The organism is Nostoc sp. JL33 (assembly GCF_017114985.1).
Classification (GTDB): Bacteria; Cyanobacteriota; Cyanobacteriia; order Cyanobacteriales; family Nostocaceae; genus Nostoc.
In genome coordinates this window covers 113,993-156,378 of the sequence record NZ_JABXKP010000104.1, presented here as the reverse complement: position 1 = coordinate 156,378, position 42,386 = coordinate 113,993, and the positions used below count along the sequence as shown (strand labels likewise).

Sequence of the window (42,386 nt, the reverse complement as noted above, 5' to 3'; positions counted from 1 at the left end):
CAAAGGTTCAGCTAAGGTCTGACCTTGCAGGTTCCACAACCGCACTGTGCCGTCACGACCGCCACTGACAATCGTCTGCCCATCGGCGCTGAAGGCGACAGAATTGACATAACCTTCATGACCACGCAAAGGTTCAGCTAAGGTCTGACCTTGCAGGTTCCACAACCGCACTGTGCCGTCATCACAGCCACTGACAATCGTCTGCCCATCGGCGCTGATCGCCACAGAATTGACATTATCTTCATGACCACGCAAAGGTTCAGCTAAGGTCTGACCTTGCAGGTTCCACAACCGCACTGTGCCGTCATAACCGCCACTGACAATCGTCTGCCCATCGGCGCTGATCGCCACAGAATTGACATAACCCTGATGACCACGCAAAGGTTCAGCTAAGGTCTGACCTTGCAGGTTCCACAACCGCACTGTGCCGTCAATACCGCGACTGACAATCGTCTGCCCATCGGCGCTGATGGCGACAGAACTGACATCACCTTCATGACCACGCAAAGGAATAGAGACTCTTGCTTTATTCATCACCCGATTCAAACTATTCTGAACTGGTGCGAGAATCTGCTGGGGTAGTTTCTCCAGATTCTCACCCATAGCTTGAATTGCCAAAACTAGACTTTCTAGGGGTTGGACTGTCAATAAATTCTCTACCCTCGCGGCTTTCTCTCGCAATCGTGATTCAGTGAGTGCCTTTTCTAGTTCGGCAATGCGGTCTTTTTCATGGGCATCGCTGCGCTGGTAAAAATCCTCATCTTCTTGGGGTGATTGTAAATGGGGCTGCAATTGTTGCCAGCTATCCCTCACTTCCGCCAGCAGCCCCCCTTGCATTAAATATTTGTCATCCTGCCTTTTGTTCACCCATTCCCGCCGCGCATCTTCTAAGCGATCGCTCAACCGCCGCAAATCTCGGTCTTGTTGTCGCCACCAAGCAAACTGCTGCCAACCTTCAATTAAAGCTTCATGGGCTAAATCAATCCAAGCTTCTCCTTGTTCATCTTTCCCTGTAACTAACAAGCGTCCCTTAACTAATCCCGCTTCCCCATCTAGTAACTCACTCAGTTCTTGCTGCTGATTGCCGTCATCACCTGCAATATTTAATAGCGTGGCTTTTGGTTGGCGCTGTCGGGTGTCTTTTTCCCCCTCTCCCGTTCGCACTAAGCGCAGAAAAATTCGCCCAATCCATTCTTTCTCCTGCTGAGTGCGTTTTTGGGTTGGCAATTCCTCCTCAAAATCTCGGTAAAGATAAACTTTTTCTGCATGGAGATTCAACGCCCCAGTTAATCCTCCCAACTTTCCATATTCTTCTAGGGTGAGTTGATGTTGATTGCGATCGCGTTTCTCCCAGAGTTTGGTTAAAGCAAACTCCAACAGAGGCAAAAACCCTGGTTCTTGTTTAACATCTTCAAAAATCTTCAGTATTAGCCCTTCTTCAACACTATGACCTTGAAGTTTGGCTGGTTCGGCGATCGTGTCCTTTAAATCAACTCCGGTTAAAGGTGGCATATAAACAGCCTGGGTTTGAATTAACTGAGTCAGGGAGGGATATTGCAAACAGGGTTCAAGAAAATCCGCTCGCATGGTAATCACAACTGCTAACTGCGAATCGGTAATCTCTACTACCTGAGTCAGTAAGTCAATAAATCTCTGCTTTTCTTGCTGACTAGCACCGCCAGTAAATACTTCCTCAAACTGATCCACTACCAATAAAAGTTTTACTGAACTAGGGAGATTTTCGAGAATTGCAAATAAATTATTCGGCTCATTGTCAATTAAATCCTTCAGTTGCTTCTCTTTTCTAGCCCCTGTAAAAAATTGTTGAAAAGCTCCACGCAACTTAATTAAAGGTTCAAATCCGGGTTTAATTGGTTCTAAGACTTGCCACTCACTATCATCTAATTGTGGAATCAAACCCGCCCGCACTACTGAAGATTTGCCACTCCCCGACGCGCCAATGATCGGGACAAATTTAGCCAAGTCGAGTTTCTGTTGAATATCGTTAACTACTTTTTGACGACCAAAAAAGAATTTTGCGTGTTGCTTGTCAAAAGCTTCTAAGCCCCGATAGGGACATTCGTCAAGTACTTTTGTAATAACTACTAATTTCTTGGGTGGATACCAAACCAAAGGAATTGACCTACCACTGCTCGTATGAATTGCTTCTTGTCCACTCTGCTTGAGTTCTCGTGAAATGAAGCTGATCAAGTCATTGACATTAATTTCCCCGGTAGCTTCATCAGCTTTATCCTCAGCAAGTCCTTTGAGAATAGCTTTGGTGAAAATCCCGCCTTCTGCATCTTCACGCGCTCTTTCAAAGTCACGACAGGCAGTAATTAGGCAGTAGTCTTGTTTGCTGTTGAAAACGGAGAAACCAGACTTGATAAAACTCTTCTCTAGAAAAGACCCCGCATAGCAGCAATCCAGCAATACTACTAAGCTTTTGAGTTGAGATTTCCCGATTAAAGTGTAGAGATCATCAAAGGCGATCGCATTCTGTCCATCTACTTTATTACAATCCGAAGTTGCCAAAAAGCCTTTCGGTTCACCTGTGAGGCTGAGTGCTTCAAAGCCATGTCCGGCAAAATAAATCAGTGCCTCACTACCTTTGGCCTTCTCCAGTAGAAACGTTCTCAGTGTTTGACCGAGTTCTTTACCAATTAACTTTTTATCCGGTGTGACTTGCCAGCGATTTTCACTCTCGATTAGCTTACCCGGTAACGGCTGAACATCAAACCGACCATGTTCACGCAGCAGCTGTGCTATTTTTTCTGCATCGTTGACAGCTTTTAGTAAGTTTGTGAAATTGTCATACTTAGCAATGCCAATCACCAGGGCATATCGAGGCATAGCGTCTAATCAAGTATCCGTTTTTACGTAATATTACAAGAGTAACAACTTAAACATTAACTGAGGCTACTAATGTCACAAGTGCAACGCCTGATTGTCAAAGAAGATGATCGAGAGTACGAAATCTATGTGGAATCAAACACAGCCGAGGAGGTTCCAGAAGAAGAAGAACCAGGATACCGTGATGGTTTACCTACGGTTAATATGAAAGAATTTCAAAACAAAGTTCGTGATTATGCCAAGTTAGCAGTTGGGGCATTTAAGAATTTACCTGACGCTGAAGAGGTAACAGTTAAGTTTGGCATCAAGCTGGGTGGTAAAACTGGGATTCCCTTTTTAACTGAGGGTTCGGCTGAGAGTAACTTTGAAATTGAGGTTAAGTATAATTTAGCTGATAAGAAGTAATAAGTATAAGTATCTGGCGATCGCTTACATCCTCAAAGATGCAGCTACATTAACAAAAATTGCCTCTGCAACTTCCATGAAGTCCACGCAGGTGGACTTAGTTTGTGTAGCCGCGACTTCTAGTCGCCAGGTTCCGAAGACAATTTGCACTGCGATAACGTTTGTATCTTGCACTACGCCAGTAATTATGGAAGCGATCGCTCCGACGGGCTACGCCTACGCCCTCCACTCACCATTATTCACCTTTGGATCTCGGCTGTTGCTGTTCAGAGCTCGAAGTTTCGTGTTCTCATCTCGAAATTCCATGTTCTGAGGTTGAAGCTTCGAGTTCAGAACTCGGAACGTCGAGCAATTTACTCCAACATCCGAGTTCTGAGCCTCAACATTGCACCTTAGAAGTGCAATCGCCGAGTTATTTTCTACAACACTGCTGCTTGAGGCTTGACTTTCCGAGATTTACGGGCGAACCTTTGTCCCATTTCCTCAACTACTGTCTCTAAACCAGCACCTTGTCCACTAGCTTTGGCATAAGTATACACCTGCAACGCGGCTGCATAGGCTTCACTACCCACCGCTAAAAATGTATCATCCACCAATTCATGGAATTGTGACAGAGACAGCAATACTGGATACAACGCCTCAAACAATTGTACATCCTTCCGCATCTCATCCAGGTCAAACGATCGCGGTAAAAACTCTGGGTTCTGTGTCGCCACCTCCAATGCTTTGCTTACAAAGGCGCGGCTTTTATCTCCCATCTTGGGTAAAGCTTTGCGTTCCTCGTTACTTAAATCAATCAAAAATGGTAGCTTTTCTTTAATTGTGGCGTAGACGCGAAGCGGCTTGTCGTAGACATCGCTTGTAACACAGCATCTCTCTCTGATTGCGCTAGTGTTGCACTAATTGGGGCTGTGGACATAGAAATTAATCTCCGGTATGTTTCTTACTTTTAGAGTGCCCACATATACAACAAAATTACCAAATAGGGGCACGGCAATGCCATGCCCCTACAATGAATCAGAAAGGTATATCGAATAGGAATTCGCAATCATCAGGATTATGCTGTGGATTTTCTGGATCATCTGGCCACCTCTGAGGATTGTCTAGGATATATTGTCGGATGCGATCCAAAAATTTTTGATCTCGGCTAATGTGTTCGTAAAAATTTCGTTGCCAGATTGATTGCCCTTTGGTGTGCCAAATAACATTAATGCTTTTGCTGACAGCACTTTTATAGCTGCCAATTATGGTTGGGATAGAACCGCGCACAGGTTTGCCAAATTGTTCTTTTGTAGGGGCATGGCATTGCCATGCCCTTACAGACGTGTCACTAATTACCAATATCCCATGTACATGATTAGGCATCACCACAAAAGTATCTAATTCAATGTGCGGAAAATGATCGGGAATTGTCTCCCAGCAGTTGAAGGCAATATGACCTAAATAATTTAATTGCATTTTGCCCTTGACCACATTGCCAAATAAACATTGCCGCCCCTGCGTACAAAGCGTAAAAAAATAGGCTCCTGGTAGGGTGTAGTCATATCCTTTTAGGCGAATAGAACGACGGTGATGTATTCGCGGGTCGTAAGGCATTAATTTTTAAGTACGGTTATTTGGAAATTGTGTTTATATTAACCTGAAGATTTCTATCTAACGTAGGGGCATGGCATTGCCATGCCCTGACATCGTTATGCGACTTGAGAAAAATCACACATCGCGCTAGTCTTCATTGACGTAACTGCACGCTGTAACATCAGGTGATGACAAATCAACTCTCTCCAGAAATCCCCTCTTGCACTTGGAGCCGTCCCATCGGTTTAGGCTGGGACAAACCTTATACCGTCCGCTACGCAAGTAATATCGATGATGGCCCTTGGCATGGTATGCCTTTGGGTGGCTTTGGTGCAGGTTGCATCGGTCGTTCTTCACGAGGAGATTTTAACCTGTGGCACATCGACGGTGGTGAGCATACCTTTAAAAACGTTCCCGCTTGTCAATTCAGTGTGTTTGAGTCCAATAGCACATCTTCCCAAGCCTACGCTTTGTCTACGCAAGCACCCGATGATAGTACTCTCAAAGCTTGGCAATGGTATCCGACACTTTCCGGCACAAAAGGGACAGGCAATTATCACGCGCTATACCCACGTAGCTGGTTTGTCTATGAAAATGTATTTCACGCACAGTTAACCTGTGAGCAGTTTTCCCCAATTTGGGCAGGCAATTACCAAGAAACTAGCTACCCTGTGGCGATATTCCTCTGGAATGCTCATAACCCCACAGATGCACCTATTACTCTGGGCATTATGCTCACTTGGCAAAATATGGTGGGCTGGTTTACAAACGCCCTCAAATCTCCCCAAGTGCGGGTGCGCGATGATGGTAGTCCGGTTTACGAATACCAACCGCGCTGGGGCGAAAGTCAAGGAAACTACAACCAGATAGTTGAAAATACACAAGAGTTTGGCTGTGTTTTAGGTCGGGTTGGTAGTGATGAACCTTTGCAAGAAGGTGACGGAACTTGGTGTATTGCGACGCTGAAGCACCCCCAAGTAGAAATATTTCATCACAGCGGATGGAATCCTGAAGGAACGGGTGAGGAGGTGTGGCAAAGCTTTGCTAAAGATGGTTCTTTGCCTAATTATCTCGATACGACAGCAACAGACAATACACAATTAGGGGCTGCAATCGCACTTCGTTTCACTCTCCAACCAGGCGAAACTCTGGAAATTCCCTTTGTCGTCGCTTGGGATTTGCCGATCACAGAATTTGCCGCCGGAGTTAACTATTACCGCAGATATACAGACTTTTTTGGTAACAATGGTAATAATGGTTGGGCGATCGCATCGACTGCGCTACAAGAATACCAAACCTGGCGATCGCAAATTCAAAGTTGGCAAAAACCGATTCTCGACCGGGAAGATTTACCCAACTGGTTTAAAATGGCTCTATTTAATGAGCTTTACGACCTCACTAGCGGCGGTACTCTCTGGAGTGCAGCATCAAAACTTGACCCCATCGGTCAGTTTGCGGTGCTGGAATGCTTAGATTACCGTTGGTATGAAAGTCTAGATGTGCGGCTGTATGGCTCTTTTGCCCTGCTGATGCTGTTTCCAGAATTAGAAAAGTCGGTGATTAGGGCATTTGCACGGGCAATTCCTCAAGGTGATGATACGCCCCGAATCATTGGCTATTACATGACAATTAAGGCCGAAAGCCCAATCGCAGTTCGCAAAGTCGCAGGTGCAACACCCCACGATTTAGGCGCACCGAATGAACACGTCTGGGAGAAAACCAACTACACCAGCTATCAAGACTGCAATTTGTGGAAAGATTTGGGTAGTGATTTTGTCTTGCAAGTATACCGTGATTTTCTGCTCACGGGTGCTGACGATGTAGAATTCCTGGCAGATTGCTGGCCTGCGATCGTTCAAACTCTCGACTACCTGAAAACTTTTGACCTTGATGGCGATGGGATTCCGGAAAATTCTGGTGCGCCTGATCAAACCTTTGATGATTGGCGGTTACAGGGTGTCAGCGCCTATTGTGGGGGGTTGTGGTTGGCGGCGCTGGAGGCTGCGATCGCAATTAGCGAAGTTCTATTAACGAACCGCAGAGGCGCAGAGAACACAGAGGAATTAAGGGTGCAAAAATCCACCTATGAAAGTTGGTTGGAACAATCTCTTCCTATTTACCAAGAAAAACTTTGGAATGGGCAATATTATCGACTCGATAGTGGAAGTGGTTCCGATGTGGTAATGGCAGATCAACTGTGTGGACAGTTTTATGCTCGTCTGCTGGACTTACCTGATATTGTACCGAGCGATCGCGCCCTCTCTGCCCTAAAAACTGTTTATGATGCGTGCTTTTTGAAATTCTGCAATGGTGAGTTTGGTGCTGCTAATGGTGTTCGTCCTGACGGTTCGCCAGAAAACCCCAAAGCTACTCATCCCCTAGAAGTCTGGACGGGGATAAACTTTGGGCTGGCGGCTTTTCTTGTGCAGATGGGAATGAAGGATGAAGCGTTGAGGTTGACGCAGGCTGTAGTGCAGCAAATTTATGACAATGGTCTGCAATTTCGCACACCTGAAGCTATCACCGCAACTGGTACTTTCCGCGCTAGCACTTACTTACGCGCAATGGCGATTTGGGGAATTTACTTAGTTATTAATTGATTGGCTATCAAAGGGGTTTGCAACACACGTAGGGTAGCACAGGTGTGCTACCCTACAAACCGTCGTATTCCACGTAATTTAACCCGTCTTCATCTGAGAAAGCAGAGTCTAGATTTGTGATTTTATTTTCCGAGTGTTTCCGGAAGCTAAGGAAAATTTCAGTAATGGTAAGAGTTGAAGGATTGAGAATTCAAGACGACTCTTTCAAAAAATGCAAATATTACTAGCTTTAGTCATAAATCTTGCTAATATTTCTATTTCTCAAAAAACCGAAATGAAACCATGAACTCCTCTTCGTCATTAAGAGTTCAGGGAGATGTGAAATATATAAGTAACCAGCAGTCTCCCACTCCAAAAGTGGCTATCCTCAAAAATTTCAGGATAGTTGCAGAGGATACAAACCTAAAATTGGAATTTAGCCAAGTTTGGATTCTCTGCGAATTTCAACTAGGCGGCGAGGTAACTATCTACGGTATAGATAGGGAAACTGAAGACAATAACAATCTTGCGTACTTAGTTTGCTAGGGTCGAATGCGACTACTTGCGTTAAAGGCAACTAATGCACGAGAAGTATAAATCTGTTAGATATTAATACACATACAAATTGTTGCTAAGTTAATCCAGCAACATTCTCTGTTAATTAACTTTCTCTCTATTAATGAATTTTCTAAATTTTTACAGGTTTAGCCTGCTACATCTTTTTTGGTGAAAGCATACCATCACAAGTGTCTTGCTTAACTTAGTTGATGATAATTAAAAGTATATATATTAACTTCAACTACCTCTATTTTACATAATCTGAAATTGTACATTTATTGTGGGGCGGGCGACACGAGCGCCTAAGATATGCTTTCTTAAATGTGGAACAGCTTACTACTAACAGCTAATTCTCTTTCCAAACTAGGCTATCTGCGATTTCTGGCTGATGCTCAGGAATATTTCATCAGCAGTTTACAGCGATTTCATTTAGACAAGCTAAAGCTGTAACCTTTGTATAGCAGGAAATACAAAAGTAATAAGTAATATTATTTAATTGAAAACATTTAAAAAACATTTTCAATATCTATAGTTACCTACGGGTTTTAACTCTCGATATATTACTATTTTTAGAAGTTGTTTTACCTCATGCTTAATGGTAATATTTTCTAGTGACTCGACAATAATAAAGGGTTTAAATTGATATTGTGTGAGGGGTCTTACCCCCCATGAATTACTAAAGCAGGACAAAATTAAAAGTTGCACAATACACAAGTACGTATCGAAATATATTCAGTAACTTTAACTTATAAATATGCTAATTTAGTAGATGACATTAGCGAGAAAAAATAGTATAAATACGAATAGCCTTGTTAAGGCTCAAAGATAAATAAATTTTCTCTACTAGCCTAAAAAAATATGCAAACTTCCCGGAAAATGCTTAATTGAATAGTAGTAAGAAATACAAGCAGGTGAACAGATAGAATTTATTGAATTAGGAGTTGAAAAACTTTAAGAGGACAAAATTGTATCTACCAAGTGCCACGCGAGATTTTTGTCCTACTAGTCAATATGACAAGACAAAAGGTAAATTTTTACCTTTCACTCCCATTGATGATATTTCCTCACAAGCGATTAAACAGCTGCAAAAAGGTTAGTGCAGTTTGTAAATCTCAATTGAAACACCAACAATCGTAGAAACTGAACTAGTTTACTTTATCCCAGATAACTAAAACCTATGATGAATCAAGACATTGCTAGCATTAGTAGTAACTTAGATAAGACAGTGAAGGCTCAACAATTTGACAAAGTAGTTGAAGCAATTCTTGCTGGAAAATATTCCTGGGCATGTGTTTTAATGCTGCGATTTGCTGGGTATAATCCTCTGCATTACATTCCATATCGTACCTACAATCGAGTGCTAAAAGAAAACTCTAATGCCAGTAGGACAAATCAACAGCAAAGTGAAAATCTAAAAATGCTGAAACAGGCTAATGATTCAATATCTGATAGTAATGTATCATCAAACTGCTTAAGCAAAATCAAAGACTTAGCTTATCGGGAAGTAGTTGGGAAGCAAAAAACAGAAATTCGTGGTGGTAATTTAGATCAGAGATTGGCACAGCAAGTTAACGATCATCAATCAATGAAATCGCAATTAAAACCAGAAAACACTCAAGATATTTCCTTAAAACGCTGTGGATTCAATTAAAACCTATTTGGAATCAATAGATTCTGCATTAGAGTTGATTGAGTGCCTGAGAGCCTGCTATCCTAATAGGACTTACGCAAAATATCTCTCAAACACTGATTTCCACCGTCCCTTGCGCGTCTCCCGTTGGGAGAAGTTCAGAACGGCGTCAGCCGCCGCTCCGACAACTCTTGTGTGTCCTCTGCGTCTGGAGTGGTTAGTTATTTCGTAGACTTGTGCGTAAGTCCTATTTCGAGCATGGCAGGTTTTCTATAGCAGTGATTAATTTGATATTTTTTTTCAAAATCTGCCAAAATGGCAAATATATACTAATAAGATTGGTAAACTAATAACAACTACAACTTCAACCAAAATAGAGGTGATTGGCAAGCAAGTTAATTTTAAAAAATAAAATCAATGATTAGTTCTGACTATGAAATAAATCAAACTGATTACAAAAGTAGTCAGCATTTCAGGGAGTAAATAACTCCTACACCAAGACCGATGGTCTAACCGTTGCTACTGGTGGTTCTATTTTCGAGGAAGTCTGAGCAAAGAGAATTTGGGGAGGTAGCTTCTCCCAATCCAAATTTTACACCGCTTTCCCCGACTGCAGACGGTGCGAGTAATGCTTATAAAACTTTCTAGACTGTGGTTGGTGTTGCTTTAGTTAAATAAAGCAAACGCTTAACACCAATAACAGGAACGGAAATAGAAAAGTTTCGGTGAAATCGCTGTCGTGGCTGGTAGAACTAGTAGCTGATACGCTTCTCTTTCGACTATTGTAATCCTAGTCCTCCCAACCTGGATTATCTCTGCTTTCTAAACTTTCAATTTATATAGCAACTGCTGGAAGTTCAAAATTTGAATAGCTTCCAGTTTTTTTATGTGTAAATAAAAATAAGGTGGGCAAATCGCCCACCCTACTTTTTCTGAAGTACAGTTAATCTAAAAATGAATTAAACTTTAGCTAATTCTGGGGTAGGACGCTTGCTGTTGCGAACTGCTGCGATCGCCTCAGCATAATCCTTAGCGTTAAATACAGCTGAACCGGCGACAACTGCATTAGCTCCCGCTTCCAAAACTTGCCAGGTGTTATTTGCCTTCAATCCTCCATCCACTTCAATCCAAGGGTCAAGACCACGTTCATCACACATTTGACGCAGCTTGCGGATTTTGGGTAATACACCAGGGATAAAGCTTTGACCACCAAAACCAGGGTTGACGCTCATAATTAGTACTAAATCGCACAAATCTAGAACGTATTCAATTAGCTCTAGAGGGCTACCAGGATTAAGTACAACTCCAGCTTTCTTACCAAGCTCTTTAATTTGCCCCAAGGTGCGGTGCAGGTGCGGAGAAGCATTATGCTCGCAGTGTACAGTGATATGATCGGCACCCGCCTTAGCAAATGCCTCTACATACTTTTCTGGCTCCACAATCATCAAGTGGACATCTAGTGGCTTGGTCGTAATCGGACGAATCGCCTCCACAATCAGAGGACCTATCGTAATATTGGGTACAAAACGACCGTCCATTACATCAACATGAATCCAATCTGCTCCAGCCGCGTCTATGGCGCGAATTTCGTCACCCAGACGACTAAAATCGGCTGATAGGATAGATGGAGCAATTACAATGGGCTTTTGAGATCGGTTTTGGGTCATGGCTAGTGGGTTTTAAGCGTCCTCGTCTGTACGCATTGTAACAAAACATTGAGCAAGACTCATAATTTTGATCCCGGCTTTTTTGGGGAGTGGGGGAGAATAATAATTCCTAACTCAACTCCTATCTCCTAACCGGAACTTCGGAAGCCTCCGGCTGCGCTCTTAACTTCTAACTTCTAACAACTGATAAATGACTAAAAAACTAACCTGGATAATTTGGGGATTAAGTGCTTCTTGTCTAAGTGCGCCGGTAATTGCTTCAGCTTTAGAATCTGCTCTGGGAACTAACGGCATTGATGCTCTAAAGCTACACCAACCTCCTTATAATTTAATCGGTCGTAAGATTGCTATTGGTCAAGTGGAAATTGGCCGACCGGGAATGTTTGGGTGGGATAAGGCGGTGTCTAAAAATCACGCCATATCTTTAGCGGCAGTATTCTTACGTAATGGCCCAGCTAAATCAAATAGCGGTGTTGACCCCCACGCCTACAATGTCGCTGGTATGATGGTGAGTCAAGACAAAGCTTTGCCGGGAGTTGCTCCGGGAGCGCGATTGTATTCGTCTGCGGTGGGTTCCACTAAAAACATGGGTCAGGCGGAAGAGTGCTTATCAGCCCAGCACATAGCATTACAAAATGGTGGCGATGTCCGTGCGATTAACTTTAGCTTTGGTGAACCTCTGAGCCGCGATCCTAGACCAAATGCTACTTTAGACGGTAATGCTTTGCTAACTTTATGTGTTGACTGGTCTAGTCGGGTTCATGATGTTTTGTATGCGATCGCAGGCAACCAGGGGAAGGGAGGTATTCCCATTCCTACAGATAATTTTAACGGAGTGAACGTGGCTTTTTCATCCCGCAGAGGGGGAATTTTTAACAAAGTAGATGTGGCTAATCTGGCGGGTGCTAACCAAGGAGTGAGTGGAAGGCTAGTGGGAAGGGAATTTGATCTTGCTGGGCGTCGCGCTATCAGTTTAGTTGCTCCTGGAAATAATATTCCCTTGCTCAATCCAGATGGCAAATTTAACAAGGTCACGGGTACGAGTTTTGCAGCGCCTCAAGTTACGGCTACTGTTGCTCTGTTGCAGGAATTTGGTGACAGACAGGTGCGGACAAAGCAACCCCACTGGAGCATCGATTCTCGGCATCATCAAGTAATGAAAGCTGTATTGCTGAATTCAGCAGACAAAATCCAAGATAGCGGCGATGGCTTGCGGTTGGGAATGAGCCGGACGCTAATTGATAAACAAAATCAAAACTGGCTAGATTCTGATGCTTATAAAGATCCAAAGATTCCCTTGGATGCCCAAATGGGAGCGGGTCATTTGAACGCATTCCGCGCTTATCAGCAATTTAGTGCTGGTCAATGGCAGCCATCAGCTGCGGTGCCGGCTATTGGTTGGGATTATCGCACAGTCGATGTTGGAGCATCTGTTGACTATATCTTAGCAAAACCATTAAAGCAGGGGAGTTTTGTTGCTGTTACTTTGAGTTGGGATCGATTGGTGGAACTCAACGATAGAAATAAAAACCAGCAATATGACGTAAGCGAAAGTTTTCGCGATCGCGGTTTGAATAATCTTGACCTCTACCTGGTAAAAGCTAATACTCAAAATTCCGATGCTGGTGTCGTTTGCTCCTCAATCAGCCAAATCGATAGTGTAGAACATATTTTCTGCCCCGTTGCTGCTACTGGCAATTACAAAATCCGCGTCCAGTTTCGTCAAAAGTTCAATGAAGCAACTCAACCTTACAGTTTAGCTTGGTGGAGTGTACCTATCAATTGAAATACGGTAGCACAACTGTTATCTGTGTAAAATTACAGCATTTTTCATTTATTTCAACAACACTCCCACATAGAGTAGGACAGCCGTGTGTCCCTACAAAAGTTTGGTATTTCGTGAACTGAAAAGCGTGATTTTATCTTTAAAAACCAAGAGTGCTGGTTATTTTGTGATTACGTAGCTTACAATACGTTTATTGATAAATAGGAAAATTCCTAAAAATCAAAATTTTTCATAACTCGTCTGCATCGCCACGTCAATTAAGAATTTGCAACTACAACAAGTTGTGTTTAATTCCTCTGAGCTACTAACTTGCTGTTACAGTTTCTGTAACAGTCCCATTTTTCTATTGGAGCAAATGCAATAGTTAATCATTGACACAGTATCTGCGTCAAGCCTAAGCACAGATCGGGAATCTTTGGCAAGTGAGGTATCAGAATGAATCGGCAGAAATTTAGTGATGCGAAAGAAAATTTCCTGCAAAGACGTTACGGTGTTAGTCTGGGCAGACGTTATGCTCTGGCAGCTGCAAGTGTTGTTCTATTCAGTGTATTAGGGTGTTCTCAAATCGATAGTAATAAAAGTGCCCTTGCTCAATCTAGTTTACCTCAGCCAGAAACTCCATTGCAAAAAAAAACACTCAACACTGATATAAAAATTGTTGAGTCTAGCAATAAGTTTGGCTTCAAACTGTTTTCAGAAGTTCTGAAAAATGATCGGGGTGAGAAGAATCTTTTTATCTCACCTTCGAGTGTTGCGATCGCTCTTGCTATGACCTACAACGGCGCTAGCGGTTCGACTCAACAAGCAATGGCGAAAACCCTGGAATTACAGGGGATGAATCTACCAGAAATCAACTCTTCTTACGCGGCGGCATTAAAGCAGCTTTTAGACAATCCAGATGCAAAAGTGCAACTGAATATCGCTAACTCACTTTGGGCAAATCAAGATTTTAGCTTTGCCCCAGACTTCCTCCAGAGAACACAGGATTTCTATAAAGCCAAGGTTAGCAATTTAAACTTTAAAGATGCCGCCGCACCTAATATTATTAATAACTGGGTCAAAGAAAATACTAGCGGCAAAATCAATAAGATAGTTGAAACCATCCAACCAAATGCGGTGTTATATCTGATTAATGCCATATATTTTAAAGGAAAATGGAGTAACGAATTTGACAAAAGTCAAACCGCTCAATACCCCTTTTACACCACATCTGGCAGGCAAAAACAACACCCGATGATGTCACAGTCCGGTGACTATAGATACTATGAAAGCAAACAGTTTCAGGCAGTTAGTTTACCTTACGGCAAAGATGGTAAATTCAGTTTTTATATATTCCTGCCCAAACAGAACTCTAACCTCAATGCCTTCTATCAAAACTTGAATGTTGAAAACTGGGGAAAATGGATGACTCAGTTCAAGAAACAAAAAGGGTTTATTCGCTTACCCCGCTTCAAAACAGAGTATGATATTACCCTCAATGATGCCTTAAAAAGTTTAGGCATGGGGGAGGCTTTCAGCAACAAAGCCAATTTTTCTGGCATGGGTAAAAATCTTGCGATTAGCGAAGTTAAGCATAAAACTTTTGTGGAAGTGAACGAAGAAGGCACAGAAGCGGCTGCGGCTACTTCAGTAGGAATAGTAGTAACATCTTTGAGAGAAGAACCAGAACCATTCCGAATGATTGTTAATCGTCCCTTCTTCTGTGCCATTAGAGATAATCAGACGGGAAGCGTTTTGTTTATGGGTTCAATCATCGACCCGCAGTAAAAAATTCCAAATTTCTTCATTTTGAATTTTGAATTATATTCTAGGGTAATGTCGCTTCAGAAATACTCAGAGTGTTATTAGCCTCAGCTTTCGAGGACTCGTTTGCTGCAACGGGTGCAGTTATCTCCCCAGTGGCGCTGTCGTTTGTCTCGCTACCAGGACGCAGGCCGCTTAAAGCGGTCTTAATCACAACAGCTGTGGGTACTGCGACAATTACACCCAACAGTCCGCCAATTCTTGCCCCTGTCAAGACCGAAATTAAAATCCAAACTGGATTTAAACCCGTAAAGCTGCCTAAAATTCGGGGGGCAATTAAGTTTTCGAGAATTTGCTGTACAATTACTGCTGCTATCAAGACTCTCACACCCATTGAGAAATCTTGCAATGCTACCAATAGTGTAGTCAGGGCGATACCTACAGAACCGCCAAAGGGGACGAGAGCCATCAGGCCAATAGTTAGTCCGAATAGCAGCCCAAATGGCACTTTCAGCCACAAAAAGGTAGGAATCAGGGCTGAGGCCATACAGGTAGATAAAATCAGTTGGGTGATGAAGAAATTTTGGAAGCTCAGGCGGACTGTTTTGGAGAAAGGATCGCGAAATTTAGCAGGTAGCCATTCAACTAAACTTTGCCAGAGTTCACCTCCATGCTGTAAAAGGTAGAAAGTCAAAACCATCGTCAAGAGAATATCTAGCAGACTAGTGACTGTAATCACAGCCAGATTTAAAACTTGTCCAGCGATCGCTTGCAATTGTCCCTTGACGCGATCGTTGATTTGCACTACCAGAGCATCGAGGTTTATCGGTAAGCCAAAAGTCTCAGCTTTTTCGTTTAATATCATTAACTGAGAGCGTCCAGAGTCGATCAACTCTGGCAAACGAGCTACCAGCTGTTCAGCTTGGGTAAGTGCCAGGGGAAAAAGTGTAACACCCAACGCCAATAAAATCGATAAAGCCAAGAGAAATACTAGGATAGCGACTTGCTCTCGCCTAGCACCATGATGCTCCATCCAGCTCACGGGGTAGTTGAGCAGAAATGCTAGTACTGAGGCTCCGACCAAAATGACTATGAGAGAATGGAAATAATTAAAAAATACCGAAAGTGCCCAACCATTGAGAACTAGCAGCGGGACAAATAACGCGATCGCCCCGATTCGCGCTATTGGTGTGAATGTTTGCCACCAGTCGAGTAGCTTGCGTGTCTGCATCTGCATTTTGAGCTGATTGCGGGATAGAACTAAATTAAATCTTTCTTTACAGCTTATTATCTCTAACTATATGAGTCTCATTCATCCTTCTAGTTTAGGAGTTAGACTAATCCCAATGGAAAATTTTGAACCGAAAGAGAATAGGGAGCTCTTAGCAGGGGAGCAGAGGGATAATAATCCCCAATCCCCAATCCCCAATCCCCCAAGCCCAATCCCCAAAACACAGCTGCTTTTATATTTGATTCCGATCATCGGCTTTTTTCCGTCCTTGTGGACTCTCTATCGCGGCCAGGGTAGTCGGGAACAACTAGCTATTAGTCGTCTATCTATTACTTTGGCGCTTATTTGGCTGTTGGGATATCTGTTATTAGCTAGCGGAGCAGCAACTTCAGATTTTTTGACGCTACGTCTGTTTATTCTCAATAGCTTTCTGACATCGGGTTACTTTTTAGTGAGTGTCTGGTTGATTTTGCGGCTGATCAAGGGCAAATCTAGGCGTTTACCAGGGTTTAGTACTTTAGCAGAACGAGTGCTTGGCAAGTATTTATCTTAATTTTTTTGGGTGATAATTTGCTAGTATTTTTACTTATTCCCGGAAAATTACGGTTGATTTATCCATAATATCTAGTCAAATCCAGTTTATTATTGCCATACTTCAATAAAACATCTCTAGGTTGCCCCAAAAGAAGAATAAATGCTGCTATAAGTGTTGTGGTTGACACTAGATTAAAAAAGTTAGCGCTGATAATTAAGAGTTAGCTATTATGGGTTGATTTGTCTGCATGTTTTTAGTCTGCAAATTTACCGAATTTGATTAGTGAATAAGTGTGAGGAAGTCTGTGACCATTCAAAGAAGTTCGGCGGAAGAAAACCAGTCGGGAAAAGCCTCTAAGTCCAGTAAGAAAATTTCCCAGAACTCGAAATCAGGACGTTGGCTGTGGTTTTGGGTAGGTATGAGTGGTATTGCAATGGTGTCAGCAACAGCAGGGGCGCTTTTGGCGGTGTCTTTGACCAGTACGCCTTTGCAACAAGCCCAGCTAAGTCCAAAGGATGAGGCGGTGTTTGATGGCGATCGCATTTCTGGAGGTGTGCTGCGATTTTCAGAATTAACTCGCCCGGTGAATCTGTTAATTATGGGGATGAGCGTACTTCCCCCGGATATCCAAAACCCTCCCCCAGAAACCAAAAACCTTAGATACCAGCCCCAGGTAAACTCCTTTGATGGTCTTTCCGATGTCATGCTCTTGCTCAAATTTGATCCAGAGACGAAAAAAATAATTATGCTCTCCATTCCCAGAGATACCCGCACAGAAATAGAGGGGCATGGGGTAAAAAAAATTAATGCTGCCAATCTTGAGGGTGGGCCAGCTTTGACTGCCACAACTGTCAGTAATCTCTTAGGTGGGGCGGGAATTGATCGCTATGTCCGAATTAACGTTCTGGGAGTTGCCAAGCTGATCGATATTTTGGGTGGCGTAACGATCTATGTCCCCAAAGATATGAAGTACCAAGATGATTCTCAGCATTTGTATATCAATTTGAAGGCGGGTAAGCAGCATCTCAACGGCGATCAGACACTGCAATTGCTGCGTTTTCGCCATGACGAACTCGGTGATATTGGTCGGATTCAGCGTCAGCAAATGGTCATCCGTGCTTTGATGGATCAAACACTTAACCCAGCTACTGTTGCTCAATTACCTAAAGTTCTGGATATAGTCAAAGACCATATCGATACCAACTTGACGGTTGAGGAGTTAGTAGCGCTAATGGGTTTTGGGGTGCGGACAAATCGCTCTAATATGCAAATGTTAATGCTACCAGGTCGCTTTAGCGAGAAAGGCGAGTTTGATGCTAGCTATTGGTTGCCCAACAAAAATGGTATTGCTAAACTGATGGCTCAACACTTTGGTTTGGAATCAGAACAGGAACATCTGGCGACTGCGACTGACCCAGGCTCTTTGCGTGTAGCAATTCAAGATAGTACAGGTGGCGATCGCTCTAACCTCCGACCATTAATTACAGCCTTGGAAAAATCTGGATATCGCAACATCTATGTGGCTAAGGCATGGGGTGAACCTCTAGATGTGACTCACATTGTCGCCCAACAAGGAGATGATGAAAGTGCCGAATCAATTCGCAACACTTTGGGATTTGGAGAAGTGCGCGTGGAAAGTACTGGCAATCTTGGCTCGGATATCAGTATCCAAGTAGGTCAAGATTGGTTACAACAAAAATCTATTTTGGAGAAGTCGCTGACGAAATAATTCGTAATTCGTAATTAATTAGGAATTATGTTGAGTGTAAATTTACTACTTGGCTGAGTTCTTGGAGTTTAGCTGCAACTACACCAGTGGTTAATAATTCTTCTGCCTTAGCTAAACCCTCTGACATATCTGGACAAATACCACTCCGCCATAGATAAAATCCGCCATTCCACAAGGCTGTTTGCATTAGTTCACCTGGTTTACCTGCCAAAACCTGCTGAATCTCCGCCACCAGTTCTTCAGTAGTCCCAAGGGGTACGTTCTTGGTAGTAAAGCCGTAATCACGCGGTACGAGGTGCAATCGTTCTACCTCTTGGGATGCTACGGATGAAGATAAGCTGATGATCGCAGTGCGATCGCGCGGTAAATCACAACTACCTTCCAATCCTTTGACGAATGTAAATTTTTTTACTCCTCGCAGCCCCAAAGCAATCTGAAACATCCCTTCTGTCGGCGGATGAACAAACCCAGCAATTACGTGAGCATCCCCAGCATAAGGACACCAAATTAGCTCCATTGTCGCCAATGGCGGACGTTTGCCGAGTTGGTCGCGGTACTCCCAAATACTTTTAGTTAAGGGAAAATGCTGAGGTAGATAAATAAAGCCGATTCCCGTTTGCTCAAACACTTGCTGGGTTTTTGCTAGTGGTAAGCTAGTCCAATCGACCCCTAAACCCTGCCAAATATCTATTAGGGGTAAACCGTACTTTGTTGGGAGGCGATCGCCACCGTGCATTATTACTGGTTGGCCAACTGCGGCGAGTAGTAAAGCTGTGACGGGACTAATTGGTGCTGTGCGTGTTCTGCCATCATAGGGGATGCCGAGAGCGATCGCTGGTTGCCGAGAGACGATTGGTTGCAGTCTTGGCCCCAGCTCATCATAGGCATCTAACATTCCCGCTAACTCTTCCCCCGTGGGGCGCTTGATTCGATGAGCAATCAAAAACGCTCCAATTTGGGCTGGTGTAGCTTCAGCCAGCAGCATCATTTTGGTAGCGGTGGCTGCTTGAGCGCGAGTTAAATTCTCCCCTGTGTGATTTCCGCTACCTACTTTTTGTAGTAATTCCCGAAATACATTGCTCATTTGTGCTTTGTCCTTTGTCCACTGTCATTTGTCCATTGTCGTTTCTGTAAATGACTAATAACTAATGACGCTTAACAAGCCGATCGCTGCTGATCAATTTGTAATGGGATATTTTCCCGCACGAGTTGCCAAAAGTGCTTGATCGGGGGAATTTGCAGCCGATCTTGAGTTGTTACCATAACTACTCGACGAGTCAAGCTGGAACTATCTGCTAAACCACTAATATTATTGCTGGCTAGGGAGCGAATCACCAGCGTCGGGTCTTGGCGTGCTTCCACTAATGCTGATTGAGGTAGCAAAGCTATCAGTTTTCCTTGGCGCACCACTCCCCGGAAAGCATCTAGGGTATTTACCTCTAAAGCCGCCTGGAGTGTAGCTTCCATTCGCTCAAATCTATCTTGTATTAAGCGCTGCATCCCATAACCATCTTTAAAAACCACTTGAGGATAACGAATTAGCTCCGACCAAGGGACGAATTCATATTGGGCTAGTGGATGATTGGCTGCGATTAGAACTTCTATCGGTTCATCATAAAGTACTTCTACCACCATTTCTCTACCAGTGGTTAAAAAGCGATTATTCATCACAATTGCTAAATCCACCAATCCATCTTTGAGGACTTTCAGGGCGCGATCGCTTCCCAATGAAGTCACCCGCAATTGCACATCTGGATAATCATGACAAAACTTTTGCAACACTGGGGGTAAGTAAGATCCACAAAGGGAGTGAATCGCGGCAATGCAAAGTTCTGGCTGCTTTCCGGCGATTAAATCGGCTAATTCTTCTGTAGCTGTCTGCCATTCTTGGCAAATTTTGCGGGCACGGGGTAGTAAAGATTCACCTCCCAGTGTCAATTTTCCATGACTTGTTCTGTGAAACAGTTCTACACCCAAATCTGCTTCCAATGCCTGGATTTGGCGGCTAATCGTCGATTGGGTAACACCACATTTTCGCGCTGCTTGTTGAAAGCTGCCGGTTTGGGCGATCGCCAGAAAGGCTTGCAACTGCTCTAGGCGCATTTTTATGTAACCTGAATTACATTTATCCGTTTCATTAAGTTAACGGTTTTTTATCTGCAATTTAGTATACTTTGTTACATAAACGTCAGCCTCTGGATTTGTGCCTGTAATCGCTATCTCATGGCTTTGAACCGTTGCGAACCCGTTCAAGAAATTCAGGGTAATTTTCCAAGTCATTTGGAGACTGTAACGGCGGCATTTCAACCCAGTTAGCTTCTGCGTGTAGCTTATCCACATAGGCATAAAATGCTTCTTGATTATCCCGATGGGCTAAAACGTAGGCTTGCAACTCTTTGTGACTCATTGCTTGAAAGTTCGGTTTGGTCATTGCACGTACCTCCATCTGCCATTGGGATATATTTCAATAATATTCTCCTCGCCTGCCAAGAAGAACACATTCCCTGTTCGTTCGTCTACACGAACCACATTTATGGGCAAGTAAAACTTAGTAAACCAGCAACACAGTATAAAGCACTGTGTCTTTTGTTCTGATGTAGGAATAATTCTTGCTCCTCATTACCTCTGATCGCATAAATTATCTTACTTTCTCTAGGCTACTTCTCTATTTCTCTGTCTGCTCCAATCCGTGTCATAAGCTAAAAATCTTTTAATTTGCATCCTCCAAAAAATAAATCTCTTGTGGGGTGGGCATCTTGCCCGCCCTAGTTGTGCAAATTAAATGCGCGACAGCTTACCGCATAATTTTCCAAGTCTAAGCACATAAGAATACTGTTATTTGAACAGTCTACAAGATACCAAATGGTTTCTATGTCGCAGCAAAAGATTCTCATTGGAGATATCATCAGCCGTTACGCGGCTGGGGAAAGAGATTTTAGCGAGGTCATTATAGAAACTCCTTCCCGAAAAAACAGATATTGGGAACGTGGACAATTCAAAGGGTTGGATTTGAGCGGTATTATCTTGCGTAACAGCAGCATTCAATGGATCAAACTTTATATGGGAGGAGTAATTTTGCGTGATGCTGACTTGACCAACGTTGATTTGGGTGAGAGCGATTTCACGGGGGCTGATTTGAGCAATGCCAGAATGCGCGGAGTCCGTATTTTCCAATCGGTTTTCGAGCGAGCCAATTTGAGTGGAGCCGATTTGGCGGGAGCTAGCTTGGTTGAGAGTGATTTTTACTGTGCCGACTTGAGTCGAGTCAAATTGAGAAACGCAAGAATCAGATCGATGGGATTTGTCCGTACTGATTTGACAGAAGCGACTTTCAAGAGAGCTAGGTTGGGAAGTGTTAGTTTTGAGAAAGCCGAGTTGAGCAGGACGGACTTTCGTGAAGCTAAGTTCAGGGATGACAGAGTTTTCGGAGTCAACTTCCGAGATTGCCTTTTCGAGGAAACCCTCATGCCCGATGGCAGTGTGCGTAGCGATAACTGAGGAAAATAAGTCTCCTTGAAGTAAATCTAGTTCAGCCAAGAGTGGGGCTGTTACTCCAATAAACTTTTGTTTTTCCTTAATCTCTTTTTTCTTAGCATCAAAGTCGGAAATATTGCGAAGAAAATCGTACTGATTTTCTTCTGGTAAACCTAAGTTAAGCCTTTGCTCTAACGGGACTTAAACATTTTTGAGGCAGAAACAAGCCTCAAACCCATGCAGGGTAAGGAAAATACACCAAAGGCTCAAAAAAGTTACTTAATACTGAACGCACACAGGTAGCGCATACTCTTTGAAAAAATTTACCACTCAGCTAAAGCGATCGCTATTCCTTGTTGTAAATCTGGTGTGAGTGCGACGTTATTTGCTAACTGCTGCAATTGTTGATGTGCAACTTCCTCATCCAGATTTTTCAGTGCTGCGATCGCATGTAGTCTCACCGATGCATTAGGATCAGCTAGCAGCGAAATCAATGGTTCAATAGCTGGCATTTTACCTAACTGTCCTAAAGATAAAGCGATCGCACTTTTAACGTTAGCAATCTCTCTGGCTGGATGTTGCAATCGCAGTATTTGCAGTAAGATTTCTGCGGCTGGTGTAGTTAACTGCGGCTTTTCTACTCGTCCCAAAACTGTGACAATTTCTTGCCAAAGTGTCTCGGAAGTACTTTGATTAAATGCTGTTTGCAAATATTCCAAGCTGGATGGTGTTCCCACCCAACTTAAAGCGCGGATGGTTTCTAATTGCAGCTTTATCGGTGTCTGGGGTGAAATCAGCAAATCAAATAAGTATTTGGCTGCTTGATCACAACCCATCCGAGAAAGGGAAACTGCGGCTGCACAACAAACTTCAAGGTTAAAGTCGTACAGTTTGGGTTGCAGTTTCGTTACTAAATCTAATGCTTGCTGTAAGTCGGGGCGAAAACCTAAACCAACTACTGCTGCACACCTAACTGTGGCGGCTATATCATCCAAAGCGTTTAACAATACTGGCGGTACATGTTCGTCATGAAAGCTACTGAGGGCTTCAATTGCAGCCGTGCGGATTGCTGCTTGTGGATCTTGCACTACACTCAATAGCGGTGTGATGGTTTCTGGTTGCCGAATACAAAAAAGCGATCGCACTGCTAAAAGCCTTGTATCTTCATCTGCTAGAAGTTCAGTTAGTGCAGCAACAGCAACAGTACCCATTTGCCCCAGTGCTGTTGCTGCGATCGCTTTGAGTTCTTCATCCTCATCGGTTTTCAACAATTCTACCAAAGACGCGATCGCTTTTGGGTGCTGGAATTCACCTAAAGTTCGTGCAGCATACCAGCGCAAATCTTCTTCTGCGTCTTCATCTTGTAATATCTCAATGAGTGGTGGGATAGCAATATTTCCCAAGCGAGTTAATATCTTGGTCATTTCCCAGCGTTCTTGAAAATCCCCCATCTCTAACATTGAAATTGCTAATGTCAGCAGATATTCTCGATTTTTAACTATCTCTGGATGTTCAGAATCTTGCCCTAAAATTAATTGTTGTAAATATTGAATTAGCGATGACCAATTAGCTGCATCATATGCTGTCTGGGCTTGTACCAAAAGCTGGTTGATGTTACTCACGACACCCTGAATTGTAAATTATATGAATACAACAAAACCACAAATTCGTAAATAAATGTCTACGTTTTTCTGCCCTTATCCTTCCTACTACATCACCACACCAATTTTGATCGGCTCTTAACGAAGGTTTTAGCTCTGATTTAAGAACTAAAGTGCATACTACGAATTACGAATTACGAATTACGAATTATTTTAAGTTGGCTTGACTACAACTGAATTACCCTCAATCTTGGCGGCGTAAGTTTTAAGCGGTTCTGTCGCTGGGCCTTTTTGCACTTTTCCATCAGCCCCAAATTCGGAACCATGACAAGGACAAGTGAATTTTTTTGCCTGAGCTTGCCATCCTACCGTGCAACCTGCGTGAGTACAAGTAGGGTTAACAGCAGTCAGATTTTTGGCTTTAGATGTGCCGACTACCAACACAGGCCCGACGGGTGAATTTTTCGCCAGCAATTGACCTGTTTTATCTAATTGTGCCGATGTACCCACTGTTTGCCAATCCTTAGATGCTGAAGTTGTCCCAGAAGAACAAGCTGCGATCGCTACAGGTAGAGAACTCGCTATCCAACCCAAACCCACCCAATTAATAAAATCACGACGTTTCATAACTACTGAAATAATCTCTAAGTTTTAGCTAACATCTGGCACTCAATGCAAGGATTTTAGATTTTGGATTCAGAAATTAAGCGGTTTGCGTCACTTATGGGTGACTTTCATGCAAAAAATGCATAGGTTTCATGCATTTTCAGCAATTTTACTATAAAACCGTAACAATTTATACGATTTTAACAGAAATATCACATTAAGTTATGAGTATCGAAATTGTTACATGAACATTATCCAAACCTGCTTGACAAATTCTCAAGATGTAAATTGCAACAAGTTTTCCTTAACTAATCACGGATTTAGAGTTTCGCTTTGGAATGCTCTTGAGTAAAAATAATCAGCCGTAAGCAAATATTAAGTTTTTATTACCTAACCCTCGTAGATACAACACCATGATGGAACTACGGATTGGTTGATATTGGGCAATTATCACCACAAATTCTCACCATATTCAGTAATTTAAAACGAGAGTCAGCCTCATGACAGACACAACAACTACCACCACTAGCCTGAATAAATTTGAGAAATTCAAAGCAGAAAAAGATGGACTCGCCGTCAAGAGTGAGATAGAGAAATTTGCCGCTTTGGGCTGGGAAGGAATGAACGAAATAGACCGCGATCATCGACTCAAATGGGTGGGTGTGTTTTTTCGCCCAGTTACCCCAGGTAAGTTTATGATGCGATTGCGGATGCCCAACGGTATTCTCACCAGCAGTCAGATGGGTGTTTTAGCCCAAGTGGTGCAGCGTTACGGAGATGATGGTTGCGCTGATATTACTACCAGACAGAACATCCAATTACGCGGGATCAGAATTGAAGATTTACCAGATATCTTTAATAGATTTCACGCAGTTGGTTTAACCAGCGTTCAGTCAGGGATGGATAATGTCCGCAATATCACAGGCGATCCTGTGGCGGGGTTGGATGCAGATGAGTTGTACGACACACGAGAGTTGGTACAGCAAATTCAAGATATGCTCACCAACAAAGGGGAAGGAAATCCAGAGTTTAGCAACTTACCACGGAAGTTTAACATTGCGATCGCAGGGGGACGAGACAATTCAGTTCACGCTGAAATCAACGATTTAGCTTTTGTGCCAGCATTTAAAGAAGGGAGTGGGGAATCGGGAGTGGGGAGTGGTGAACAATCCCCTACTCCCTACTCCCTACTCCCTACTCCCCAAAAAGTTTTTGGCTTCAATATCCTTGTGGGTGGCTTTTTCTCAGCTAAACGTTGTGAAGCGGCGATTCCCCTAAATGCTTGGGTGGCTCCAGAGGATGTGGTAGCTGTATGTAGAGCAGTTTTGGAAGTCTTTCGGGATCATGGCCCGCGTGCTAATCGGCAAAAATCCCGCCTGATGTGGCTAATTGATGAATGGGGTTTAGAAAAGTTTCGAGCAGAAGTAGAAAACCGTTTGGGTAAATCATTATTACCCGCAGCAGCAAAAGACGAAATCGACTGGGAAAAACGCGACCATATCGGGGTATATAAACAAAAACAACCAGGATTAAATTACGCAGGTTTAAACATTCCTGTCGGGCGGTTGTATGCCGAAGATATGTTTGAAATTGCTCGTCTAGCAGAAGTTTATGGTAGTGGCGAAATCCGCTTCACAGTTGAGCAAAACATCGTCATCCCCAATATTTCTGACTCGCGTTTAGCAACATTTTTAGCAGAGCCTTTGCTGGAAAGATTTTCTATTGACCCAGGTTTGTTGACGCGATCGCTAGTATCCTGCACAGGCGCACAATTTTGCAACTTTGCCCTGATCGAAACCAAAAACCGCGCCCTGGCAATGATTAAAGCCTTAGAAGAAGACTTAACCTTCACCAATCCAGTGCGGATTCACTGGACAGGTTGCCCCAATTCCTGTGGACAGCCTCAAGTTGCAGACATCGGCTTGATGGGAACTAAGACTCGCAAAAATGGCAAAACCCTCGAAGGCGTTGACATATATATGGGTGGCAAAGTTGGTAAAGATGCCCATTTAGGAACTTGCGTCACCAAAGGCATACCATGCGAAGACTTGCAGCCAGTATTACAAGATTTACTCATTAAACATTTTGGGGCAAAACTCAAGCAAGAAGCCCTACTAGTTAGTAATTGATTGGGCATTGGGCAAAACTCATACTTCAACCTTAAAGGCTCAACCTTCAACCTTAAAGGCTTAAGCTTCGACCTTAAAGGCTTAAGCTTCAACCTTTAAGGCTTAATCTTCGACCTTTAAGGCTTAATCTTCGACCTTAAAGGCTTAAGCTTCAACCTTTAAGGCTTAAAGGTTGAAGCTTAAAGGCTTATCTTCTCCTACCTCTTCACCGTATTTTATTCAATTTAGAAAGATTGGAATGCTTAAAAACTTATTTTCATTTAGCGATCGCTACCGCATCTTACATCAGACTTGGTTTGCTTTCTTTCTTACCTTTGTTTGTTGGTTTAATTTTGCTCCCTTTGCTACAACCATTGGCAAAGAGCTACATTTAGCGCCAGAGCAAATCAAAACTTTGGGTATCTGTAACCTTGCTCTCACAATCCCCGCACGACTAATTATTGGGATGCTTCTGGATCGTTTTGGCCCCAGAATCACCTACTCAATCTTGCTAATGTTTGCGGTTGTTCCTTGTTTGGCGACGGCGCTAGCGCAAGACTTTAATCAACTAGTTATCAGTCGTTTGCTGATGGGAATTGTTGGATCTGGGTTTGTGGTTGGTATTCGCATGGTGGCGGAATGGTTCCAGCCGAAGGAAATGGGAATTGCCCAAGGTATTTATGGCGGTTGGGGTAACTTTGGGGCTTTTGGCGCAGAGTTTGCCTTGCCAATGCTTGCAGTTTCTACTAGCTTTTTCGCTGGTGGTACTTCTAACTGGCGGTTTGCGATCGCGCTTACAGGGATCATTGCAGCCATCTACGGCGTAATTTATTACAACAGCGTCCAAGATACGCCCACTGGGAAAGTTTACAAGAAACCTAAGAAAAATGGTTCTCTAGAAGTCACCAGTATTAAAAGCTTCTGGGCGATGATTGTCTCGAATTTTGGTTTGATTTTCGCTCTAGGTTTATTAGCTTGGCGCTTGGAACAAAAGAACATTCACTTCCTAACTCTCAGCCAAATGTATCTGACTTGGTTGCTATTAGCAGGATTGTTTGTTTACCAAAGTTATAAAGCTTGGGAGGTAAACCGAGAACTTCTAATTGGCAAGAAAACTTATGCTCCATCTGAGCGCTTTCAGTTTGGTCAAGTAGCATTACTCGAATTCACTTACATAACTAGCTTTGGCAGCGAACTGGCAGCCGTTTCTATGCTTCCGGCATTTTTTGAAAAAACTTTTGCTTTAGAGCATGTTATAGCTGGGATGATTGCCGCTAGCTATCCTTTCTTAAATTTGATTTCTCGTCCTAGTGGTGGCTTGATTTCTGATAAATTTAACTCGCGTAAGTGGACAATGACAATTATCAGTGTCGGCATTGGCGTTAGTTATTTGATGGCACATTTTATTAATAGTAACTGGCCGATTCCGCTAGCGATCGCAGTTACCATGTTTGCCGCTTACTTCGCCCAAGCTGGCTGCGGTGCAACTTACAGCATCGTACCCCTAATTAAGAAAGAAGCCACTGGACAAATTGCCGGTAATGTGGGAGCTTACGGTAATTTTGGCGGCGTAGTTTACCTGACAATTTTTAGCTTAACCGACGCTCCAACACTATTTAGCACAATGGGTATAGCTGCTTTAGTCTGTGCTTTCATGTGTGCCTTCTTCCTCAAAGAACCAAAAGGTTCCTTTGCCGCCGCTTATGAAGGTGAATTACCAGAAACCGCAACTAAAAACTCCATTTTCTTAACTGAAGAATAATCAACTCAAGGATGAAGTAAAAAATTCACTATCAAATCTGAATTAGAGAACATTACACTTCATCCTTCCATAGCAATCCTAATTCATGAAAATCTCTTCTTCTCTCTGCGCTCTCTGCGTCTCTGCGGTTCGATAAAAAGCTTTTTGCATAACACACAAATTTCTCAACCTGTCGCTACATCTGAGGTTGCAAAATCAAAATAACCAAATGGTACAACAGCCATGAGTGAATTTACCAAAACCCTCTGTCCCTACTGTGGTGTTGGCTGTGGACTAGAAGTTTCACCTCCAGCCCAACTTGGCAAAGCAACTAATCGAGATAGCCAAGGAAATCCAACTTGGCGAGTTCGGGGCGACAAAGCCCATCCATCCAGTCAAGGAATGGTTTGCGTCAAAGGCGCAACGATCGCAGAATCTTTAGATAAAAATAGATTACATTACCCAATGGTGCGAGACTCCTTAGATCAAGAGTTTCGGCGCGTTAGTTGGGATGAAGCTTTTGAACTGATCACCAAGCGCATTCAAACCGTGCGCTTCACTCAAGGCCCAGAAGCCATTTGTATGTATGGTTCCGGTCAGTTTCAAACTGAGGATTACTACATAGCCCAGAAACTCATGAAAGGCTGTCTGGGTACCAATAATTTTGATGCCAATTCTCGCTTATGTATGTCTAGTGCTGTAGCTGGCTACATTCAAAGCTTTGGCTCAGATGGCCCGCCCTGTTGTTACGAAGACTTAGAGTTAACTGACTGTGCATTTTTAATTGGCACTAATACAGCCGAATGTCACCCGATCGTTTTTAACCGACTGGAAAAATATCACAAAAAGAACCGCAAAGTCAAAATGATTGTGGTTGATCCGCGTCGCACACCAACCGCAGAAGCTGCTGATTTGCATTTAGCGATTCGTCCTGGTACAGATATCGACTTGTTGAACGGCATCGCCCACTTGTTGATGCGCTGGAACTACACTGATCCGATGTTCATGGACGACTGCACCGTTAACTTTCCCGCATACGCTGAAGTGATTCGCCACTATCCGCCAGAAGTGGTAGCTCGTGAATGTGGAATCAGCATTGAAGATTTAGAAACAGCAGCACACTATTGGGGTAAATCTGAGCGGGTACTATCTTTGTGGTCAATGGGTGTAAATCAATCCTCAGAAGGGACGGCTAAGGTAAGAACTATCATTAACCTGCACCTAATGACTGGACAGATTGGCAAACCTGGGGCTGGGCCTTTTTCTCTCACTGGTCAGCCAAACGCAATGGGAGGAAGGGAAGCCGGAGGTTTGGCGCATTTATTACCAGGTTATCGGGTGGTAAAAGATCCTCAGCACCGCGCAGAAGTTGAGGAGTTCTGGGGACTCAAGCCAGGACAGATTTCGCCGAATCCCGGTTTGACTGCTTGGGACATGATTACTGGCTTGGAAGATGGCGCTGTAGAGTTACTATGGATTGCGGCTACTAACCCAGCTGTGAGTATGCCAGATTTGGAGCGAACTAAGAAGGCGTTATTGCGATCGCCTTTTACCATTTACCAAGACGCCTATTATCCTACAGAAACCTCTGCCTACGCTCACGTTTTGCTACCAGCAGCCCAGTGGGGTGAAAAAACTGGTGTGATGACAAACTCCGAACGGGTGGTAACTTTATGTCAAGCATTCCGCCAACCGCCAAGAGAAGCTAAAGCAGATTGGGAAATTTTTGCTGAAGTTGGACGTAGATTAGGTTTTGAGAAAGAGTTTGCCTTTCTTGACTCTGCCGAAGTTTATGCTGAGTTTGTCAAACTAACTAAAACTCGCCCCTGCGATATGACAGGTATCACTCACACGCAATTACAAGCTGACGGCCCGACTCAATGGCCTCACCCAGAAGAGGGGAGTGGGGAATCGGGAGTGGGGAGTGGGGATAAAACATTCTCTTCCCCTACTCCCCACTCCCTACTCCCTACTCACTCCAAAAGACTTTACACCAATCTCCGTTTCCACACCCCTGATGGACGCGCTCGATTTGGGGCATATTACTCAAAGGGATTGGCAGAACCACCAGACCCAGATTATCCGTTTGTGCTAACTAATGGACGCCTTTACGGACACTGGCATACGCAGACACGCACCGGGCGGATTGAAAAAATTTGCAAAATGCATCCCGAACCGTTTATCGAAATTCATCCCCGTGATGCTGCTCGGTTAGGTGTTGTAGATAATATGTTTGTGGAAGTGCGATCGCGTCGGGGTAAAGCTAAGTTTCCTGCTAAAGTGACAAAAGCGATCGCACCTGGTACACTTTTTGTCCCCATGCACTGGGGTTCGCTGTGGGCAGACAATGCCGAAGCTAATGCCCTCACCCATCCAGAATCCTGCCCCGATTCACTGCAACCAGAATTAAAAGCCTGTGCGGTGCAACTGATACCAATTTCTGTAGAAGTTACAGTCAAAAATTATCAACTCCAGTCCTCACAATGGTCAGCTGCAAAGTAAACCTCTAAAGTGGTAATTTCGTCAATAATCAATAGTCAATAGTTATGATAATTTTTTATGACTCTCTACTTTTGACTGTTACCAATTACCATATCTAAAGAAATAAAATCTCTAGTAACAAGAGGTTTTACTGAGCCAGGATTTTAGCTAGGGATAAAGAATAAAAAATAAATAGAAAACTTACAAAACATCAGCAAGGCATCTTTTTTAACAAAGTTGTCCAATTTAATTCCTCAGCAATAGAAGAGCAACACGAATTGAACGCCTAATTAAAATCCACGTTACAAAACGTAATTACGAATTAGGAATTATTTTAATCCTCTAGATTTATCTATGGGATTTTCTTTTATTTTAGAATCGGGTGCAGCATTATGAAAAAGCTACTGAGGCAAATTTTAGTAATTACCAGTGATCAGAACTTCATGCACATCATCGAAAATATAGAAGTGCTAGTTTCTAAAGCTCTATCTATTTTCATGGTAATTGTGATTTTGGTAGCGATCGCAGATTTAGGAGTGTTTATTTTTAAAGAATTATTTACAGTGCCTTACGGTACTTTCAACACAACCTTATATAAGATTTTCGGTTTATTTTTAAATATTTTAATTGCTTTAGAGATTTTAGAAAATATTACAGCCTATTTACGAAAACACGTTTTTCAGGTTGAATTAGTTATTGTTACTTCTTTAATTGCTGTTGCCAGAAAAATTATTATTCTTGACTTAGGAAAAATTGGAGGTCTTGATATAATTGGTCTAGGTATAGCTATTCTTGCCTTATCAATTAGTTATTTAATAATTCGTCTCAGTAATTCCAAAGATGCAAGATAAATAAAATGTCCAATTTCTTTCAATTTGAAGCCGACTTTGTTGATTCCCTACGTTGCATCCCCATGCAGGTGCGTTGCAAATTAGATACCTGTGGCATCAAGCTAAAATTGTCTGATTGGAATCAAATGACTACAGCCGAGCGTGAAGCTTTAGTCGAATTACCTTGCACTACAGAAACGGAAATTCAGTCTTACGGCGAACATATCCAGCAGTTAATTATACAACGCACAGGTATACCAGCGACAAAATTGCCCATTGAGCCTCATCCCGCATGGCTAGACTCCGCCACTGTACCAGCCAGCATCCAGGAAAAAGCTCAAGAGATAGGTGTAACCTTGACACAGCAAAATTGGGCAGCTTTAACGCCATTGCAGCGTTTTGCCTTGATTAAACTCAGCCAGCCAGGACATGAAAACAAAAATTTTCCCAGAGCGATCGCAGAATTTAATCTGCTTTAATTAGGGGCTGACAAATGAAAAAATACTCAACTATTTCTTGTGGGGTGGGGCGAAAAGAGCGCCCGCAGGCAAAGGCGGGCCCAAAAGCCTGCCCCACCTTTGCGAACGTGCCGACATTTTTTATTAGCTGTGCCTAAGCCCTATAATATTTACTTTATAAACAGCTATTAACTATTGATTAATAGGTGAGGGTAACAAAAATATGGCTGCAAAGAAACTTTTGATGCTTGTTGGAGACTATGTAGAAGACTATGAAGTAATGGTTCCTTTCCAGGCATTGCAAATGGTGGGACATACTGTCCATGCAGTTTGCCCCGACAAAAAAGCTGGCGACAAGGTGCGGACAGCAGTTCACGACTTTGAAGGAGACCAGACTTACAGCGAAAAACCCGGTCACAATTTCACTTTAAATGCTACGTTTGCAGAAGTAGAAGCCGCAACCTATGATGCCTTAGTCATTCCCGGAGGACGGGCACCAGAATATATTCGTTTGAATCAGCAGGTGCTAGAAATCACCCATCACTTTGCCCAAACGAATAAACCGATTGCTGCCATCTGCCACGGCTTGCAGTTATTGGCCGCTGCTGATGTACTGCAAGGCAAAAGATGTACTGGTTATCCTGCTTGTAGCCCAGATGTCAAGAGTGCTGGCGGGATTTATGTCGATATCCCTGTTGATCAGGCAATAGTTGACGGTAACTTGGTGACAGCACCAGCTTGGCCTGCTCACCCCCATTGGCTGGCAGAATTCCTCATAGTACTTGGAACTAAGATTGAACACCCAGAACTGGCTAAAGTTGTTTGAGGCAAGATACCGCAAATCCTTTGATTCGATCTTCGGAGCAGTTTCTTTCCCTACTCCAAAGGAGATTAGTCAATTATCAGTGGCAAGAAGAATTGACAACAGAAAACTGAAAATTATAGGGTTTTTTGATCAGCCTAAATGCAGTAAAAACTACTATTTTTTGAGCAATTGCCGTGGGTTAAATTTGCAAATAGGGTGTCAAGAGTATACCACCGATCCAAGCTGAATTTATCCGTGTAACAAGCCCGGTTTTGGACAAACTCTCAGTAGATGGAATAGTGATTCAGATTAAGTGAAACAATTTTAAATTTTGCATTTGGAAATTTTAAATTTCTTAGCAGTAAGTGAAGCTATAGTGGATTTAGCAATGCTGCTGTTAATGTGGCTAAGGTTAGTCCTGCTGCCAAATTATGTGAAGAATTAGTTTAGAAACGCACTTCTTATCGATGACAGGCAAAAACGCAAGACATAATGCATTTCTGCGGCTAGTGTCTGGTAATGGGGCAGCTTTTGGATCAGAATCTCGCTACTCGCTGCCCCCCAGTAAAGAGATGGTAATTGGACGCGACCCCAGCTGCCAAGTTGTCTTGGATGCCATGATGTACCGAATGGTATCTCGTCGTCATGCGGTGGTTCGTCCCCTTTCTCTATCCCCAGACAGCAAATTCAGTTGGGTGCTTTGTGATTTGAATAGTGCTAATGGCACTTATTTGAATGGACAACGCTTGTATGAATGTCAAGAATTGCACGCAGGCGATCGCATTTCTCTAGGTGCTGATGGCCCGCAATACGTTTTTGAGTATGAGTTTACCTCAATCACCCCGGCCACGACAGTGAACCAGGTTACACCCCTGCCTTCGGCGACAAACTACCACAACCACACGCAATTAAAGCAGCCAGATTCTGTTAGCTTCACCCAGCTTTTTCCGATTATTTCCACTGGTAAAGATTTAACTAGTAAAGCTTACCTCGTACCGGGAATACTCACCGTAATCTTTGTAGTGTTAATGTTTGCTACAGTCGGTCAGCCTCAAGCTAATCAAGTTATTGTAGCAAGTTACATCGCCTTCGCTGCCTACTATTTTGTTTACCAACTTTGCGGTAAACAGAAGCCTTGGTGGGTGCTAATGGCTGCGGCATTGTCTACGATGCTAATTTTGCTCAGTCCGGTGTTGGATGTATTTATCTTCGTGTTTCGCACCTTCCTACCTGGAAAATTGCCCTCACCCCAAGAATCTATCACCTTCACAGAATTACTGGTGCGGATGTTTTTTGGCGCTGGCTTGATGGAGGAATTACTCAAGGGATTGCCTGTATTAGGGGCTTTTGCCCTCGGTAGAATTTTGTCTTCACCTTGGCGGGAACGCATAGGCGTCTGGGAACCTCTAGATGGTATTCTCCTGGGAACAGCTTCTGCTGTGGGCTTCACTCTCTTGGAAACTCTCGGACAATATGTGCCAGATATTACGCAAAATGTCACGCAACAGGTGGGTACAGGCGCTGCTGGTCAACTAGCGGGTTTACAACTGCTAATTCCGCGAATTTTAGGCGCTGTAGCCGGACACATGGCTTATAGTGGCTACCTGGGTTATTTTATCGGATTGGCTGTCCTCAAGCCCAGTAGAAGTTGGCAAATTCTCTCTATTGGTTATCTTAGTGCCGCTGCTCTCCACGCTCTGTGGAATGCTACAGGATCAATCAATGCCTTACTCTTGGTAGTTGTTGGGGTGTTATCTTATGCCTTTTTGATGGCGGCAATTCTCAAGGCACGGGCGCTGTCACCGACGCGATCGCAAAATTTTGCTACCCGATTTCTTGGCCCAAAATAACAGATAGGGAGAAATTAATTTACGCATTGTCCCTTGCGCGTCTTTGTGCGATACGCTATTCGCAGACAAGGGCAGGGAGTTAGGGAGTTAGGGAGTTAGGGAGAAAAATTAATAACCAATGCCCAATGTCCAATGACTGTTGAATATTTATCTCTTGGGATAGATGGCGTAGTTTGAAAATCAGCGTATTGTCAATTTATTATGGGTGAATTGTACTTACAAGAATAAAGATAATTAAGCTTTTTTGTTGCAAAAGTCTTGATTTTCGACTCTGCGTAAGGCAAACCAACATCTTTGCAAGAGAGCAAGAGACACCTCTGTTGAGAGTAAGTGCAAAGGGCGTTTTCTATTTCCTGTCACCTGTGACCTGTTCTTTATTTATGGTTGAGACTGAGACTTGTTAAGTTGAGTCAAAGCATAGGAAGCGATCGCTAAACTAACTTTTGCTTTCTCTATTTCTGATAAAGCTGTCCACTCGCTATTTTTCAGATTAGTGAGCGCAGATGCCGCGTTTTGCGGTTCGCTACTTCGCATAGCGTAAGCAAAAGGACGAGCCAAAACTAAAAGATCCTCTGTTCCCCAAGTTGGTAGTACTGTCTGAATACACTCAACCAGTTGCTCACTTATTAATTGGCGAGAAGCAAATATCTCAGCAGCTTTGGTGGCGATGGCGTTGAGCAATTCTTGGGGGACATAAGCACAAAAAGTAGTACGTAATGTTTCTTGAAGATTAAGCAATCCTGCGTGTTGTAGGTTGTGATTGTGGTCTGGTGTAGAAGCAATACCAGACCAAAGTGTGTCTAGATGGCTGTAAAAATCTTGCGATCGCCTGATCAGTTCTTCATCAAGTAAATCTGGTATACCAAATTGTTGTTCTAGTTCCTGAAAATAAGGTTCTGATTCATCATCACCTGGATTCCAGGGATAGGTAGCATCTTCTGGTTCCAGTAAGGCTTCTAAAAACTCTAAATCTACTTTATATGGCAAAGAGGAGAAAGTGTCCGAGTCGTTAATTTTTTTAGCCATTTTTTATTGCCTCAAGATTATTTGGTCATATTGACAGCTACAATTCCTCAGAAGAGATTTCCGCAAAAACAGTTGATTTCTTCTCCGGGTAAAACAGAATTTAAAGGTTGATGCTCAACATCCAAATCGATTTATCAAGAAGGGGAATGGGGGAAAGGTAAAAAGCTCTTTGGCGACAGTGGGCGACCTAATTCATTCCTTTGCCTTTAGCCTTCTTTTTGAATAGCTCTGCTAGGAGTCCTCAATAATAAACTCCCAGGTTTCACCTCTAGCGCTTCCAAACTTTAACTGCATTCCTGATTTCAAAGGGACTTCCTCGCGGAGGATTTGTTGCCAACCATTAGGGCCTAAAAACCAGGTTGTCCCGTAGGTGGAAAAATCTTGCAAGTAATAAGTTCGCATCAGTGTAGCATCAGTAAGAGTATTGCGACAGAAGATTTCGGCGTGGCGTTTGGATACAGATGGTTCGGGGATGACAATATCATTGTCCTTCGTGCGACCGATGCGAGTGACTCCATAACGCAACAACCAGGTTTTCCCTTTTGGGGTTAGCGATCGCAAAGAAGCAGTCACAAGCGGGAAACCTGCATCAGGAATGGCTGTGTCTGGTAGTTCGGTAATACCTTCATCTAGGTTCTTAATCAGTTCGCCATTAAAATCTGGATGCAGGTAGAGAACAGGCAAAGTCCAAGCAGGTTGATTAAATTTATATAGTGTTAATAACTCTTGCCTAGCCAGTGCTACGGCTTCATCAATTGGTTTGTGCGATCGCAAAGCTTCGGTAAAGGCTTGAATAAAACTCTGGCTTTCGTGATCAGCGATTTCATCGCGCATCCCCAGAACCGCAGGTACACCATGACGAATTAGTACTTCTGCTAAACTGCTGGCAGGTATCGCTTGATGATTGCTAGCAGCTGGTTGTGCGCCCCAACAGGCGTTGAAAACCGCTAGTTTCACACCTGTACGGGTCAATACTTGCGCCAATTCGATCCCATTCAAAGGCATATCTGGTCGCAAAAACAGTAACCCCCCGTCTGGGCCTGGCAAACCATGTCCAGCATAAAAGAAAACATTGTATGCTTTGGTTTCTAATTCATCAATCAACTCCTGTGGAGTTGGTTGTAGGAGTTGATTCACTATACAAGGTGCATATCTTTGGGAATTACCACCGACCGGCGTATCTGCAAGAATTTGCTGTAAGATTGCAGCTTCTTGTTCCAGTTGCAGGTTTTGATCGTGACCTAAAACCAGCAGAATACTTAAAGCCTTGTCAGTTCGCAAATACGGTAAAGCGTCAACTTCAGTGCTGGTGCGACTAAATAGCAAATCTGGGGAGAGAGACATCGCCGATTGACCAGGCTCACGCTGCATAATTTCCCAAGGGAAAGCGATCAGATCCGGGTCACGAATTTCTAATCGAAAGCGCAAACGTGTATGCTCACCCATAGCAATCCCGCGACTGCGTTCTAGACTACCGAGAATTTGTCCGTCGAATACCCAGCGCCATAAATTCATTCCCAAGTATTGCATCAGACGACTGCTGTAGGGTTTAATGGCTTCACCTGAAGGGGGTGAAATCCAATCTATGGGCAATGGGTTGGTTTTTTGAGATGTTGAGTTTGAGGAAATATCGAGGTGACTATGACCAGCAAACATTTGCTGCCATTCTTGCCAAACTTGAGTCAGTTCAACAGGCCATACACAGTCACGTAAAACGTAGCCACTGGGATAGGGAGCCTTGACCACCCAAATGGCGAAGTTATCAGTGCCAGTGTTTAAGAGACGGGCGATCGCCAAATTCAGGGATGGCATGGATTCATTAAAATAAAAGCTAAAAACAAATAATTTAAAATAACAATTCTCCAAAGTGAAAATTTTCTACTTTTTTACCTTGTAAATTTTTTACTTCTTTTTGTTACCTGTTATTATTCCAGGTTTTTACAAGTTTATCGAGTCTTTAACTAAGTTGGACTGCTGCCAGTTGGTTCAGTAATTGCTGGTTGCGTACCAGTTTTACATGGATTTGGTACGTTTGATTGTAAAACAGATACCGCAGTAGGGTTCAGTTGGGACAAGTCCAGCAATACTGGTTGCGGCAAAGGTTTTGAATTTGATGGAACTGAGGAAGTTCCTGCTGGGTTATTAGTATTAGCTGGAGTTGGTATGCTTTTATTGGCACAGACTCGCATAGACACGGAAGAATCAACAGAAGCTGGTTTGGGATTTGATTTTTTCTCAATAACTTCTAAAAAAGTCCCACGCGGAAGTAATTGGTTGTTTCCGAAGGGGATTTCCTTGTTGGTTTTAATTACCCAACCCGGAGAAAGGTTAGCAAGCGATCGCGGTGTGGGTGTCGGTTCGATGGTAGGGTTGAGAGTTTGTATGGGATTGGAAAAAATTGTAAATAGCCCTGATGGCGATCGCAGTTGCTTTAGGAAAAATCCGATAGCACCTGCTGCTACCACCAATATTAACGGAACTATCCACTGTAGCGGTATCGACGTTTTCACCGGCTCTTTTTCGGGAATGACCTGAGTTTTCTGGTTTGGGCTACTTAAAAGTGTTGCATTTGCCGTGGACGTAAAATCAACAGTTTTTGCGGAGGAACTGTCTGTAATGATTGCTTTTATGGTGATTTCTGGTTCCCAGTATTGGACTTGATAGTGGACTAAAGCGACGGTGACATTATCGTGTCCATTTTTAGTATTAGCGATTTCGACTAATCTATCCGCAACATTTACTATATTTGTTTCCCCAACTAGAACCGGCAATATTTCTGTTTCCCAGTACTCCTCCACGCGATCAAAATCACTCAAACCATCGGATGTGAGCAGAAAAACAGCATCTTCATCGAGCATAAACCGTCCCGATGTCGGATGCAATGAAGTGCTCGGCCCCATCCCCAAAGCCTGGACTAGAGAGCCAGCAGCACTCTGTTGCACAGCCTCGCGGTAAATGGCATAACCTAGCCGCACTTCGCGGGAGGCGACATCATCATCGAGGGTAACTTGATAACAGCCGTGGCGTGTAATCCAGTAGGCACGACTATCGCCAACGTGGGTAATGTACATTTCATGAGCAACAGGCAATGCCATGACTAAAGTCGTGCCCATGCGCTGACGCCCTTGGCGATTTTCCAAGTCATTGCGCTGACTAATTTTGTCATTGGCAATTGCCACTGCCTTGTCTAGGTCATTAAGCAGCAGTGAGGGGTCTATGTGGTCGTAGGGAACTTTTGTTAGTTGCTGTACCTGTTGCTGAATCGTTTCAATCGCTAAATTTGAGGCGACATTGCCACCCTCATGTCCACCGATGCCATCACAGACAATTGCTAAGGCTGTTGGCTGGGGTGGTTTGTTAATCAGAGTGCCACTGGGGGGGCTACAGGCATCTTCGTTACGTTGGCGACTTGGCCCAGTGTCGGTTTTGGTGATAATTTTGATCGTGGGTGTTTGCGATCGCCCTAACCCAGCCAGTCCCCGATCTAAAACTCCGATTAATTGATCGGTTGAATTGATCTCTCCCTGAATTAAGGAAAGGCTAACCTGATTAACAAATTCAGTTATAGCTGGTTTGGCATCACTAACCAACTGCTGCCAAAATTCACCTAATTGGGGCAATTCTGGTGATGTTGCGGCGTCGAAACGCAAATCCAACAAACGTACTAATGATCCTTCTGTGCGTAATACATAGGAGTCAAGTAAGCTAGAGGCGACACCTTCACTCGCAAGAGGTTGCCACAGATGAGCTATTTGCCATAACCAATTGAGTTGGCGCATTGATGTCGCATCACGCCAAGCCGTGGTTAACTCGCTGCACAAATGCACTTGTTGGATTGTGTCATCTACTAATACTGGCGGTTTTTCTAAGAGTAATATTTCTCGATGGGAGGAGCCGTCAGCGACAAAAAGCACTCCATATACCTGCGGTACGTGTAAGCGGTAGGGAATGAGTCTCAGGTAAGCTTTTAGAGGCTGCAAATTCTCTAACTCAGGCGTTAGCGCTAATAAACCAGGCTTCGTATCTAAAAGAACAAATTTATCAAGGACTAAGTAGCGATCGGCTAATATTTCTCCAGGGCTACCCACACTTGGGCTATCTACCACAGCCCAGAGGTAATGTTTGGGTAGGGGCGTGGAACATCGCTGGCAAAACTTGTGAGTCAGGGGGTTGGCAGCCTGACAATTTTCGTTTGGACAGTAGAGCGTTGCCGCGTCATTTTCCATAGTTTTCGCACCGATCAGCGATTGGCAATTTCTTTAACAGCATTAGTAGGGATAATCTAGACCGCTCATCTTTCTGAAACTTGACATAACCAGACTTTAGATGATGATTTTAGCTGGCGGATATCAGCAGGTGCTAATGCTTATTTATCCAAAGAATACGCTCCCAAGTCAACCCTACAGCCTCATCATAGCTTCTATCGCTCTGTGATCCATCAAGAAAGCAACTAACTCCAACCCTGTCCCCAAAGCATAACCCAAGCGTGACTATGTTATTTGCTTTTGCTAAATTACCCCATCATCAACAGGCAGATAATCTGGGAATTTATTTAGTTTATAAGTAGGATAGCAACAATTAACTTTAATTAAGAATTAAGAATAGCAAATATACTTTTGGCAAAAGTACCTGACTTTTCACGGGATCTAGAAAACCTCTGTTTCAATCTCTCTTTTACAAGGAGAAGCCACGGCGTTGGGAAGCCAGCGCCAGAAGAGGGGAGCCACTCTTGTTGCACCTGGCGTTGTTTCCCCCTTTTCTCGACTGGTGTCGGGTTTCTCGACCTGAAGCAACTGCCGTCGATGCCGACAGCCAAGCATGTGGGGTTCCAGACTTGGAATTATCCCCCTTAGAGCGTCGGAAAGGGGGTTACGAGGTTAGGTTAATCGTTAGCTTTTCCAGATGAGGTGAAAAGTCAGAAGGGTGTCAGCCAGCCCGCTACCAACTCATTGGCTTATTCTTTGTCGTTAATTGCAACTTGGGGGACTCCCATGCTGTAGTTGGTAACACGGGCAGAGAGATTGTAGCTGAGTTCGCCGAGTTGCAGGAGCGATCGCAGATAATGCTCTAAGTCTGACCCGACACGGCGTAAGTTATATTCTGTGAGGTCTGCGCCACTAGATGCTTCTACTAGTTCATCAAATTTTCGGTAAACCTTTTGCAGCGCATCTTCATTCCAGTTAAATTCGTTATCTGGGTCAATATCTAACGTTAAGACCTGTTGACTAGGAATTAGTTCGCCATCCCGGTCAATTTCACCTGCAAAAATGCGGACATGCCGGGTTGTAGACTTGAGTAGCATCGGGTTATCCATAAAAGGGTGCAAGATTTGGGTGGATTACACTGAAATTATTGTAGACGTTATATCTGAGCTTGAATGCTCTCAATTTACAAGCTTTGAGAGCAGTTTCAAAAGAGTATATTGAATGGACATAAGTAAAAATATCACCTGTACTGATTAGCTTGCTACTTCTATTAGGAGTTGAAGTCCGATTTAGCAGCTAGTACTGACAGTAGTCCAATTATTTTTCTCTAAAAATTACTGGATAAAGTATTTTTGTTTGGTGTACTAATCTTACCTACTGCTAAAATTTTTCTACTCATCAAGCCCAAAAGCCAGTAAGGTAAGGCACTTGGCAGGAATAATTTGATCTGTGTACGTTTTTTTATGGAGAATATAAATTTTACTTTAATAATTATGCTCATTAATTTCTCTGAAATTTTCTATTGAAGAAAAAGTACATCAAGTAATTTTACGTAATAGCGCTACATCGACCTCTGGCTTTAATAAATTCCAAAAAGTTAAGCAGTTTTACTTACGTATAAACACCAAAATTAAAGTAACAAGTCAAACTGTTGTTGACGTTAACATAAAGTTGATGTAAAAAGCTTTAAAAAGGTCGAACAACTTCTTACAGAAACTTTATTGTGTAGAATCTTAAAAACTGAATAATAGTTATGGCTTACCATAAGCTATATCTGGCACAGTCACATCAAAATCTAGACAGTGAAAATCTACCTTGAAGATAGAACACAGGAGAGTGAAATGGGATACAAAGGTGATTGATGAAGAAAAATTCTTAATTGAAGCAGTTTGGATTCAAAAAAGATATAAAGAATTTTGCTGGACATCTACCTCCTTAGCCTCATGACCACCAAGTAAAGGAATCTCAATAGCTATGAACTCCAAAGCATTACCACGCCAGATAAGTAATCTCGAAGTAGGTGTTTATGAGTGCGAAATACATCTCAAATTCCGGTTGATTGAGGAAAAGAGTCTATTGGGCGATCGCGAACAACTCTTACAGGTGCTACTTGATGCCTTGACCGAGGGTTCTGACGACTTTTTAGAGACGCTGCAAGCGTCCGTTAAAGCGCAGGAAGTGTCTGAGTTCAAAGCCTCACCTCAAATGCGACGCCAGCTAATGCGCTTGCGTAATGCTGCTGAAAATCCACAAACTTAATAGTGGCAAAACGTGAATTGGGTATCAAATCAAATGTTGATCCCATACCTCCGTTGCAATAGAAACTGAGCAGCAAGTAGAATTGCTAAAATACTGTGATTTCTACTTTGTGAAAGTCTTATTTAGCAACCCAAAATCCCAGGAACAGTTTCCTCGACTAAAAACTTTGTAGCAAAGGGTACTGGTAGAATCTGAGAGCAAATTCAGCCGGGTGCATTTTACCGAGTTTTTATCAAAACATTGCAGCAAGAAAAAAACCCCTGTGTCTTTACAGATGGGGAATTAAAAAACAGGCGCAAATCAAATGAAAACCTAAAAGACCAAAGTAAAAATAAATAACCTTTCTTTTAGCTTTTTACTTTAGCTCAGTGCCTGATTTGATAAAATACTTATGTTTTATCTATTACTGGTAATAGGTCATGGTTTAGCAGCCAGTTACCTGTTACCAATTACCCAGAAGCAGGGGGACAAAGGGACAAAAAGAAAATAACCAATGCCCAATGCCTATTTAGCAAGACCGTGTTCTAGGGCAAAACGAACTAACTCTGTACGGCTACTGGTGCCAGTTTTACTAAATAAACGGCTGACGTACTTTTCTACATTGCGGACGCTGGTTTCCAACCGACGGGCGATTTCTTTGTTCATCAACCC

General features: G+C 43.1%; 33 protein-coding genes and 1 pseudogene (1 of these 34 cut by a window edge). 17 read left to right on the top strand and 17 right to left on the bottom strand.

What is annotated here, in order from left to right:
* On the bottom strand, positions 1-2,853 hold a 2,853-nt coding region (locus tag HWQ23_RS32705; protein ID WP_292837971.1), incomplete at its 3' end, for an nSTAND1 domain-containing NTPase.
* A gap of 72 nt (positions 2,854-2,925) precedes the next feature.
* Between HWQ23_RS32705 and HWQ23_RS32700 the strand changes: the two genes are divergently transcribed.
* A complete protein-coding gene (locus HWQ23_RS32700; RefSeq protein WP_292837970.1) occupies positions 2,926-3,258 on the top strand; it encodes a CU044_2847 family protein in 333 nt (110 codons plus the stop codon).
* 24 nt (positions 3,259-3,282) lie between these two features.
* On the opposite strand, the gene HWQ23_RS32695 is transcribed toward HWQ23_RS32700, so the two are convergent.
* The 3 genes and pseudogenes from HWQ23_RS32695 to HWQ23_RS32685 form a co-directional block, all read right to left on the bottom strand.
* On the bottom strand, positions 3,283-3,432 hold the full coding sequence (locus HWQ23_RS32695) for a hypothetical protein (protein ID WP_292837968.1): 150 nt from the start codon (positions 3,430-3,432) through the stop codon (positions 3,283-3,285).
* A 245-nt stretch (positions 3,433-3,677) separates the two neighbouring features.
* Positions 3,678-4,177, bottom strand: a pseudogene (locus HWQ23_RS32690) (hypothetical protein).
* A 98-nt stretch (positions 4,178-4,275) separates the two neighbouring features.
* Positions 4,276-4,854, bottom strand: coding sequence for a transposase (locus HWQ23_RS32685; protein ID WP_292837966.1), 579 nt, complete (start codon positions 4,852-4,854; stop codon positions 4,276-4,278).
* A gap of 167 nt (positions 4,855-5,021) precedes the next feature.
* Here HWQ23_RS32685 and HWQ23_RS32680 point away from each other — a divergent pair, with 167 nt between their 5' ends.
* The 3 genes from HWQ23_RS32680 to HWQ23_RS32670 all read left to right on the top strand — a co-directional run bounded on the left by HWQ23_RS32680 (position 5,022) and on the right by HWQ23_RS32670 (position 9,621).
* Positions 5,022-7,433 (top strand): GH116 family glycosyl hydrolase, encoded by a 2,412-nt coding sequence (locus HWQ23_RS32680; protein ID WP_292837964.1) that lies wholly within the window; start codon positions 5,022-5,024, stop codon positions 7,431-7,433.
* A 282-nt stretch (positions 7,434-7,715) separates the two neighbouring features.
* On the top strand, positions 7,716-7,958 hold the full coding sequence (locus HWQ23_RS32675; protein WP_292837962.1) for a hypothetical protein: 243 nt from the start codon (positions 7,716-7,718) through the stop codon (positions 7,956-7,958).
* 1,192 nt (positions 7,959-9,150) lie between these two features.
* Positions 9,151-9,621: a HetP family heterocyst commitment protein gene (locus HWQ23_RS32670; RefSeq protein ID WP_292837992.1), complete on the top strand. Its 471-nt coding sequence runs from the start codon at positions 9,151-9,153 to the stop codon at positions 9,619-9,621.
* Between the two features lie 938 nt (positions 9,622-10,559).
* Here HWQ23_RS32670 and rpe read toward each other — a convergent pair.
* Positions 10,560-11,267, bottom strand: a complete 708-nt coding sequence (gene rpe, locus HWQ23_RS32665) for a ribulose-phosphate 3-epimerase (RefSeq protein ID WP_292837960.1) — start codon at positions 11,265-11,267, stop codon at positions 10,560-10,562.
* 190 nt (positions 11,268-11,457) lie between these two features.
* Between rpe and HWQ23_RS32660 the strand changes: the two genes are divergently transcribed.
* Together HWQ23_RS32660 and HWQ23_RS32655 are read left to right on the top strand one after the other, a co-directional pair.
* Positions 11,458-13,053: a S8 family serine peptidase gene (locus HWQ23_RS32660; RefSeq protein ID WP_292837958.1), complete on the top strand. Its 1,596-nt coding sequence runs from the start codon at positions 11,458-11,460 to the stop codon at positions 13,051-13,053.
* Between the two features lie 435 nt (positions 13,054-13,488).
* Positions 13,489-14,820 carry a serpin family protein gene (locus HWQ23_RS32655; RefSeq protein WP_292837956.1) on the top strand — a complete coding sequence of 444 codons (1,332 nt, stop codon included), beginning with the start codon at positions 13,489-13,491 and terminating at the stop codon, positions 14,818-14,820.
* Positions 14,821-14,860: 40 nt separating this feature from the next.
* On the opposite strand, the gene HWQ23_RS32650 is transcribed toward HWQ23_RS32655, so the two are convergent.
* The gene (locus tag HWQ23_RS32650) at positions 14,861-16,027 is read right to left on the bottom strand and encodes an AI-2E family transporter (protein WP_292837954.1); all 1,167 of its coding nucleotides are present in this window, start codon (positions 16,025-16,027) and stop codon (positions 14,861-14,863) included.
* Between the two features lie 115 nt (positions 16,028-16,142).
* Here HWQ23_RS32650 and HWQ23_RS32645 point away from each other — a divergent pair, with 115 nt between their 5' ends.
* Both HWQ23_RS32645 and HWQ23_RS32640 read left to right on the top strand, forming a co-directional pair.
* Positions 16,143-16,580 carry a hypothetical protein gene (locus HWQ23_RS32645; protein ID WP_292837990.1) on the top strand — a complete coding sequence of 146 codons (438 nt, stop codon included), beginning with the start codon at positions 16,143-16,145 and terminating at the stop codon, positions 16,578-16,580.
* Between the two features lie 286 nt (positions 16,581-16,866).
* A complete protein-coding gene (locus HWQ23_RS32640; RefSeq protein ID WP_292837952.1) occupies positions 16,867-18,291 on the top strand; it encodes an LCP family protein in 1,425 nt (474 codons plus the stop codon).
* A gap of 25 nt (positions 18,292-18,316) precedes the next feature.
* Here HWQ23_RS32640 and HWQ23_RS32635 read toward each other — a convergent pair whose 3' ends face one another.
* The 4 genes from HWQ23_RS32635 to HWQ23_RS33780 all read right to left on the bottom strand — a co-directional run bounded on the left by HWQ23_RS32635 (position 18,317) and on the right by HWQ23_RS33780 (position 20,895).
* Positions 18,317-19,375, bottom strand: a complete 1,059-nt coding sequence (locus HWQ23_RS32635) for an anthranilate phosphoribosyltransferase family protein (protein WP_292837950.1) — start codon at positions 19,373-19,375, stop codon at positions 18,317-18,319.
* A gap of 71 nt (positions 19,376-19,446) precedes the next feature.
* The gene (locus HWQ23_RS32630; protein WP_292837948.1) at positions 19,447-20,394 is read right to left on the bottom strand and encodes a LysR family transcriptional regulator; all 948 of its coding nucleotides are present in this window, start codon (positions 20,392-20,394) and stop codon (positions 19,447-19,449) included.
* Positions 20,395-20,512: 118 nt separating this feature from the next.
* The gene (locus tag HWQ23_RS32625) at positions 20,513-20,722 is read right to left on the bottom strand and encodes a DUF6887 family protein (protein WP_292837946.1); all 210 of its coding nucleotides are present in this window, start codon (positions 20,720-20,722) and stop codon (positions 20,513-20,515) included.
* Positions 20,719-20,895, bottom strand: a complete 177-nt coding sequence (locus HWQ23_RS33780) for a DUF6888 family protein (RefSeq protein ID WP_375466513.1) — start codon at positions 20,893-20,895, stop codon at positions 20,719-20,721. The genes HWQ23_RS32625 and HWQ23_RS33780 overlap by 4 nt, the downstream gene beginning before the upstream one ends.
* Before the next feature lie 267 nt (positions 20,896-21,162).
* Between HWQ23_RS33780 and HWQ23_RS32620 the strand changes: the two genes are divergently transcribed.
* Positions 21,163-21,789 (top strand): pentapeptide repeat-containing protein, encoded by a 627-nt coding sequence (locus HWQ23_RS32620; protein WP_292837944.1) that lies wholly within the window; start codon positions 21,163-21,165, stop codon positions 21,787-21,789.
* Between the two features lie 299 nt (positions 21,790-22,088).
* Here the strand turns inward: HWQ23_RS32620 and HWQ23_RS32615 are convergent, their stop codons facing one another.
* A complete protein-coding gene (locus HWQ23_RS32615; protein ID WP_292837942.1) occupies positions 22,089-23,387 on the bottom strand; it encodes a HEAT repeat domain-containing protein in 1,299 nt (432 codons plus the stop codon).
* Between the two features lie 192 nt (positions 23,388-23,579).
* Positions 23,580-23,993 carry a QcrA and Rieske domain-containing protein gene (locus HWQ23_RS32610; protein WP_292837940.1) on the bottom strand — a complete coding sequence of 138 codons (414 nt, stop codon included), beginning with the start codon at positions 23,991-23,993 and terminating at the stop codon, positions 23,580-23,582.
* A 479-nt stretch (positions 23,994-24,472) separates the two neighbouring features.
* Here HWQ23_RS32610 and HWQ23_RS32605 point away from each other — a divergent pair, with 479 nt between their 5' ends.
* From HWQ23_RS32605 to HWQ23_RS32575, 7 genes are all read left to right on the top strand, one after another.
* On the top strand, positions 24,473-26,101 hold the full coding sequence (locus HWQ23_RS32605; protein WP_292837938.1) for a ferredoxin--nitrite reductase: 1,629 nt from the start codon (positions 24,473-24,475) through the stop codon (positions 26,099-26,101).
* Positions 26,102-26,339: 238 nt separating this feature from the next.
* Positions 26,340-27,842: a NarK family nitrate/nitrite MFS transporter gene (locus HWQ23_RS32600; RefSeq protein WP_292837914.1), complete on the top strand. Its 1,503-nt coding sequence runs from the start codon at positions 26,340-26,342 to the stop codon at positions 27,840-27,842.
* A gap of 222 nt (positions 27,843-28,064) precedes the next feature.
* Positions 28,065-30,323 carry a molybdopterin oxidoreductase family protein gene (locus tag HWQ23_RS32595; RefSeq protein WP_292837912.1) on the top strand — a complete coding sequence of 753 codons (2,259 nt, stop codon included), beginning with the start codon at positions 28,065-28,067 and terminating at the stop codon, positions 30,321-30,323.
* Positions 30,324-30,694: 371 nt separating this feature from the next.
* Entirely contained in the window at positions 30,695-31,153 is a 459-nt protein-coding gene (locus HWQ23_RS32590; protein WP_292837910.1) for a phosphate-starvation-inducible PsiE family protein, read from the top strand.
* Positions 31,154-31,158: 5 nt separating this feature from the next.
* The gene (locus tag HWQ23_RS32585; protein WP_292837908.1) at positions 31,159-31,611 is read left to right on the top strand and encodes a nitrate reductase associated protein; all 453 of its coding nucleotides are present in this window, start codon (positions 31,159-31,161) and stop codon (positions 31,609-31,611) included.
* Positions 31,612-31,813: 202 nt separating this feature from the next.
* Positions 31,814-32,416 carry a DJ-1/PfpI family protein gene (locus tag HWQ23_RS32580; RefSeq protein ID WP_292837906.1) on the top strand — a complete coding sequence of 201 codons (603 nt, stop codon included), beginning with the start codon at positions 31,814-31,816 and terminating at the stop codon, positions 32,414-32,416.
* A gap of 446 nt (positions 32,417-32,862) precedes the next feature.
* Positions 32,863-34,245, top strand: a complete 1,383-nt coding sequence (locus tag HWQ23_RS32575) for a PrsW family glutamic-type intramembrane protease (protein WP_292837904.1) — start codon at positions 32,863-32,865, stop codon at positions 34,243-34,245.
* 378 nt (positions 34,246-34,623) lie between these two features.
* Here HWQ23_RS32575 and HWQ23_RS32570 read toward each other — a convergent pair whose 3' ends face one another.
* The 4 genes from HWQ23_RS32570 to ndhM all read right to left on the bottom strand — a co-directional run bounded on the left by HWQ23_RS32570 (position 34,624) and on the right by ndhM (position 40,585).
* A complete protein-coding gene (locus HWQ23_RS32570) occupies positions 34,624-35,271 on the bottom strand; it encodes a hypothetical protein (RefSeq protein WP_292837902.1) in 648 nt (215 codons plus the stop codon).
* A 231-nt stretch (positions 35,272-35,502) separates the two neighbouring features.
* Complete coding sequence (locus HWQ23_RS32565; RefSeq protein ID WP_292837900.1) at positions 35,503-37,083, bottom strand: CHAT domain-containing protein; 1,581 nt, start codon at positions 37,081-37,083, stop codon at positions 35,503-35,505.
* A gap of 149 nt (positions 37,084-37,232) precedes the next feature.
* Positions 37,233-39,497, bottom strand: a complete 2,265-nt coding sequence (locus HWQ23_RS32560) for a protein phosphatase 2C domain-containing protein (protein WP_292837898.1) — start codon at positions 39,495-39,497, stop codon at positions 37,233-37,235.
* 728 nt (positions 39,498-40,225) lie between these two features.
* Complete coding sequence (gene ndhM, locus HWQ23_RS32555) at positions 40,226-40,585, bottom strand: NAD(P)H-quinone oxidoreductase subunit M (protein WP_292837896.1); 360 nt, start codon at positions 40,583-40,585, stop codon at positions 40,226-40,228.
* A gap of 865 nt (positions 40,586-41,450) precedes the next feature.
* Between ndhM and HWQ23_RS32550 the strand changes: the two genes are divergently transcribed.
* The gene (locus HWQ23_RS32550) at positions 41,451-41,735 is read left to right on the top strand and encodes an Npun_R1517 family heterocyst differentiation transcriptional regulator (RefSeq protein ID WP_292837894.1); all 285 of its coding nucleotides are present in this window, start codon (positions 41,451-41,453) and stop codon (positions 41,733-41,735) included.
* 504 nt (positions 41,736-42,239) lie between these two features.
* Here the strand turns inward: HWQ23_RS32550 and HWQ23_RS32545 are convergent.
* A protein-coding gene (locus tag HWQ23_RS32545; RefSeq protein ID WP_292837892.1) for a response regulator transcription factor crosses the window boundary here: on the bottom strand, positions 42,240-42,386 show its end. Its footprint extends 549 nt past the window's final position; the window shows 147 of its 696 coding nt (coding positions 550-696); its start codon lies beyond the right edge, outside the window; its stop codon occupies positions 42,240-42,242.

What these genes read in the sequence shown, in the direction of transcription:
- HWQ23_RS32700 (WP_292837970.1), top strand. Translation starts at nt 2,926, where the DNA reads ATGTCACAAGTGCAACGCCTGATTGTCAAAGAAGATGATCGAGAGTAC.
- HWQ23_RS32685 (WP_292837966.1), bottom strand. Translation starts at nt 4,854, where the DNA reads ATGCCTTACGACCCGCGAATACATCACCGTCGTTCTATTCGCCTAAAA.
- HWQ23_RS32680 (WP_292837964.1), top strand. Translation starts at nt 5,022, where the DNA reads ATGACAAATCAACTCTCTCCAGAAATCCCCTCTTGCACTTGGAGCCGT.
- HWQ23_RS32675 (WP_292837962.1), top strand. Translation starts at nt 7,716, where the DNA reads ATGAACTCCTCTTCGTCATTAAGAGTTCAGGGAGATGTGAAATATATA.
- HWQ23_RS32670 (WP_292837992.1), top strand. Translation starts at nt 9,151, where the DNA reads ATGAATCAAGACATTGCTAGCATTAGTAGTAACTTAGATAAGACAGTG.
- rpe (WP_292837960.1), bottom strand. Translation starts at nt 11,267, where the DNA reads ATGACCCAAAACCGATCTCAAAAGCCCATTGTAATTGCTCCATCTATC.
- HWQ23_RS32660 (WP_292837958.1), top strand. Translation starts at nt 11,458, where the DNA reads ATGACTAAAAAACTAACCTGGATAATTTGGGGATTAAGTGCTTCTTGT.
- HWQ23_RS32655 (WP_292837956.1), top strand. Translation starts at nt 13,489, where the DNA reads ATGAATCGGCAGAAATTTAGTGATGCGAAAGAAAATTTCCTGCAAAGA.
- HWQ23_RS32650 (WP_292837954.1), bottom strand. Translation starts at nt 16,027, where the DNA reads ATGCAGACACGCAAGCTACTCGACTGGTGGCAAACATTCACACCAATA.
- HWQ23_RS32645 (WP_292837990.1), top strand. Translation starts at nt 16,143, where the DNA reads ATGGAAAATTTTGAACCGAAAGAGAATAGGGAGCTCTTAGCAGGGGAG.
- HWQ23_RS32635 (WP_292837950.1), bottom strand. Translation starts at nt 19,375, where the DNA reads ATGAGCAATGTATTTCGGGAATTACTACAAAAAGTAGGTAGCGGAAAT.
- HWQ23_RS32630 (WP_292837948.1), bottom strand. Translation starts at nt 20,394, where the DNA reads ATGCGCCTAGAGCAGTTGCAAGCCTTTCTGGCGATCGCCCAAACCGGC.
- HWQ23_RS32625 (WP_292837946.1), bottom strand. Translation starts at nt 20,722, where the DNA reads ATGACCAAACCGAACTTTCAAGCAATGAGTCACAAAGAGTTGCAAGCC.
- HWQ23_RS32620 (WP_292837944.1), top strand. Translation starts at nt 21,163, where the DNA reads ATGTCGCAGCAAAAGATTCTCATTGGAGATATCATCAGCCGTTACGCG.
- HWQ23_RS32610 (WP_292837940.1), bottom strand. Translation starts at nt 23,993, where the DNA reads ATGAAACGTCGTGATTTTATTAATTGGGTGGGTTTGGGTTGGATAGCG.
- HWQ23_RS32605 (WP_292837938.1), top strand. Translation starts at nt 24,473, where the DNA reads ATGACAGACACAACAACTACCACCACTAGCCTGAATAAATTTGAGAAA.
- HWQ23_RS32600 (WP_292837914.1), top strand. Translation starts at nt 26,340, where the DNA reads ATGCTTAAAAACTTATTTTCATTTAGCGATCGCTACCGCATCTTACAT.
- HWQ23_RS32595 (WP_292837912.1), top strand. Translation starts at nt 28,065, where the DNA reads ATGAGTGAATTTACCAAAACCCTCTGTCCCTACTGTGGTGTTGGCTGT.
- HWQ23_RS32590 (WP_292837910.1), top strand. Translation starts at nt 30,695, where the DNA reads ATGAAAAAGCTACTGAGGCAAATTTTAGTAATTACCAGTGATCAGAAC.
- HWQ23_RS32585 (WP_292837908.1), top strand. Translation starts at nt 31,159, where the DNA reads ATGTCCAATTTCTTTCAATTTGAAGCCGACTTTGTTGATTCCCTACGT.
- HWQ23_RS32580 (WP_292837906.1), top strand. Translation starts at nt 31,814, where the DNA reads ATGGCTGCAAAGAAACTTTTGATGCTTGTTGGAGACTATGTAGAAGAC.
- HWQ23_RS32575 (WP_292837904.1), top strand. Translation starts at nt 32,863, where the DNA reads ATGACAGGCAAAAACGCAAGACATAATGCATTTCTGCGGCTAGTGTCT.
- HWQ23_RS32570 (WP_292837902.1), bottom strand. Translation starts at nt 35,271, where the DNA reads ATGGCTAAAAAAATTAACGACTCGGACACTTTCTCCTCTTTGCCATAT.
- HWQ23_RS32565 (WP_292837900.1), bottom strand. Translation starts at nt 37,083, where the DNA reads ATGCCATCCCTGAATTTGGCGATCGCCCGTCTCTTAAACACTGGCACT.
- HWQ23_RS32560 (WP_292837898.1), bottom strand. Translation starts at nt 39,497, where the DNA reads ATGGAAAATGACGCGGCAACGCTCTACTGTCCAAACGAAAATTGTCAG.
- ndhM (WP_292837896.1), bottom strand. Translation starts at nt 40,585, where the DNA reads ATGGATAACCCGATGCTACTCAAGTCTACAACCCGGCATGTCCGCATT.
- HWQ23_RS32550 (WP_292837894.1), top strand. Translation starts at nt 41,451, where the DNA reads ATGAACTCCAAAGCATTACCACGCCAGATAAGTAATCTCGAAGTAGGT.